General features: G+C 63.3%; 48 protein-coding genes and 6 pseudogenes (1 of these 54 only partly in view). 28 read left to right on the top strand and 26 right to left on the bottom strand.

Annotated elements, in window-relative coordinates; translation table 11 throughout:
• Positions 1-1135 carry the 3' portion of an acetyl/propionyl/methylcrotonyl-CoA carboxylase subunit alpha gene (locus X742_RS158800; protein WP_023771609.1) on the top strand. The gene continues 851 nt to the left of window position 1, outside the view, so the window shows 1135 of its 1986 coding nt (coding positions 852-1986); the start codon falls outside the window, past its left edge; its stop codon occupies positions 1133-1135.
• 77 nt (positions 1136-1212) lie between these two features.
• On the opposite strand, the gene X742_RS158805 is transcribed toward X742_RS158800, so the two are convergent.
• Positions 1213-2334: a branched-chain amino acid ABC transporter substrate-binding protein gene (locus tag X742_RS158805; RefSeq protein ID WP_023771608.1), complete on the bottom strand. Its 1122-nt coding sequence runs from the start codon at positions 2332-2334 to the stop codon at positions 1213-1215.
• A gap of 426 nt (positions 2335-2760) precedes the next feature.
• The gene (locus X742_RS158810; RefSeq protein ID WP_010915070.1) at positions 2761-3027 is read right to left on the bottom strand and encodes a sel1 repeat family protein; all 267 of its coding nucleotides are present in this window, start codon (positions 3025-3027) and stop codon (positions 2761-2763) included.
• A gap of 439 nt (positions 3028-3466) precedes the next feature.
• Between X742_RS158810 and X742_RS158815 the strand changes: the two genes are divergently transcribed.
• From X742_RS158815 to X742_RS158830, 5 genes and pseudogenes are all read left to right on the top strand, one after another.
• Positions 3467-3808: a DUF2147 domain-containing protein gene (locus tag X742_RS158815; RefSeq protein WP_023771607.1), complete on the top strand. Its 342-nt coding sequence runs from the start codon at positions 3467-3469 to the stop codon at positions 3806-3808.
• A gap of 208 nt (positions 3809-4016) precedes the next feature.
• Positions 4017-4172 carry a hypothetical protein gene (locus X742_RS1000000174780; RefSeq protein WP_023771606.1) on the top strand — a complete coding sequence of 52 codons (156 nt, stop codon included), beginning with the start codon at positions 4017-4019 and terminating at the stop codon, positions 4170-4172.
• A gap of 40 nt (positions 4173-4212) precedes the next feature.
• Positions 4213-4407, top strand: coding sequence for a hypothetical protein (locus X742_RS158820; RefSeq protein WP_015318605.1), 195 nt, complete (start codon positions 4213-4215; stop codon positions 4405-4407).
• Between the two features lie 117 nt (positions 4408-4524).
• Positions 4525-5982 (top strand): annotated as a pseudogene (locus X742_RS158825) (AMP nucleosidase); the annotation flags it as partial.
• 220 nt (positions 5983-6202) lie between these two features.
• Complete coding sequence (locus X742_RS158830; RefSeq protein WP_023771604.1) at positions 6203-7213, top strand: endonuclease/exonuclease/phosphatase family protein; 1011 nt, start codon at positions 6203-6205, stop codon at positions 7211-7213.
• A gap of 63 nt (positions 7214-7276) precedes the next feature.
• Here the strand turns inward: X742_RS158830 and X742_RS158835 are convergent, their stop codons facing one another.
• Together X742_RS158835 and X742_RS01000000169940 are read right to left on the bottom strand one after the other, a co-directional pair.
• Positions 7277-7873 (bottom strand): DUF922 domain-containing protein, encoded by a 597-nt coding sequence (locus X742_RS158835; RefSeq protein WP_023771603.1) that lies wholly within the window; start codon positions 7871-7873, stop codon positions 7277-7279.
• Between the two features lie 137 nt (positions 7874-8010).
• Positions 8011-9785 (bottom strand): annotated as a pseudogene (locus X742_RS01000000169940) (electron transfer flavoprotein-ubiquinone oxidoreductase).
• Between the two features lie 220 nt (positions 9786-10005).
• On the opposite strand from X742_RS01000000169940, the gene X742_RS158840 reads away from it, so the two are divergent.
• The 3 genes from X742_RS158840 to X742_RS158850 all read left to right on the top strand — a co-directional run bounded on the left by X742_RS158840 (position 10006) and on the right by X742_RS158850 (position 12473).
• Positions 10006-10650, top strand: coding sequence for a hypothetical protein (locus X742_RS158840; protein WP_023771602.1), 645 nt, complete (start codon positions 10006-10008; stop codon positions 10648-10650).
• A 90-nt stretch (positions 10651-10740) separates the two neighbouring features.
• Positions 10741-11607 carry a uracil-DNA glycosylase family protein gene (locus tag X742_RS158845; protein WP_023771600.1) on the top strand — a complete coding sequence of 289 codons (867 nt, stop codon included), beginning with the start codon at positions 10741-10743 and terminating at the stop codon, positions 11605-11607.
• A 53-nt stretch (positions 11608-11660) separates the two neighbouring features.
• Entirely contained in the window at positions 11661-12473 is an 813-nt protein-coding gene (locus X742_RS158850) for a helix-turn-helix transcriptional regulator (RefSeq protein WP_023771599.1), read from the top strand.
• Here the strand turns inward: X742_RS158850 and X742_RS158855 are convergent, their stop codons facing one another.
• Positions 12474-13439, bottom strand: a complete 966-nt coding sequence (locus X742_RS158855) for a DMT family transporter (protein WP_023771598.1) — start codon at positions 13437-13439, stop codon at positions 12474-12476.
• A 345-nt stretch (positions 13440-13784) separates the two neighbouring features.
• On the opposite strand from X742_RS158855, the gene pepN reads away from it, so the two are divergent.
• Together pepN and X742_RS158865 are read left to right on the top strand one after the other, a co-directional pair.
• Positions 13785-16430 carry an aminopeptidase N gene (gene pepN / locus X742_RS158860; protein ID WP_023771596.1) on the top strand — a complete coding sequence of 882 codons (2646 nt, stop codon included), beginning with the start codon at positions 13785-13787 and terminating at the stop codon, positions 16428-16430.
• 194 nt (positions 16431-16624) lie between these two features.
• Positions 16625-18946, top strand: a complete 2322-nt coding sequence (locus X742_RS158865; RefSeq protein WP_023771595.1) for a PAS domain-containing sensor histidine kinase — start codon at positions 16625-16627, stop codon at positions 18944-18946.
• Between the two features lie 45 nt (positions 18947-18991).
• Here the strand turns inward: X742_RS158865 and X742_RS158870 are convergent, their stop codons facing one another.
• From X742_RS158870 to X742_RS158930, 15 genes and pseudogenes are all read right to left on the bottom strand, one after another.
• Positions 18992-19465, bottom strand: a complete 474-nt coding sequence (locus tag X742_RS158870; RefSeq protein ID WP_023771594.1) for a hypothetical protein — start codon at positions 19463-19465, stop codon at positions 18992-18994.
• Positions 19466-19514: 49 nt separating this feature from the next.
• Positions 19515-21632 (bottom strand): annotated as a pseudogene (locus X742_RS0136570) (bifunctional [glutamine synthetase] adenylyltransferase/[glutamine synthetase]-adenylyl-L-tyrosine phosphorylase); the annotation flags it as partial.
• Between the two features lie 62 nt (positions 21633-21694).
• Positions 21695-22630: pseudogene (locus X742_RS0136565) on the bottom strand (bifunctional [glutamine synthetase] adenylyltransferase/[glutamine synthetase]-adenylyl-L-tyrosine phosphorylase); the annotation flags it as partial.
• Positions 22630-24105, bottom strand: a complete 1476-nt coding sequence (locus X742_RS158875) for an ATP-binding protein (protein WP_023771593.1) — start codon at positions 24103-24105, stop codon at positions 22630-22632. The pseudogene X742_RS0136565 and the gene X742_RS158875, both read right to left, overlap by 1 nt.
• Before the next feature lie 8 nt (positions 24106-24113).
• The gene (locus tag X742_RS158880; RefSeq protein ID WP_023771592.1) at positions 24114-24788 is read right to left on the bottom strand and encodes a response regulator transcription factor; all 675 of its coding nucleotides are present in this window, start codon (positions 24786-24788) and stop codon (positions 24114-24116) included.
• Between the two features lie 350 nt (positions 24789-25138).
• On the bottom strand, positions 25139-26689 hold the full coding sequence (locus X742_RS158885) for a Do family serine endopeptidase (RefSeq protein ID WP_023771591.1): 1551 nt from the start codon (positions 26687-26689) through the stop codon (positions 25139-25141).
• A 132-nt stretch (positions 26690-26821) separates the two neighbouring features.
• Positions 26822-27286, bottom strand: coding sequence for a cytochrome c-type biogenesis protein (locus X742_RS158890; protein ID WP_023771590.1), 465 nt, complete (start codon positions 27284-27286; stop codon positions 26822-26824).
• A complete protein-coding gene (locus tag X742_RS158895) occupies positions 27283-29268 on the bottom strand; it encodes a heme lyase CcmF/NrfE family subunit (RefSeq protein ID WP_023771589.1) in 1986 nt (661 codons plus the stop codon). Before X742_RS158895 ends, X742_RS158890 begins: the two co-directional genes overlap by 4 nt.
• Positions 29269-29300: 32 nt before the next feature.
• Positions 29301-29744, bottom strand: a complete 444-nt coding sequence (gene ccmE, locus X742_RS158900; RefSeq protein WP_015318623.1) for a cytochrome c maturation protein CcmE — start codon at positions 29742-29744, stop codon at positions 29301-29303.
• Positions 29745-29752: 8 nt separating this feature from the next.
• Positions 29753-30889 (bottom strand): c-type cytochrome biogenesis protein CcmI, encoded by a 1137-nt coding sequence (gene ccmI, locus X742_RS158905; protein WP_023771588.1) that lies wholly within the window; start codon positions 30887-30889, stop codon positions 29753-29755.
• A 123-nt stretch (positions 30890-31012) separates the two neighbouring features.
• Positions 31013-31453 carry a hypothetical protein gene (locus X742_RS158910; RefSeq protein WP_023771587.1) on the bottom strand — a complete coding sequence of 147 codons (441 nt, stop codon included), beginning with the start codon at positions 31451-31453 and terminating at the stop codon, positions 31013-31015.
• 187 nt (positions 31454-31640) lie between these two features.
• Positions 31641-33074, bottom strand: coding sequence for an ATP-binding protein (locus X742_RS158915; RefSeq protein ID WP_023771586.1), 1434 nt, complete (start codon positions 33072-33074; stop codon positions 31641-31643).
• A complete protein-coding gene (locus tag X742_RS158920) occupies positions 33058-33723 on the bottom strand; it encodes a response regulator transcription factor (RefSeq protein ID WP_015318627.1) in 666 nt (221 codons plus the stop codon). Before X742_RS158920 ends, X742_RS158915 begins: the two co-directional genes overlap by 17 nt.
• 77 nt (positions 33724-33800) lie before the next feature.
• Positions 33801-34100, bottom strand: coding sequence for a hypothetical protein (locus tag X742_RS158925; protein ID WP_023771585.1), 300 nt, complete (start codon positions 34098-34100; stop codon positions 33801-33803).
• Positions 34101-34271: 171 nt separating this feature from the next.
• The gene (locus X742_RS158930) at positions 34272-34679 is read right to left on the bottom strand and encodes a DUF3168 domain-containing protein (RefSeq protein WP_023771584.1); all 408 of its coding nucleotides are present in this window, start codon (positions 34677-34679) and stop codon (positions 34272-34274) included.
• A gap of 322 nt (positions 34680-35001) precedes the next feature.
• Here X742_RS158930 and X742_RS01000000169935 point away from each other — a divergent pair.
• Positions 35002-35782, top strand: a pseudogene (locus tag X742_RS01000000169935) (fumarylacetoacetate hydrolase family protein).
• Here the strand turns inward: X742_RS01000000169935 and X742_RS158935 are convergent.
• From X742_RS158935 to X742_RS158955, 5 genes are all read right to left on the bottom strand, one after another.
• On the bottom strand, positions 35779-36594 hold the full coding sequence (locus X742_RS158935; RefSeq protein ID WP_023771583.1) for an ABC transporter permease: 816 nt from the start codon (positions 36592-36594) through the stop codon (positions 35779-35781). The pseudogene X742_RS01000000169935 and the gene X742_RS158935 sit on opposite strands and share 4 nt — an antisense overlap.
• Positions 36594-37427, bottom strand: a complete 834-nt coding sequence (locus tag X742_RS158940; protein WP_023771582.1) for an ABC transporter permease — start codon at positions 37425-37427, stop codon at positions 36594-36596. Before X742_RS158940 ends, X742_RS158935 begins: the two co-directional genes overlap by 1 nt.
• Before the next feature lie 22 nt (positions 37428-37449).
• A complete protein-coding gene (locus tag X742_RS158945; protein WP_023771581.1) occupies positions 37450-38562 on the bottom strand; it encodes an ABC transporter substrate-binding protein in 1113 nt (370 codons plus the stop codon).
• Between the two features lie 70 nt (positions 38563-38632).
• Positions 38633-39727, bottom strand: coding sequence for an ABC transporter ATP-binding protein (locus tag X742_RS158950; RefSeq protein WP_023771580.1), 1095 nt, complete (start codon positions 39725-39727; stop codon positions 38633-38635).
• Positions 39728-39849: 122 nt separating this feature from the next.
• Positions 39850-40746, bottom strand: coding sequence for a LysR substrate-binding domain-containing protein (locus X742_RS158955; protein WP_023771579.1), 897 nt, complete (start codon positions 40744-40746; stop codon positions 39850-39852).
• Positions 40747-40822: 76 nt separating this feature from the next.
• Here X742_RS158955 and X742_RS158960 point away from each other — a divergent pair, with 76 nt between their 5' ends.
• The 16 genes and pseudogenes from X742_RS158960 to X742_RS159030 all read left to right on the top strand — a co-directional run bounded on the left by X742_RS158960 (position 40823) and on the right by X742_RS159030 (position 57344).
• Positions 40823-42409, top strand: coding sequence for a peptidase M20 (locus X742_RS158960; protein ID WP_031247807.1), 1587 nt, complete (start codon positions 40823-40825; stop codon positions 42407-42409).
• Between the two features lie 41 nt (positions 42410-42450).
• A complete protein-coding gene (locus X742_RS158965) occupies positions 42451-43383 on the top strand; it encodes a dimethylarginine dimethylaminohydrolase family protein (protein WP_015318637.1) in 933 nt (310 codons plus the stop codon).
• 161 nt (positions 43384-43544) lie between these two features.
• The gene (locus X742_RS158970; RefSeq protein ID WP_023771577.1) at positions 43545-44162 is read left to right on the top strand and encodes a cupin domain-containing protein; all 618 of its coding nucleotides are present in this window, start codon (positions 43545-43547) and stop codon (positions 44160-44162) included.
• A gap of 132 nt (positions 44163-44294) precedes the next feature.
• Positions 44295-45236, top strand: coding sequence for a substrate-binding domain-containing protein (locus X742_RS158975; protein WP_023771576.1), 942 nt, complete (start codon positions 44295-44297; stop codon positions 45234-45236).
• 95 nt (positions 45237-45331) lie between these two features.
• Positions 45332-46129: an ATP-binding cassette domain-containing protein gene (locus X742_RS158980; protein ID WP_023771575.1), complete on the top strand. Its 798-nt coding sequence runs from the start codon at positions 45332-45334 to the stop codon at positions 46127-46129.
• Entirely contained in the window at positions 46126-47145 is a 1020-nt protein-coding gene (locus X742_RS158985) for an ABC transporter permease (protein WP_031241383.1), read from the top strand. The genes X742_RS158980 and X742_RS158985 overlap by 4 nt, the downstream gene beginning before the upstream one ends.
• Before the next feature lies 1 nt (position 47146).
• A complete protein-coding gene (locus tag X742_RS158990; RefSeq protein WP_023771573.1) occupies positions 47147-48235 on the top strand; it encodes a phosphotriesterase in 1089 nt (362 codons plus the stop codon).
• Between the two features lie 30 nt (positions 48236-48265).
• On the top strand, positions 48266-49036 hold the full coding sequence (locus X742_RS158995) for a glutamine amidotransferase (RefSeq protein WP_023771572.1): 771 nt from the start codon (positions 48266-48268) through the stop codon (positions 49034-49036).
• Between the two features lie 3 nt (positions 49037-49039).
• Positions 49040-49951: a ribokinase gene (locus X742_RS159000; RefSeq protein WP_023771571.1), complete on the top strand. Its 912-nt coding sequence runs from the start codon at positions 49040-49042 to the stop codon at positions 49949-49951.
• A complete protein-coding gene (locus X742_RS159005; RefSeq protein ID WP_023771570.1) occupies positions 49948-50796 on the top strand; it encodes a BtpA/SgcQ family protein in 849 nt (282 codons plus the stop codon). The genes X742_RS159000 and X742_RS159005 overlap by 4 nt, the downstream gene beginning before the upstream one ends.
• Positions 50793-52049, top strand: a complete 1257-nt coding sequence (locus X742_RS159010; RefSeq protein WP_023771569.1) for a Zn-dependent hydrolase — start codon at positions 50793-50795, stop codon at positions 52047-52049. The genes X742_RS159005 and X742_RS159010 overlap by 4 nt, the downstream gene beginning before the upstream one ends.
• A gap of 204 nt (positions 52050-52253) precedes the next feature.
• Complete coding sequence (locus X742_RS159015; RefSeq protein ID WP_023771568.1) at positions 52254-54407, top strand: penicillin-binding protein 1A; 2154 nt, start codon at positions 52254-52256, stop codon at positions 54405-54407.
• Between the two features lie 109 nt (positions 54408-54516).
• Entirely contained in the window at positions 54517-55128 is a 612-nt protein-coding gene (locus X742_RS159020) for a DUF1214 domain-containing protein (protein WP_023771567.1), read from the top strand.
• Positions 55098-55247: pseudogene (locus X742_RS1000000173915) on the top strand (DUF1214 domain-containing protein); the annotation flags it as partial. The gene X742_RS159020 and the pseudogene X742_RS1000000173915, both read left to right, overlap by 31 nt.
• Positions 55240-55809, top strand: coding sequence for a DUF1254 domain-containing protein (locus X742_RS159025; RefSeq protein WP_023771565.1), 570 nt, complete (start codon positions 55240-55242; stop codon positions 55807-55809). The pseudogene X742_RS1000000173915 and the gene X742_RS159025, both read left to right, overlap by 8 nt.
• Before the next feature lie 479 nt (positions 55810-56288).
• Positions 56289-57344, top strand: a complete 1056-nt coding sequence (locus X742_RS159030) for a hypothetical protein (RefSeq protein ID WP_023771564.1) — start codon at positions 56289-56291, stop codon at positions 57342-57344.
• Here X742_RS159030 and X742_RS159035 read toward each other — a convergent pair.
• Positions 57322-57669 (bottom strand): DUF1491 family protein, encoded by a 348-nt coding sequence (locus tag X742_RS159035; protein ID WP_023771563.1) that lies wholly within the window; start codon positions 57667-57669, stop codon positions 57322-57324. The genes X742_RS159030 and X742_RS159035 overlap by 23 nt on opposite strands.
• Positions 57670-57671: the final 2 nt, after the last annotated feature.

The raw sequence follows: 57671 nt of genomic DNA, 5'->3' as shown, positions 1-57671 counted from the left end.
CGAGGCCGACCGCTTCTGGTTCATGGAAATGAACACCCGGCTGCAGGTCGAGCATCCGGTCACCGAGATGGTCACCGGCACCGATCTCGTCGAGTGGCAGTTACGGGTCGCCTGCGGCGAGAAACTGCCGAAGACACAGAGCGAGATCACGCTTTCCGGCCATGCTTTCGAGGCGCGCATCTATGCCGAGGATGCGGCCAAGGGGTTTCTACCGGCGACAGGCACGCTGCACCACCTTAAATTTCCGGACGTTGCCCCCGAAGGCGCCGCGATGCGCATCGAGACCGGCGTGCGGGCTGGCGATGCCATCTCGCCCTATTACGACCCGATGATCGCGAAGCTGGTCGTTCATGCCGGAGACAGACTGGCGGGGCTGGAAGCGCTCCGCACCGCGCTCGCACAAACCGAGATTGCCGGCTCCACCGCCAACACCGCTTTTCTTGCCGCTCTTGCCGCCGATCCGGATTTTGTTGCTGAAGACATCGATACCGGCCTGATCGGCAGACACCGGGAGGCGTTGACGGCGGTCGCGCCGCCGACCGGCGAAATCATCTCGGCTGCCGCCATGGCGGCCTCGGGTGCCGGAGCGTTGCCGTCGTCGAACGACCCATGGTCGTCACTCGCCGGCTATGCGCATTTCCACGGCGTGGCGCGGCGCATGCGGCTGAAGTTCGGTGACGAAGCCATTCAGGCGAGGATTTCAGTGCGATCGGACGGGCGCTTCCAGGTGGCGCTCGATGCGCCTTATGACAGCACCAATTCGCATGATCTTCGCGCCGTTCCCCGCCTCGCCCGCTGGCCTGGCCACATCACGGTGTTCGAAGGCGCCGTCGGCTATACTTTCGCGGTGCCGGATCCCTTGGCCAGGAGCGATGAAGCGGCCGCCGCCACCGGCAGCCTGCGCGCGCCGATGCCAGGTCTGGTCAAGCTTGTGCGCGTGGCGAAAGGCGACGCTGTGATCAAAGGGCAACCTCTGCTGATCCTCGAGGCGATGAAGATGGAGCACATCATCGCCGCCCCGCATGATGGGGTGATCGCCGAGATCGCCGGTGAAGGAGCGCAGGTCACCGACGGCACGGTGCTGGTGCGGTTCGTCGAGGACCAGAGCGCATCCACCGCGGCTGCCGGCGGATAGAAGGAGCGCACCGCGTATCGCAAAAGGAAATGGCCGGGACGAACCCGGCCATTCCGTTTACTCGACTGCCAGGGCGATTACTGCGCGATCGGCGCGTACTTGCCGTCATGCCACTGGTTGATGTCGTAGCTGGCATTCTTGAGGTCGCCCTTCTCGTCGAAGGTGACGTCGCCGACAACCGTGCTGATCGCCGTGCCATTCTTCAGCGCCTCGGCAACCTTGGCCGGATCGTCGCTGCCGGCACGCTTGATGCCTTCGGCGAATGCCTGGACCACCGCATAGGAGAACAGCGTGAAGCCTTCCGGCACGAAGCCGCCGGCCTTGATCTTCTCGACGGCTGCCTTGGCTTCCGGCTTTGCCTGAGGATCCGACGGGAACACGAACATCGTGCCCTCGCCGGCCGGGCCGGCAACCTGCCAGAACTCCGGCGAGGCGATGGAATCCGGCATGATCAGCTGGAATTTGAAATTCTGTTCGGCCGACTGGCGCAGGATCAGACCCGCCTCAGGGTGGTAGCCGCCGAAATAGACGACGTCGGCCTTGAGACCCTTCAGCTTGGTGACAAGCGCCGAATAGTCCTTCTCGCCCGGGTTGATGGCGTCATAATAGACCTCCTTGAGGCCACCGGTATTCATGGTTGCCTTGACGGCATCAGCCACGCCCTGACCGTAAGCGCTCTTGTCGTGCAGGATGACGACGTTCTTGCCGGCGTATTTCTTGGCGATCCACGGGCCGATGAAGGCGCCCTGTGCGTCGTCACGCGTATAGAGACGCATGATCGTGGACCAGCCGGACTTGGCGGCCGCATCGGTCAGCACCGGGTTCGAGGAAGCCGGGCTCATCATCAGCGCGCCGGCTTCGGCATAGACCGCCGAGGCCGGAATGCTCGAACCCGAGCAGGCATGCCCGTCGATGAACTTGACGCTGTTGGCGACGATGCGATTGGCGACCGACACCGCCTGCTTGGGATCGCATTGGTCGTCCTCGATGTCGAGCTTGATCTGGGAACCGTTGACGCCGCCAGCCGCGTTGATGGCGGCGGCGGCGGCCTGTGCGCCCTGCTTGAACTGATCGCCGATGGTGGCGAGCTGTCCCGTCATCGGGCCGACCACCGAGATGGTGATGTCATCGGCGAACGCGATCGGCGCGCTCATCATCAGGCCGAAAATGGCCGCGCTCAAAACACTCATTTTTTTCATGATAATAGAACTCCTCCACTCGCGCGCGGCCGCCCCGGCCGCGCTTCTTCCAGAGAGGCGGGACAATTTCATCCTTCATCGGACCTGTCTAGGCGCATTGGCGCCACTCGATTGGGCCTGCGCGGCCTCATCCACGCAAAAAAGCCACGCCAGCCTTGTTTCGGCTGGTCGTGGCTTTTTTGCCTGTCAGGCTGTTTCCCCAGCGCCCCCGCGCTGTGAACCCAACCCACCTTCCCTGTCTTCCTGTTGACCATGATCGTTGCGAAACCGGAGTGTTCGGGATCATGGTTCGTTGCGCGGCTTGGACCTGTCGGCGTGCCGCGTTCTCGTTGTCGATGGCCGTGGCCTGGCTGTCTGCGCAGCCTTTTCCCTGTTGGCCCGACCGTCTTCTGCGGTCTTGGCCGGAGCGTCCCCGTCTGGCGGAACTCAGTGCATGGTCATCCATTCGCGGGCTTCGCGCAGCGCCTTGGCGATCTCGACCTTCGACATGGCCGCCGAGAGTTCCGAGCGCAGTTCGGCGGCGCGGGCCGAACCCTTGATGGCGGCGATGTTGAACCATTTGTGGGCGGCAACGACGTCGGTTTCGCAATCGCGGCCGGTCGCATACATCATGCCCAGTTCGAAGAGAATGTCGGCCTGGGCAGTTGCCCCCATGGCGCCGAAGCCTGCTTCAAGCATTTCAAAACGTGCCATTTTTAGTCCCCTGTCTGGCTCCCGAGAGCTGCCTCCGTTCGTCTTGTCCGGGCCGCTCTTTCGATGCTTTCGAGAATGCCGCTCAGGCTTGAATCCGTCGTTAAATGGCGTGCTTAATTTGAGGAAAACAAAGCTAAAACAAGAGGTAAACGCGAAAATTCGTTAAGGATACGAAGCCAGCAATTCAGCTGTTTTTCGCCAAATTTGAGGAAAATTTTCGAGCGCGCGGTCAACACTCTGCTAACCCTAGAAAACAAACACGAGGCGCCGGTCGTTTTCATTTCCGGGCCAACAGGGCGAATTCAGGCGCTTTCGAAATGCCAAAGCCTTCCGTCGCGGCACCGCTTTCGTTTTGACGGAAGCTGGACTAGCTTACGTTTGCGTAAGCGGCAGACCGGCGAGGCGGAGCATCCGGCTGGCTATCCAAAGGGAGTAAGACATGTTTCGAAAAGTGAGCCTGGCCCTGGCGGCCACTTTGATCCTGAGCGGAGGGGCGTGGGCCGATCCGATCGAGGGCAACTGGAAAACGCAAGCCGGCGACACCGCTGCCATTTCCGGCAGCAGCTCGTTCTCCATCACGCTCAAGTCAGGCAAATATGCCGGCAAGACCATTGGCTCGCTCAAGGCGGCCGGGGACAACAAATACACCGGCAACATCACCGATCCGGCAAATGACAAGACCTATTCGGGCAAGGCAACCTTGTCGGGCGCGTCGCTCAAGATGAGCGGTTGCGTGCTCGGCGGATTGATCTGCAAGAGCCAGACCTGGCACAAGCTCTAAGCGACCATTTCCTTGTGATCTCCAACGGGGCCCGGCGGGCCCCGTTTTCGTTTTGTCGACGAGCAGGCAGCGCTCGGTCGGCATTCTGGTTGCCCGCAACCCAGTCAACATCTCTTCAATCAATTTGAACGGCAGATGAACGCCGGCATCAGAGCCGGTTCAGAGGCGTCAGGGCATTCTCATACGTGTTGAAGGAGACACGGACCCAATGCTTGCTCGCCGCTTCACCATTGTCTGCCTGCTGATGAGCCTGTTTGGAATGTTCTTCGCCATCCTCGTCGCCGAAGCGGGCCGTTCCCCGCGCTCCTGGGACGAAGCCAACAGAATGTGCCACCTCGCCTGCCCGACCGATTTTCGTCACTGAAACAGAGAACCCGGACCTCGAAAAGAAAAGCATAGAGATCATGAACCGCATCGCCGCCAACCTCTCCAAGACCCTCCGGCTCCTGCCGCGGGCGGCGCTCATCCTGATACTGCTGGCCGCCCCGGTCCTGGCGGTGCCGATGATGCGCGCCGATAGCGGCTCGACGATCGAGGCGCCGGCGCTCAGAAAGTCCGGCGTCGGGTTCGTACTGCTGGTCAGCCTGCAGCGGGGTTGAAGAAAAAAGGGCGCTTTGAGCGCCTTCGGCGGCGAGCCCCCTCCCAACCGCCCGTCCAAGTCTCTATATTGAGCCATGGAAAAGCGAATCTATCCCCAGGCCATCGAATCTGTCGTCATGCCCGAGCCTTTTGGCCGGCAAAGCTTCGATAACGCCGAGAAGGCCGTTGCCGCGCTGCAGGTGCTCTACGAACGCAATACCAAGTTTCTGCGCGATTCCTTCGCGGCCCTAGCCGCCGGCGGCGACAGCAGCAAGCGCTACCGGGCCTTCTACCCCGAGATCGGCGTCACCACGAGTTCGTTCACCCAGGTCGACTCGCGCCAGGCCTATGGCCACATGCCAACACCAGGGCATTTCGCCACCACGGTTACCCAGCCGGACCTGTTCGAGACCTACCTCATCGAGCAGCTTCGGCTGATCATGCGCAATCATGGCGTGTCGGTAACCGTCTCGGAATCGACCACGCCGATCCCGCTGCATTTCGCTTTTCTGGAAGGCACCTATGTCGACGGCGCCGCCGCCGAACGCATCAAGCGGCCGATCCGCGACCTGTTCGATGTGCCGGATCTCGACGGCACCGACGATCAGATCGCCAATGGCACGTTCGAAGTGGCCTTCGGCGAGCCCCGGCCACTGGCGCCTTTCACGGCGCAGCGCATCGATTATTCACTGCACCGCATGACGCACTACACCGCAACCAGCCCGCAGCATTTCCAAAACTTCGTGCTGTTCACCAACTATCAGTTCTATATCGACGAGTTCGTCGCCCGCGCCCGCGACCTGATGGAAAAGGGTGGTGACGGCTACACGGAATTTGTCGAACCTGGCAACGTTATTACCCGGGCCGGACAGAGCGCGCCTAGCGAAGGCGTAGCGCCACAGCGCCTGCCGCAGATGCCGGCCTATCATATGAAGAAGCCGAACCATGGCGGCATCACCATGGTCAACATCGGCGTGGGTCCTTCCAACGCCAAGACCATCACCGACCATATCGCAGTGCTTCGGCCACATGCCTGGGTGATGCTTGGTCACTGCGCCGGGCTGCGCAACACCCAGGCGCTGGGTGATTATGTGCTGGCGCATGCCTATGTGCGCGAGGACCATGTACTGGACGACGATCTCCCGGTCTGGGTGCCGATCCCGCCGCTGGCCGAGATCCAAGTCGCGCTGCAGGAAGCCGTCGCCGAGGTCACCGGCCTGTCGGGCTATGATTTGAAGCGCATCATGCGTACCGGCACCGTCGCCACCATCGACAACCGCAACTGGGAACTGCGCGACCAGCGCGGACCGGTGCAGCGCCTGTCGCAGTCGCGCGCCATTGCGCTCGACATGGAATCGGCGACTATCGCCGCCAATGGCTTCCGCTTCCGCGTCCCTTACGGCACGCTGCTATGCGTTTCCGACAAGCCGCTGCATGGCGAGTTGAAGTTGCCTGGGATGGCGACCGAGTTCTACAAGCGGCAGGTGGCGCAGCACCTGACTATCGGTATCAGGGCGATGGAGAAGCTGGCGGAGATGCCGATGGAGCGGCTGCATTCGCGCAAGCTCCGGAGCTTTTCGGAAACNGCGATGGAGAAGCTGGCGGAGATGCCGATGGAGCGGCTGCATTCGCGCAAGCTCCGGAGCTTTTCGGAAACTGCATTCCAGTAGGCCACCGCGACGCCTCGGCGAGGCAATTCGTCGTCTTGCTCAGGCCGCAATTTGGCCGATATCAGATCGAACGGACCGACAGGCGACATTCAGCGGATACGACCTCGCAGACACGACCTCAATGACAACAGGCGCGCGCTTGAATATGACGGCTGGGCTGGCATTCCTGGCGATGACGGCATTGTCCGCCGCTTTGTTGGCCGGATTTCTCGGCGCGCTGCACCCGGCGTTCGATTCCTTCTCGCATTTCCGTATTCATCTCAGCGTGCTGATGGCACTTCTGGCGCTGCCGCTGCTCGCCAGCCCGTTTCGGCTGCAAGCGGCGGCCGGGCTGCTTTTTGCCATTTCCTGCCTGGCCACAACGACGGGTGCGCTGCCCAAAGGGTGGCGACAACAGGCGGCCGCCAAGCCGACCGGCCAGATCGTTTACAGCCTGCTGCAGATGAATCTTCGCTTCAACAACCCGACACCGAAGAAAGTGCTCTCACTGATCGGCCGCACCAATCCGGACGTGATCACGCTCGACGAGGTGTCGCAGATGTGGACGACCGAGCTTGGCTACATCGCCACCGCTTACCCCTACCGAATCCTCTGCCCCTACCCAAACGGCATGTTCGGCGTGGCGCTGCTGTCGCGCCGGCCCTTTGCCGCCGACGCCGCGCCGCGCTGCGAGCCGCGCGGCGCGATGGCTATCGCCACGGTCGACTTCGGCGGCACCGATGTCGATGTCGCCGCGATCCATTTGAGCTGGCCCTGGCCGAAGGAGCAATACTGGCAGATCGGCGAACTGGCGCAGCCACTCGCCGCGCTCGCCGAGACCGCGATCATGGCGGGCGATTGCAACGCCGTGCCGTGGAGTGCCGCGGTGCGGCGGGTCGCGGCTCTCGGCGGTCTGACACTCATGCCTTCCGCCGGCCCGACCTGGATCCACCGGACACTGCCGGACTTCCTGCGCCGCTATGCAGGCCTGCCGATCGACCAGGTGTTCAGCAAAGGCGGCGTGACGATCCTGTCTTCGACGCGGCTGGAAGATACCGGCTCCGACCACCTGCCGGTGCTGGTCGAATTTTCGGTCCGGTCCGATGAGAAGCAGCCTGACGATGGGCACGCCACTGCGCTCGCGGCGCACGATTTGCCTGCTGAGCCGCACAGCTGACGCGTCAACGAATGGAGCACCCGCGCCGCGGCGAAGCGTTGAGATGGCGAACGGATCACTCGTTCAAGGTTTCCCGATCAAGGCAGCGATCAAATGTTCGACATGGCCGCCATCGCTATGCTCGCGCCGATCGAAGGCGTTTTGTCTCGCCTCATATTCTGCATAAACGGTCTTGATGCGAAGCCGAGCCTCGCGGCGCGCCTTGTTGCATGATGGGTCGTTGGCGACCCGCAGGCCAGTTATCGACCTTTCTGTCACGCGCATCATCTCCCTGGCGATGCGCCCATGTGTTTCCTCATGGGCGCGAACACCCGCGGAAAATCTGTTCCAACGCCTCTTCAACGTCGGCGCCATGGGCGACCCTACGCGAGGGAAGGTGTAGAACAGATTGAGCGTGCCGTTGACCCGCCGCAGCCGGCAGACGCCGTTGTCCTGGCCTCCGCCGAGATCCCAGTCGACCGTATAGGCGGTTGTGGCGATGGCATGCGTCATGAAGCCATGCTTGGGCCCCTTGCTGTCCATCGCGTCGATGAAGGCCGTACCCGAGTTTCCCGTGATGTCGTAGGTCCGCGTCTGGACGATTGCCCTGGTGCCGGCCAGGGCCTCCGGCGCGCACAGTGTCCCGATGACGATGAGGCATGTCAGAACTGTGCGGCGCATCGGCCTTCTCCTTGTCCCCGGAGAAGGGAACCATAAGCCGGTGATAGTTTCAACGGTTCTGCTGTGCTGCATGCTCTTGCAGCCAGAACTCCGCTTCAATTTTGCTGCCACGCCCTGGACGGCCCGGCGCGCAGGGGTCACATACCCTGGTAGACCGGGCCTTCACCGCCTTGCGGGGGCACCCAGTTGATGTTCTGGTTCGGGTCCTTGATGTCACAGGTCTTGCAGTGGACGCAGTTCTGCGCGTTGATGACGAAGCGCACGTCCTTCGCCCGCGGATCGGCGGCGGCGTTGCCGTCCTTGTCGACCCATTCGTAGACGCCGGCCGGGCAATAGCGTGTGGAAGGTCCGGCAAAGACATCATGTTCCGAGCGTTTCTGCAGGTCCATGTCGCCGACCAGCAAATGGACCGGCTCGTTTTCCTCGTGATTGGTGTTGGACAGGAACACCGAGGAGAGGCGGTCGAAGGTCAGCACGCCATCCGGCTTTGGATAGACGATCTTCTTGTGCTGGGCGGCAGGCTCGAGCGTCGCGTAGTCGGCCTTGCCGTGCTTTAGCGTGCCGAAGGGCGAGACGCCGAACAGCGTGTTCAGCCACATGTCGAGGCCGCCCAGGCTGACGCCGATGATGGTGCCGAACCGCGACCAGAGCGGCTTGACGTTGCGCACCTTCTTCAGGTCCTTGCCGATGTCGGTCGCCCGCCAGGCATCCTCATAGGCTGAAAGCTCGTCATTGGCACGGCCGGCGCCGATCGCCTTGGCGACATGCTCGGCCGCCAGCATCCCCGACAGCACCGCATTGTGCGAGCCCTTGATGCGCGGCACGTTGACGAAGCCCGCCGCGCACCCCATCAGCGCACCGCCCGGGAACGACAATTTCGGCACCGACTGCCAGCCGCCCTCGGTTATGGCGCGCGCTCCGTAGCCCAGGCGCTTGGCGCCCTCGAACGTGCCCGCGATCGCCGGATGGGTCTTGAAGCGCTGGAATTCCTCGAAAGGCGACAGATAGGGATTCTTGTAATTGAGGTGGAGGACGAAGCCGACCGCCACCTGGTTGTCCTCCAGATGATAGAGGAACGAACCGCCGCCAGTCTTCATGTCCAGCGGCCAGCCGAAGGAATGCTGCACCAGACCCGGCCGATGGTTCTCCGGCTTGACCTGCCAGAGTTCCTTGAGGCCGATGCCGTATTTGCCGGGCTCGCGGCCATCGGAGAGTTTATATCTAGCGATCAACTGCTTGGCCAGCGAACCGCGCGCGCCTTCGCCGATCAGCACATATTTGCCCATCAGCGCCATGCCCGGCGCGAAGCCCGGACCATGCGTGCCGTCCTTCTCGACGCCCATGTCTCCGGTGACGACGCCGGTGACGGCGCCTTCTTCATTGTAGAGCAGGCCGGCCGCGGCAAAGCCCGGGTAGATCTCGACGCCGAGCGCCTCGGCCTTGCCAGCCAGCCAGCGGCAGACATTGCCGAGCGAGACGATATAGTTGCCGTGGTTGTCCATCAGCGGCGGCATGAAGATGTTGGGCAGGCGGAACGAACCGGCGGGGCCGAGCACCAGGAAATGGTCCGCCGTGACCGGCGTCTTGAAGGGATGACCATCCTCCTCGCGCCAGCCAGNGACGTGTGCTCTTCCGATCTGGGGCCGAGCACCAGGAAATGGTCCGCCGTGACCGGCGTCTTGAAGGGATGACCATCCTCCTCGCGCCAGCCAGGCAGCAACCGGTCGATGCCGATCGGATCGACGACGGCACCCGACAGGATGTGGGCGCCGACTTCGCCGCCCTTTTCCAGCACGACGACGGAGAGCTCGGGATTGACCTGCTTGAGGCGGATGGCCGCGGCGAGGCCGGCCGGTCCGGCGCCGACGATGACCACGTCGAATTCCATGCTCTCGCGTTCGATATCGCTCATCAACCCCTCCGCACTGGCTTGCCGCCGTTGGCGTATCTTGCTGGCTCCTGCGCTGCATAGCGCATCAATTGGCGACAGGAAACCGGCGCATACGTGACAATGCCGAATTGGCCAAAAAGTCGCGCTTTGCGCGGCAGAGAAGCCATTTCCGCGCGGCGCGACCCGCCAGGCTTGCGTTTTTTATTGTTCGACGGCTTGCTTATCGGCCATACTTCCCGCCATGCGCATTCCCGGGCCAGGCGGCTTCTCTTCGACGCGCTTTCCATCAACGCCCGGCCGGGCCTGCCGGGCGCTTATTTTGGCCCTTCTGGCGTTGAGCCCGGATCATGCCGTCGCGGATGAAGTGAAGGTCTGGGCGACAGGCGCGTACTCGTTCTCCGACGAGCTTGGCGGTTTCCGCATCACCGGAGCCTCCGGCATCGGAACCAAGGACGATCCGCTGGTCATCACCGAAGAGCTGAATTCGGCGACACCCGTGACGCTGACCATCCGCACCACAAAGCCGATCCAGGCATTCGGCAGAGCAGGCGAGTTCGCCAACGGCATCATGTATATGCGCATTGACGTCCTCAACAACAGCGGCCAGGCTTGGATCGAGTTCCAGTTCGAGCTTCAGGAAATACTGGACCAGCCAAGCGTGTTCGGAGACGGGCTTTCGTTCGACCAGCGCAACAAGACGCCCGACAATATCTGGTCGAGCAATTTCGCCGATTTCGACCGCGATTTCGAGCCCTATGACCGGTTGCTGTTCAAAAACGGCAAGGTGGACCCGCTGAAGACCGCCAGCTTCGAATTCCTGATGACCGACTACACGCCGCGATGGACCTTCTATCTGGTGCAGGATCCACGCATACCCACTGGCTAGACCGCGACCTCGCCTTGGCAAGCGGGATTGGCTGCCGCCACCGACTTCGCCGAGGTTGCAAATTGATCCGGCCCGGACGATGGTGCGGCCATGACTGCCGCCTCTCCCAACAATCCGGTCGATTTGGCCGATCTGCTCGCCTTCTACGCTAGCGCGGGTGTAGACGAGGCTTTGGAGGATGTGCCGGTCAATCGGTTCGCTGAGGCCGTGCCGAAGCCGGCGGAGCGCATGCCGACGGCGCCACGCGAAAGCAGCGCACCGGAGCCGCGCACGGCTCCGCCCCGCCTCGATGGGCGCGCCGTGCCAGATGCTCCGGCCCCGCGCCCGCCCACCTCGGCCGTGCCCGACGAAGCGCAGGCGGCACTGGCGCACCAGCTGGCAAACGCGGCAATGTCGCTGGACGAATTACGCCAGCACATGGCCGCTTTCGAGGGCTGCAATCTCAAGGCCACCGCCAAGAACCTCGTTTTCGCCGACGGCAACCCGCAAGCCGCTGTCATGCTGGTCGGTGAAGCCCCCGGCCGCGACGAGGACATTGAAGGACTGCCCTTCGTCGGCCGCTCGGGCCGCCTGCTCGACCGGATGCTGGCCGCGATCGGCCTCGACCGCAGCTCGGTCTACATCGCCAATGTCATTCCCTGGCGCCCACCCGGCAACCGCACGCCGACGCCGCACGAGACCGAGATCTGCCGGCCGTTCATCGAGCGCCAGATCGAACTGGTCAATCCCAAGGTGCTGATCAATCTCGGCGGCCCGTCGGCCAAGACCTTGCTCAACACCTCGGAAGGAATCCTGCGGCTGCGCGGCAACTGGCGCGTCCACACAACGGGTTCCGGCGTTGCCATCCCGGCCATGCCGACATTGCACCCGGCCTATCTCTTGCGCACGCCCGCGCACAAGAAGCTGGCATGGCGGGATTTTCTCGAAGTGAAGGCGAAGCTGCGGGAAGTGAGCTAGCGATGACCTCGCGGGTAATTGAAATGCATTCAGCGTCAGCCTAGTCGTCCTGCATGACAACGCCCCAAGCCTCCGCCGGTAGCTTGATCCGCGAATGGCGCACGCGCCGCCGCATGAGTCAGCTCGACCTCGCCATGGAAGCGGAGATTTCGCAACGGCATCTCTCCTTCGTCGAAAGCGGGCGTGCCGCGCCCTCGCGCGACATGGTGCTGCATCTGGCCGAGCAGCTTGCGATCCCGCTGCGGCAGCGCAATCAATTGCTGCTGGCCGCGGGCTTCGCGCCGAGCTTCAGCGAACGGCCGCTCACCGATACGACGCTGGCACCGGCAATGGCGGCGGTCGAGATGGTGCTCAAGGGGCATGAGCCGTTTCCGGCATTGGCGGTGGACCGGCACTGGAACCTGGTTGCGGCGAACACGGCGATCGGGCCATTCCTGGCCGATGTTTCCGAACCCTCGCTGCTCCAGCCACCCGTCAATGTGCTGCGGCTCAGCCTGCACCCAGGTGGTGTCGCGCCGCGCATCGTGAACCTTCAGGAATGGCGCACCCACCTGCTCGAACGGCTGAAACATCAGAACGATGCCGCCGGTGACCCGGTGCTGGTGGCATTGGAGCAAGAGCTTCGCGGTTATCCCTCTGGCCTGCAGAGCAGCCGGCCGAAGCCGGTCGAGCCGAATGCGATCGTGCATCCGCTGCGGCTTGCCCATGGGGATACGGTGCTTTCCTTCATCAGCACCATTACCGTGTTTGGCACGCCACTGGATGTCACCCTTTCGGAACTGGCGATCGAATCCTTTTTCCCGGCCGATGAGCAGACACGGGTGGTGCTGGTACGCTTGGCAAACGAGCGGTCGGAACGGTCCTGATCACCCTTGCGTCAGCGCAGCCTTGCGGGTGCGCGTTCGTTCCAGACCCAGCTGCCGTTCGCGCCAGATGATGAAGATGCCGGCGGCGACCACGATCACGCCACCGACCAGCGTGCCGGGTGAGGTCACGTCGCCGAAAACGAAATAGCCGACGACGACGCCGAGGATCATCGAGGTGTATTCGAAAGGCGCCACGACCGAGGCTTCGGCATGACGATAGGCCGCGGTCATCAAAATCTGGCCGAGGCCGCCACAAAAGCCGGCGAGGATGAGCAACGTGGCTTGTATCGGCGTCAGCGACTGCCAGCCGAAGGGCAGCGTCAGCAATGAGAGCACGCTTGCCGTCGACGAGAACCACAGCACGATGGTCGCCGTCTTCTCCGTCTGCACCAGATTGCGCACGAGCAGCATGGCGACAGCCGAGATTGCCGCGGCCGCCAGCGCGGCCATGACGCCCAGGACCTCCTGGTCGTCGAGACCTTCATCCGAATTGAGCAGCGTCAGTTCCGGCCAGGAAATGACGAGCACGCCAATGAGGCCGATGGCGACAGCGCTCCAGCGATAGACGCGGATCGTCTCGCCAAGGAAGACCGAGGAGAACACCACGACCAACAGCGGCTGGGCATAGTTCAGGGTGATCGCCTCGGGAAGAGGCAGCCTGGTGAGCGCGAAAAAGCCGAGCCCCATGGCACCGACGCCGACGACGCCACGCGCGACGTGGTTGAAGGGGCGTTTCGTGACGAATGCCGTGGCCAGATGTCCCTTCAACGTCAGGAAGACAATGATCGGGAAGATGGCGAAGAAGGAACGGAAGAAGACGATCTGCCCGGCAGGCACATCGCCTGCCGCCTTGATACAGGTTTGCATGCCGACAAAAACCGCAACGGAGACGATCTTCAGCACGATGCCTCTCAGCGTACCGTGGCCGCCCGTCGTCTCTGCTTGCGCCCCCGCTCCTGATGTCACTTTGGCAATGCGTCTCTGCCCGTGGTCGAGGGCACGTTGCGGCTCTCGGAACGGCAGAACGGGAAATTGTCGGCGCGCCGAACGAAAGCGCCCATCCCGAATTTCGGTGTGACGGCCGTCATGACTGCCTCGCGACAAGGAAAGGATGACCTGAATTAGGCCCTGCCGCAGTTTTGTCGAGGGAGTGTTTCGTGTAAAGAGCGCGGACTTCGAATTTTTGGACCAGTCAGATCATGTCCGGTCCCCGGACAAGACNGGAGTGTTTCGTGTAAAGAGCGCGGACTTCGAATTTTTGGACCAGTCAGATCATGTCCGGTCCCCGGACAAGACAGGAAAAGCCAGGGAATGCGCACCGATACCGGCCAAGTCTTCAAACTCGAGGACTATCGCCCCAGCGACTACCTCATTCCGGAAACCCACCTTGAATTCCGTCTTTCGCCGCAGGCAACGGTCGTCACCGCGATACTGATCGTCGAACGCCGCGAGGACATATCCACGTCGGCTCCGCTGGTGCTCGACGGCGATGGTTTGACGCTCAAACGCATCGAGGTCGACGGCAAGATGATGAGACCGGCGGATCTGCTGGCGAGCCCCGACCAACTGACCCTGCTCAAACCGCCGGCGGCACCTCGTTTCCAACTGCTGATCGAAACCGAGCTGGCCCCAGCCGGCAACGAGGCCCTGATGGGCCTTTACCGCTCGAATAACGTGTACTGCACGCAATGCGAGGCGGAGGGTTTTCGCCGCATCACCTATTTCCTCGACCGCCCCGATATCCTGTCGGTCTACACGGTGCGCATCGAGGCGCGACGCGACGAGGCGCCGCTGCTCCTGTCGAATGGCAATCCGGTCGAGAGCGGCGATCTCGCCGAAGGCTGGCACTACGCCAAATGGCACGACCCCTTCCCCAAACCGTCCTATTTGTTCGCCCTGGTGGCCGGCAATCTCGGCCAGGTCGCCGACAATTTCGTCACTATGTCCGGCCGCAAGGTCGAGCTCGGCATCTATGTCGAGCTCGGCAAGGAGGCGCTCGCCGGCTACGCGATGGACGCGCTGAAGCGGTCGATGCAATGGGACGAGGAGGCGTTTGGCCGCGAGTACGACCTCGACGTCTTCAACATCGTCGCCGTGTCGGACTTCAACATGGGCGCGATGGAGAACAAGGGCCTCAACATCTTCAACGACAAATACGTGCTGGCCGACCAGGAGACGGCGACGGACGCCGATTTCGCCAATATCGAGGCGATCATCGCGCATGAATATTTCCACAATTGGACAGGCAACAGAATCACTTGCCGCGACTGGTTCCAGCTTTGCCTGAAGGAAGGGCTAACGGTCTTCCGCGATCATGAGTTCTCCGCCGACCAGCGCTCGCGCGCGGTCAAGCGCATCGCCGAGGTGCGCACGCTGCGGGCCCACCAGTTTCCCGAGGACCAAGGCCCGCTGGCGCATCCGGTGCGGCCGCGCCGCTACCGCGAGATCAACAATTTCTATACGGCGACGGTCTACGAGAAAGGCTCCGAAGTGGTGCGCATGATCCGCACCATTCTCGGACCCGAAGTCTTTCGCGCCGGCATGGACCTCTATTTCGAACGCCACGACGGCGAGGCCGCGACCATCGAGGACTTCATCAAGGTGTTCGAGGACGCGTCCGGCCGCGACCTGTCACAATTCGCGCTCTGGTATCATCAGGCTGGCACACCCAACCTGACGGTCAGTTCGACGCACAATCCGGCCGCACAGGAATTCACGCTCGAGATCGAGCAGTCGGTGCCGCCGACACCCTCCGAAAGCCGCAAGCGGCTGATGCATATCCCGCTCGCCTTCGGCCTGATCGGCGCCGGCGGCAAACCTGTCGCATATAGCGACGTCGAGGGCGCCAGCGTCGAGGACGGCGTCATCCACGTCCGCAAGCGTCGCCATGTGGTGCGTTTCTCGGGCGTGGCCGAGCGCCCGGCGGTGTCGCTCAACCGTGGCTTTTCGGCGCCGGTGACGCTGTCGGTCGAGCAGAAGGCGGCCGACCAGTACTTCCTCGCCCGCCATGACAGCGACGCCTTCTCGCGCTGGCAGGCCTTCAACACGTTGCTGACCGATGCGCTGATCGCTGCCTTCCGCCAGATCCTCGGCGGCAAACAGCCGGACTTCGCCCCACGGCTGACCGAGCTTGCCGGCAGCATCGCCAGCGACGAGACGCTGGAGCCAGCCTACCGGGCCCTGGCGCTGGCGCTGCCGGGGGATGCCGACATCGCCCGCGACATCGGCAAGAACATCGATCCCGATGCCATCCATGCGGCCCGACAGGCGCTTGCGCGGGCGATCGGCATGGCCAATGGCGAGGCCTTTTCCGGCCTCTACGACAGCCTTGCCGACAAGAGCGCTTTCAGCCCGGATGCGGCGAGTGCGGGACGGCGCGCCTTGCGCAACATTGTGCTGGATTATCTCTCGCTGCTGCCGGGTGGAGCAGCATTGGCTGCCGGGCATTTCCACTCCGCGACCAACATGACCGACCGGGCAGCCGCATTGGCCGTGCTTGCGCATCGTCACCACGGATCGCCGGAGGCAGGCGAGGCGCTGGTGGCTTTCGAACAGACATATGCGTCGGACCCGCTGGTGATGGACAAATGGTTCCAGATCCAGGCCAGCGTGCCTGGGCCGCAGGCGGTGGACACGGTTCGCGCCCTGACCGCTCATGCCGGCTTCTCAATGGGCAATCCGAACCGGGTGCGCTCGTTGATCGGCACATTCTCCAGCGCCAACCAGACCGGCTTTCACCGCGCCGACGGCGAAGGCTACCGCTTCTTCGCACGAACGGTGCTTGAGGTTGAAAAGCGCAATCCGCAAGTGGCGGCAAGGCTGGCGACGGCGCTCAGGTCATGGCGCTCGCTCGAACCGGGCCGGCAAGCCAAGGCCCGAGAAGTGCTGGTTTCGATCGCCAATGCCGAAAACCTGTCGGCGGATCTGCGCGACATCGTCGAGCGCACGCTGGCTTAGGCGCTCCGCCTTCTTCCCCGCGGGAGAAGGCCGGGTTCAAAAGCCCACTATTTTAGTCGATTTTTAATCTTTTTTCGCCGGACCACTGGACAAGGCGAATCACCTTTGATTCTTTAATGGCGATTCGGAAGTGCGGTGTTGCCGGATCACCAGCACATAGAAATGCGGCATACTGAAATCGGGGAGTGCCATTTATGGCAAAGGCGGACGCGTGGGGCGCGCCCGGCGGGATGGTTTTTGCGCGTCGCGAGACGCGCGGCGACGGCCTTGCCGGGAATACGCGGCTCATTGCCGAACCGGCCTACAAGCGGCTTCTGGCGGCCGAACCGCTGCTGCGCCGGTCGATACCGGCCCTCATCGTCATCTTCCTGCTCGTCATTGCGGCGCTGCGTGTAATCTCGCTGATGAACGAGCGCGACGACGTGGAGCGCGATGCCAAGGCTATCCTGACGCTGGCGGCCGCGCAGCTCGCCAGTTCGCTCGCCACCACATCAGACACGCTGCCGGGCGCCACGCAGGACCTGCTGGAGACCACCAGCCGCCAGGGCGCCATGGGCCGCAGCCATGTGCTGGTCGTCACCGACAGCGCTTTCAGGATCACCGCGGTGACGCCGCGTTCGGTGCCCTGGCAAGGCCATTCGCTCGACGGCCTCGTCCAGGGCGGCCAACCTCTGTTCATGTTCGGCGACCGGGCTGGCGTCATGGAGGTCAACATTGGCGGGCAGGACTGGTACGCGGCGGTCAGCCTGAGCAAGGACAGGAAGGGAGCCGCGGCGGCGCTCGTCCCCCAAGAGGCGGTCTTCGACACGTGGCGCAAGACCGTCTCGCTCAACGTCACCCTGTTCGTGCTGACGGCCGGCGTGCTGATCATCATTCTCTATGCCTATTTCGGTCAGGCGGCGCGCGCGCAAGCAGCCGACCGCATCTATGTCGAAGCGCATCAGCGTATCGACATGGCGCTGGTTCGCGGCCGGTGCGGCCTGTGGGATTGGGACATGGTGCGCGGCAAGATGTACTGGTCACGCTCGATGTACGACATGCTGGGCTATGAGCCCTGCGAGGCGATGCTGTCCTTCGGCGAGGTCGACGAGATTATCCATCCCGAGGACGGTGACCTGTTCGAACTCGCCAACAGGATCGTCGCGCGCGAGATCGACCACATCGACCAGGTGTTCCGGATGCGGCATGCCGATGGCCAGTGGGTGTGGATGCGCGCCCGCGCCCAGGTCATGGACCCGGAAGCGCCGGAGATCCAGCTCATCGGCATCGCCGTCGACGTCACCGAGCAGCGCCATCTGGCGCTGCGCTCCGAAGCGGCCGATCTTCGCCTCAGGACGGCGATCGAGAACATCAATGAATCCTTCGTGCTGTGGGATTCGGCTCAGAACCTGATCATGTGCAATTCCAAATACCAGCAGGACAACGGGCTCTCGGATCGCGACGTGATGCCAGGTGTAACGCGCGCTTCCCTGGAAGAACGTATGCTGGCCTTCGCTTCGGAACGCCGGCTGGCCAATACCAACGGTCCGCAGGGCGGCGCCACGTTCGAGCGCCAGCTTTCCGACGGCCGCTGGCTGCAGGTCAACGAGCTCAGGACCAGGGACGGTGGCATCGTCTCGGTCGGGTCCGATATCACCCAGATCAAACTGCACCAGGAGAAACTCGTCGACAGCGAACGCCGGCTGATGGCGACGATCCATGATCTCAGCCTCGCCCGCCGGGCCGAAGAGGAACGGGCGCGCGAACTGGTCGACCTCAACCGCAAATACATGAAGGAAACCGAGCGCGCCGAAGCGGCGAACCGGGCCAAATCCGAATTCCTGGCCAACATGTCGCATGAGCTGCGCACACCGCTCAACGCCATCATCGGGTTCTCCGAGCTGATGGAACAGGGGCTGTTCGGTCCGTTGGGTTCGGAGCGCTACGAGGAGTACGCCACCGACATCAACAGCAGCGGCAAATATCTGCTCGGCGTCATCAACGACATTCTCGACATGTCCAAGATCGAAGCCGGCCAGTTCTCGCTGGACCAGGAACAGATCGACCTCGGTCCGCTGATCAGCGAGACGGTGCGTGTCGTCTCGCTGCAGGCGGCGCAGAAGGCGATCACCGTGGAAACGCGCATTGCCGACGCCTTGACATTGTTTGCCGATCGCCGGGCGATCAAGCAGATCGTCATCAATCTCCTGTCCAACGCGGTGAAATTCACCGGCCAGGGCGGCCACATATCGGTCAGGGCCCGCAACACGTCAGGCGCGCTGGTGCTGACGATCGAGGACAATGGCTGCGGTATCCCGAAGGAAGCCCTCGGCAAACTGGGGCGCCCCTTCGAGCAGGTGCAGAACCAGTTTTCCAAGAACCATGCCGGCTCCGGCCTTGGCCTTGCCATTTCGCGCTCGCTGGCCGAGTTGCAAGGCGGTGCACTGAAGATCCGCTCGACCGAAAGTGTCGGCACGATCGTATCGGTGCGCATTCCCGTGAAGAAGGCGCCAACGGCGGTCAAGGCCGCGGCCTGAGCGACAGGCTCCGGTCGACGACTCGGAGCCCGCCTCAACCAAATCTTACTGCACGCCCCCGTCGTTGCCTTCGTCATCCCATTGACGGTCATGGCGCCCGTCCTTCGGCAGTTCGCCCTTCTCGATCTTGCCGTCATTGTTCTTGTCGAGCATCGCGAAAAGCTTCTTTTCGCGGCCGGTGATGTCATCCGATGTCAGCGTGCCGTCGCCCTTGCTGTCGTAACGGGCGATGATGCGTCTGGCCATGCGTTCGAAGCGCGCCTTCTCCAGCGCGTCGGCGAGTTGAGCGACAGTCAGCTTGCCGCCATTGTCAGTGACAAGCTTCTTGAGCCGCGCGTCCATGACATCGGAGAACTGCTCGAAGGTGATTTTGCCGTCATTGTCCTTCATTGCCTTGTCGAGCCGCATCATGGTGCGCTCACGCACGTTGGCGCTGTCGAGGTTCTCGCCATAGGCCGCGCCGCCGACGGCTCCGGCCAGGGCGATGTAGGCAAGTGCGAGCTTGGTTGTCTTTCTCATGGTTTTCTCCTGTTGCATCGTCACCCCCGATGCGGCCGAACGTCGTTGGTCACGACCCTCCGGTACGAAGCAGAAGGTCGAAATCCTTCCTGACCTTTTGCGACGTCTCCTTGAGATGTGCTTCCAGCACACCGAAATCCGGCAGGTCGGCGACCGCCAGAAGCAGATCCGAAAGCCCCGGCGGAACGTCGTCACGTTCGAACGGTCCGGTGAGGCACAGCCGCGTCATCTGGGTCAGTGCCAGATAAAGGGTGTAAGCCTCGCCGAGGTCCTGACTGATCACGGCATTGGCGAAACGGGGCGTCAGACGAGACAGGATCTCGGCCGTACCGGTGGCGCGTGGCCCGGCCTCGACCTGCCCAATGATGACAGCCACCTGGGCGATGAATTCGAGATCGATCAGACCGCCCGGGATCAGCTTGATGTCCCACGGGTCGCGGGGCGGTTTTTCCTGCTCGATCATGGCCCGCATGTCGGAAGCTTCGGTTTTCACCTTCGCCGCGTCGCGTGGCTGGCCGAGCAGCGCGGCGACTTCCGCTTCAACCTCGGCGCAGAGGCCCGCGTCGCCAGCAATCGGGCGCGCCCGCGACAGCGCCATGTGTTCCCAGGTCCAGGCTTCCTTGCGCTGGTATTTCTTGAAGGCATCGATATGGGTGGCGACCGGTCCCTTGTTGCCGGACGGCCGCAAACGCAGGTCGAGCTCGTAAAGCACCCCTTCCGCCGTCGGTGCCGATACCGCGGATATCAGCCGCTGCGTCAAGCGGGTGTAGTAATGCGACGGCGCCAGCGGTTTTTCACCATCAGAGTCCTCGGCGTCCGCGTCGTGATCGTAAAGCAGGATGAGATCGACATCCGATCCGGCCGTCAATTCGCGGCTGCCAAGCTTGCCCATCCCAAGCAGCGAAACCACGCCACCGGCGATCGTGCCGTGGCGCACCGCGAATTCGGCCATCACCGCTTGCAAGGCCGCCGCAATGGTCAGGTCAGCAAGATCTGAAAAAGCACGGCCGGCGCGGGCCGGATCGATCGAGCCCGCGAGCAGCCGCACACCGATCAGGAATTTCTGCTCGGAAGCAAATATGCGTAAGCGGTCGAGCACGTCCTCATAGGCCCTGTCGCCCTCAAGGAAGGCGGAAAGCCGCCCCGAGAGATAGGCGCGGTCTGGCAGCTCGGTCAGCAACGCCGGGTCGAGCAAGCCGTCGAACACATGCGGCCGGCGAGTGATGATGGCCGCCAGCCTTGGTGCCGCGCCCATGATCGTCGCCATCAGCTTGAGCAGTGCGGGATTCGACTGCAGCAGCGAAAACAGCTGGATGCCGGCCGGCAGGCCAGCGAGGAACTCGTCGAAACGGACCAGCGCCTCGTCGGCCCGGCGCGTCTGGCCAAAGGCCTTGAGCAGTGCCGGCGTCAGTTCCGTCAGCCGCTCGCGCGCCTCCGCCGACTGGGTGACGCGATAGCGGCCGAAATGCCAGCCGCGGATGACGCGGCAGATATCGCTCGGCCGCTGAAAGCCGAGGCCGTGCAGGGTCTGCAGCGTGTCCGGGTCGTCGACGTCACCGGTGAAGACCAGGTTGCCGATGCCGGCCGAAAGCTCGGGCGCGGTTTCGAACAGCGCCGCATAGTGGCGCTCGACCTGCTGCAGCGAGGCACGGAAGGCCCCGGCGAACTCGGCGGCACCGGCAAAGCCCAGCATGCCGGCGATGCGCTCCAACCCTTCATCGTCCTCCGGCAGCGTGTGCGTCTGCTCGTCGGCCACCATCTGGATGGCGTGTTCGACCCGGCGCAGGAACCAGTACTGGAGGGCGAGTGCGTCTCGTGCGTCCGATGTGATCCAGCCTCGGGCCGCGAGCTGACCGAGCATCGGCACGGTTTCGCGGCCGCGCAGCTCCGGAAAGCGGCCGCCGGCGATGAGCTGCTGGGTCTGGACGAAGAACTCGATCTCGCGGATGCCGCCGCGCCCAAGCTTGACGTTGTGCCCTTTCACGGCGATCTCGCCATGGCCCTTGTGGGCATGAATCTGGCGCTTGATCGAATGGACGTCGGCAATCGCCGCGTAGTCCATGTATTTGCGCCAGATATAGGGCTGGAGTTCCTTGAGGAATGCATCGCCCGCGGCGAGATCACCGGCCACCGGGCGCGCCTTGATCATCGCGGCGCGTTCCCAGTTCTNATCTGGCGCTTGATCGAATGGACGTCGGCAATCGCCGCGTAGTCCATGTATTTGCGCCAGATATAGGGCTGGAGTTCCTTGAGGAATGCATCGCCCGCGGCGAGATCGCCGGCCACCGGGCGCGCCTTGATCATCGCGGCGCGTTCCCAGTTCTGGCCACGCGCTTCGTAATAGCGAAGCGCGGCTTCAACCGGGATAGCCAGCGGGGTGGAGCCGGGATCGGGACGCAACCGCAGATCGGTACGGAAGACATAGCCGTGCTCGGTGCGGTCCTGCAGGATGCGAACCAGCCGACGCGTCAGGCGTGAGAACAGGTCGGTGACGTCGAGAGGATCGACCACGGCGGGTGCCTCCGGATCGAAGAACACGACGAGGTCGATGTCGGACGAGAAATTCAGCTCATGCGCGCCGAGCTTGCCCATGCCGAGCAGGATCCAGCCCGATCGATGCGAGGGGTTGTCGAGGTCGGGCAGCTTGAGCTTGCCCAAGCCATGCGCGTCACGCAGCAGGAAATCGACTGCCGCGCGGGTGCAGGCGTCGGCGAGATCGCTCAACCGCCTTACGGTCAGCGAGGTTTCGGCCTCGCCCGAAAGATCGGCGAGCGCGATCAGGAAATGTGCCTCGGCCTTATGCCGGCGCAGCTCCATCATCAGGCCGGATTCCGAGACTGTTTCGGCCAAGGGCGCCTTGTCGATCGCGGCGGTGATCGCCTTCAGACGGGCCTCTATCGGCAGGTCGAACAGCCCGTCCAGGATTTGGGGCCGGCGGCGCGCCGTATCGCGCAGGAATGGCGAAAGGTCGAAGACAGCGGCGAGGAGATCCTGCGCCTTGCCTTTGCCGGCCAGGAATTTGGCCACCCGTGTCAGCCCCTCTTCGCGCGCTGCGTCCGCGATTTCGGTGAGCTCCTGTCGTGCCCGGGCCTCGTCGAGCGGGACAAGCGGGGTTTCCAGGCTGAGCAGCCAGTCTGTCTTGCTCCGCTTGGCGACGGCCTCCATCAGTGATCCTCGCGCGCCGGGAAACTCATGGCCACGGATAGTCCTGGATTGCCAGGCAGCAGGTCAAGCCGCCCGTAATGGAATGTCATGACCGCCTTGGCGAGACTGAGGCCAAGGCCAGAACCAGGCTGCGAACGGCTCTTCTCCAGCCGCACGAAGCGCTCCGTCGCCCGGGCGCGATCGGCGTCGTCTGGAATGCCCTGGCCATTGTCCGTGACGGAAAGCCTGATCTCGCCGTGCGTGCGTTCGAGCTTTACACGGACCGCCGGCTTGGACGTCGAATCGGTCGAGTACTTGATCGCATTGTCGACGATGTTGGAGAGCGCCTGGCCGATCAGCTCGCGGTTGCCGTCGACGACAAAAACACCATTCACCTCGGTGTCCAGCGAAACGCCAGCCTCCTCGGCCACCGGCTCATAGAGTTCGACGACATCACGTACGGCCGCCGCCAGATCGACGCGGTGGGTGTGCTCGGAAGAATAGCCCGCCTCCAGCCGGGAGATCATCAGGATGGCGTTGAAGGTCTTTATCAGCTGGTCGGACTCGGCGATGGTGCCTTCCAGCGCCTGCCTGTAGTCCGATGTCTTCTGCTTGCCGGAAAGCGTCGCTTCGGCCCGGTTGCGCAGCCGGGTCAGCGGCGTCTTAAGGTCATGCGCGATGTTGTCGGAAACCTGCTTAAGGCCTTCGTTGAGCGTGGCGATCCTGGCCAGCATGGCGTTGAGGTTTTCCGAAAGCCGGTCGAACTCGTCGCCGGTGCCGGTCACCGGCAGCCGGCCGGAGAGATCCCCGCCCATGATGCGCCGGCTTGCCTCCGACACGCCATCGATACGCTTCAGCGCCGCGCGGCCGACAAAGAACCAGATCAGGATGCCACCCAGGGCCATCATGCCGAGCGCCAGCATCAGCGAACGGCGTATGACGGCACGGAACCGCTCTGGTTCCCCGAGATCGCGGCCGACCAGCATGATCATCTGGTTCGGCAGCCGAAGCACCAGGGCAATGGCGTTGTGGCCCTTCTCGCCCTGCGCTTGCGTGTCGCTCTGGTCGGGCTGTGCGGTCCCCTTGTCGGCAGGCAAGTTGCGTAGACGATCGAGTTCTCCCTCGCCAAAGCGCTGATAGGAAAATGGGCTGGTGGTCCAGCCTTCGTTTTCGAGAACGCCCGGCTCGAGGCTCTGCACGTTACCGGTCAGGATCTGGCCGTTGGCATCGGCGATCAGATAGAGATTGGCGCCGGGCTGCCGCGAGCGGGCCTCGACCACGCGGACCAATACCGGAAGGCCACCGCGCTGATAGGCGCGGGCAAGGCCGAGCACCTCGTCGTTGATGGTCTCCTGCGTCTGCCCGGTCAGCATGCGCGCCGAAAGCGAAGTCATATAGAGGACGAGCAGCACCGCGCAGAGCGCGAAGAGCAAGAGATATAGCGCCGAAAGCCGCGCGGCCGTCGTCTTCATGATGGCGGGCACGGAAAGCGCCATGCCGCCGCCTAGCCGCCCTTCAGCATGTAGCCGGCGCCGCGAACGGTATGCAGGATCGGCTTGTCGAAGCCCTTTTCGATCTTGCCGCGCAGCCGGGAGACGTGGACGTCGATGACGTTGGTCTGCGGATCGAAATGATAGTCCCAGACATTTTCGAGCAGCATCGTGCGCGTCACAACCTGGCCGGCATGGCGCATGAGATATTCGAGCAGGCGGAATTCGCGCGGTTGGAGCGTGATCTCACGCGCCGCCCGGCGGACAGAATGCGAGAGCCTGTCGAGTTCAAGATCGCCAACCCGGTAGACGGTCTCGGCCTCCTTGGCGCTGGCGCGTCGGTTGAGCACCTCGACACGAGCCAGAAGTTCGGAAAAGGCATAGGGCTTGGTCAGATAATCGTCGCCGCCGGCGCGCAGGCCGGTGACCCGGTCATCGACTTCGCCCAGCGCCGAAAGGATGAGCACCGGCGTCGTGTTGCCCCTGGAGCGGAGAGCGGCAATGACCGACAGGCCGTCGCGGCGCGGCATCATCCGATCGATGACCATCACATCGTAGTCACCCGCATCGGCAAGCGCGAAGCCGGTCTCGCCGTCACCCGCAACATGCGCGGTATGACCGGCTTCGGTGAAGGCTTTCTGCAGATAATCCGCAGCCTCGCGATCGTCTTCTATGACGAGAATCTTCATAGGGCCGTTATACGCGATTTCGCTTGAAGGTTGAGTAGCCGGCATCTGCATTTTAGCCTTAGCCAAAGCGCATCGCGATCAAGACGATCGAGAGCGTACGCGACAAAATCTTTGTTCCGTGGCGTCGTTAGGCCGAACATGCCAGTTTCCGGTCATGTCGTTACCTGCAACCGGGACCAACCGGCATCGGGCACGAGGCCTGAGTGGGCAGCCACATGCGGGCGCGGCAACGGGCGATGGGAAGCCCGCTGCCGCTGAGAAAGAGCACGATGACTGACTAACGGGCTCTCCTCCTACTTTCCCATGCGGCGACTCGGGGGTGTTGAAACCGCCGCATTGGAAAAGTCGTCTCAGCCCTTGGCCACCGGCACCGCGACGAAGCGGTTGTTGTCGTCACGGGTGATCTGCATCAGCACCGCCTTGCGTCCGGATTTGACCGCATCGGCCATGGCCTTGGTGACGTCTTCGGTGCCGTTGACCTCCGCCGAGTTGACCGCGGTGATGACGTCGCCCGGCTGGATGCCGCGATCGGCGGCGGCGCTGTCGGGGTCGACGTCCGTCACCACCAGACCCTTGCCGTTTTCAGACTTGGTGACGGTGAGGCCAAGATCGGCCAGCGTGTCAGGCTTTGCGGGAGCGGCAGGCTGCTGTTGCTGGTCGTTCGAGGCCTGCTTGTCGCTCGCCGGCAGTTTGCCGAGATCGACCTTGACCGTCTGACTCTTGCCGTCGCGCCAAACCGTCACATCAACCGACTTGCCCGGCGAATAGGCGCCGATCAGGCGGGCGAGTTCCTTCGGGGACGCAACGTCCTTGCCGTCGACCTGGGTGATCACGTCGCCGGCTGATATGCCGGCCTTCTTGCCGGGGCCATCGTCCTGGGCGCTGGACACCAACGCGCCATTGTTGGACTTCAGGCTGAGCGATTCGGCTATGTCGGAGGTGACCGGCTGGATTTCGACGCCGAGCCAGCCGCGCTGCACCGCACCGCTCTTCATCAGGTCGCCCACGACCTGCTTGGCGGTCGAGGCCGGAATGTCGAAGGCGATGCCGACACTGCCGCCCGAAGGCGAGAAGATGGCGGTGTTGATGCCGACCACCTGGCCGTTGAGATTGAAGGTCGGGCCGCCTGAATTGCCGCGGTTGACCGAGGCGTCGATCTGGAGGAAATCGTCATAGGGGCCGGCGCCGATATCGCGGCCGCGCGCCGAGACGATGCCGGCGGTGACGGTGCCACCGAGACCGAACGGATTGCCGACAGCCACGACCCAGTCGCCGACACGAACCTTGGAATCGTCGGCGAAGTCGACATAGGTGAACTTGCCGCCACCATCGACCTTGAGCACGGCGAGATCGGTGCGCGGATCGGTGCCGACCAGCTTGGCGTCGAGTTCCTTGCCGTCATTGGTCACAACGGTGAAGGCGGTGCCCTCTTCGACGACGTGGTTGTTGGTGACGAGGTAACCGTCTTCGGAGATGAAGAAGCCGGAGCCCTGCGCTACCGGGCGCGGCTCGCCGTTGTTGCGATCGCGATGACCGAAGCGACGATGACCTTCGTCGTTCTGGCCGCCCTGGTCGCCAAAGCCACGGAATTCCTTAAAGAAACGACGCAGCTGCGGATTGTTGGGAAGATTGTCGAGGCCGTCCTGATCGTCGGAGCCATCATCGGCGGTCGGCTGAATCTTGGCCTTGACCTTGACGCTGACCACGGCCGGCGACACACGCTCCACGACATCGGCGAAGCTCAGAACCTGCGGGGCTTCGACGCGCACGGCGTCAGCGAGAACGGGGCTGGTTCCGCTGGTCAACGCGCCAACGCCGATCGCACCGGCGACCGCGACAGACGCGGCAGCAGCCAGAAGACGCTTGCGGGTGCGGAAATATGAATCGGGGGCAATATTCATGGATCTCTTATCCTCTTTCAAACGGACGCGCCTTGATCGGCATCCTCAAGGAACAACAATTAGGGAAGCGCACATTACGACGCCATTTCCGGCACATGAAACTTTGGTAATGTTGGCGGGCGACGGCAACCGTCAGTCGCGGCGGAGGATCGCATCCAATGCCGCCTGCTCTTCGACCGAAAGCGCTGCCGTTGCTGGAAGCCGGCGTGACCGTGCACTGAGCACTATGAACACGCCGGCCAAAAGCAGGAGAACCGGCGTGCCCCACAGCATCGCGTTGCGCAGATCGAAGCGTGGCTTCAGCAGCACGAACTCGCCATAACGCGAAACCACATAATCCATCACCTGGCGGTCGGTATCGCCCGCGACAAGGCGTTGTCGCACCAGGATACGCAGGTCCCTGGCAAGGTCGGCATCGGACTCGTCGATCGACTGGTTCTGGCAGACCATGCAGCGCAGGCCCTCCGACAGCGCCCGCGCCCGCGCCTCGAGTGCCGGGTTGGCCAGCATCTCGTCGGGCTTCACCGCCATTGCCGTTCCGGCGAAGAACAACGCCAGCAACAGGACTATCGACGTCAACGAAAGCCTTGCCCTCATGGCAGGCCTGCAGGCGCCACCGCCTGCTTGCGACGGCGCGATGGCGCGCCGACCCGCAGGCGCCTGTCCATCAGCGACATCGCCGCACCCGCCATCATCACCAGGCCGCCACCCCAGATCAGTGTCACCAGCGGCTTCCACCACAGACGCACCACGACCGAGCCGTCCTTGCCCTCGTCGCCGAGCGAAATGTAGAGCTGAGAAAGGCCAATGGTCTTGATGCCGGACTCCGTCGTCGTCATCTGCCGCACCGGATAGAAACGCTTGGCGGAGCTGACTTCGCTGACAGGGCTGCCGCTGACGCCGATCAGCTCGAAACGCCCGCGATCCTCGTTGTAGTTCGGTCCCTGCGCAGGATAGAGCCCGACGAACCGCACCATGCGGCCGGAGATTTCGACGGTTTCGCCGGCATGCATGGACAGGATCTTCTCCGTGCCGAAGCAGAGCGTGCCAACGATGCCGAGCACGGTCAGGCCGAGGCCAAGATGCGCCAAAGCGGTCCCGAAAACCGAGCGTGGCAAACCAACCAGACGCCTGACCATTGTCGGCGTTGCGACACTGCCAATCCCCGCCTTGATAGCAAGGTCGGTCAGCGCGCCGAGGATCAGCCAGACGCCGAGGCCGACGCCAACCGCGGCAAGCACCGAAGCGCCGTCGATGAACAGGACCGTAACCAGCGTCGCAAGAAGCGCGGCCGCGAACGCGGCCATCAGACGCTGCGCGACGCCGAAGACATCGCCGCGCTTCCAGGCCAGCAGCGGCCCAAAGGGAACCATCACCAGCAGCGGCACCATCAGCGGGGCGAAGGTGAGGTTGAAGAACGGCGCTCCGACCGAAATCTTGTCGGCCGAAAAAGCCTCGATCGCCAGCGGATAGAGCGTGCCGACGAGCACCGTGGCGGTCGCCGTGGTCAGGAACAGATTGTTGAGGACGAGCGCGCCTTCGCGCGAAACCGGGTGAAACAGGCCGCCTGCCGTCAGCTTCGAGGCGCGCAGCGCAAACAGCACCAGCGAGCCGCCGATGAACAGCGTCAGGATGCACAGGATAAAGACGCCGCGCGTCGGATCGGTCGCAAAGGCGTGGACGGAAGTCAGGACGCCCGAACGCACCAGGAAGGTGCCGAGCAGCGACAGCGAGAAGGTGAGAATGGCGAGCAGCAGCGTCCAGATCTTCAACGCCGAGCGCTTTTCCATGACGATGGCCGAATGCAGCAGCGCGGTGCCCGCCAGCCACGGCATGAAGGAAGCGTTCTCGACCGGATCCCAGAACCAGAAACCGCCCCAGCCGAGTTCGTAATAGGCCCAGTACGATCCCATGGCGATGCCGCCGGTCAAGAACATCCAGGCGACCAGCGTCCATGGCCGTACCCAGCGCGCCCAGGAGGCATCGATGCGACCCTCGATGAGGGCGGCGACCGAGAAGGAAAAGCAGATCGAGAAGCCGACATAACCGAGATAGAGCATCGGTGGATGAATGGCGAGGCCAAGATCCTGCAGGATCGGGTTGAGATCGCGGCCTTCGATCGGCGCCGGATTGAGCCGGATGAAAGGATTGGAGGTCACCAGGATGAACAGGAAGAAGGCAGCGCCAATAGAGCCCTGCACGGCGAGCACATTGGCGCGCAGCGTCGCCGGCAAGTTGGAGCCGAAAGCGGCGACAAGCGCGCCGAAGAAGGTCAGGATCAGCACCCAGAGCAGCATCGAGCCTTCGTGATTGCCCCAGGTTCCGGTGATCTTGTAGATCAGCGGCTGCAGCGAATGCGAATTCTCCCAGACGTTCGCCAGGGAAAAATCAGAGCTTGCATAGGCGCTCGCAAGGGCCGCGAAGGACAACGCCGTCAACGCGAAACCGGTGACCGCGACCGGACCGCCAACCGCCATCAGGCGCTGGTTGTTCAGCCGCGCGCCAAACAGCGGCACGATCGTCTGCACCAGTGAAAGCGCGAACGCCAGAACCAGGGCGAAATGTCCGGTTTCAACCATTCGCGCGACTCACGCTTGCTGTTCTGCCAGAGTTATTCACTCTTGCTCTCCTGCCAGACGCCCTTGGCCTTCAGGCCGTCGGCTACTTCCTTGGGCATATAGCGCTCGTCGTGCTTGGCCAGAACGCTGTCGGCGACAAAGACGCCGTCAGGGCCGAAGGTACCCTCGGTGATGACACCCTGCTCCTCGCGGAAAAGGTCGGGCAAGATGCCGGTATAGGTCACCTTGACCGATTTGTGGGTGTCGGTGACCGAAAAGGCAACCGTTGCGCCCTGGCCGCGCTGGATGGTGCCTTTTTCGACCAAACCGCCGAGCCTGATGCGCTGGCCCGGCTGAACGCTCGCCGTGGTCAGATCGGCCGGCATGTAGAAATAGGACGCTTTCTGGCCAAGCGCATAGAAGGTCAGCCCGGTGGCTGCACCCAGAAAAACCAATCCGCCCGCGATCACCGACAATCGTTTCTGCTTGCGCGTCATACCCAATTCTACTCCGTCGCCGTCAAGCCGAGCGAGGCGGCAAAGGCGGTGAATTTCTTGGCTTCGTCACTATCGACCCCAAAGACCGCAATGGCGCGGCCCAGCGCATCGCGCGCCTGATCGGCCTTGCCCAGCACGACATAGGAACGAACCAGCCGCATCCATCCTTCCGGGTCGCGCGGATTTTGACGAAGTTTGTCGTCCAGGCCGGCGACCATGGTGTTGATCATGGCTTCCCTGTCCTGCTGCGACATGGAGGACGCCGCGTCGACATCGGCGGCATCGGGGCCTTTCGCGGCCGTGCCAGAGGCGACTTCCGGGCCGCCGGATTTGGCCAGCGCCTGTTCGACAGCGCCGCGCCATGGCGAATCCGGCGGCAGAGTACCAAGCATTGCCTGCCAGGCCGCCCCCGCTTCCTTGGCACGGCCCTCCTGCGCCAGTGCCATGGCCAGATAGAAGCCGGCTTTCGCATTGGCCGGGTCAAGCTTCAAGGCCGCCTCGAAGGCATCCTGGGCATCGGCCGAAACAATGCCGCCCGCCGCACCGGCGATCGCCTCGCCGAGACCGGCCTGACGGACAGCGCTGTCGCCGTCGAGGCGAATGGCGTTGCGGTAGGCCGCCGCGGCGTCGGCAAAGCGCTGCATACGCAGATAGACCGGCGCCAACACGTCCCAGCCCCTGCCGTCGGAAGGATTGGCGGCAAGATGGGCCTCGGCTCGCGCCACCAGCTCATCGACCGAACTGTCGGCGGGGTTCTTGGCCAACCGCTCGCTGAGCGGCTGCGATGGCAGGTCAGGCGAGCCGATCTGACTGTAGAGGCCCCAACTGACCAACGGAACCGCCAGCACCGCAACGGTCGCGAGAAGCCGCACGCTGCCCGATGGCCTGCCGGACGTCTTGGCCGCCAGGTCCGCGTTGCCCAGGCGAAGGATGCGGCGCGCGATCTCGGCGCGCGCCTCCGCGGCTTCGGCGGGCCCTATCAAGCCACGCGCGGCATCGCGGTCGAGTTCGGACAGTTGATCGCGATACACTTCCAGATCGTGATCGCCGCTCGATGATGCGCCCTCGGAGGCACCGGCCAACGGCAAAAGCACCGCCAGGCTGGCGCCCAGCGTGAGAATTGCGGCTATGACCCAGAACAGCATGGTTCTTCCAATAACGGCAGAGCCCTGCCCTGCCAACACAGGCATCCTGCGACGCTTTGACGGCACGCGCGCCGAATGTCGCGATCGAAATCCACCGGCCGGATCGCAACGGGACCCGGTTGGCTAGGTCAATGGCGTCCAACTGCCGTCGGCATTGCGACAGGCTGTTCCGTGCGCCGTGACGCTGGCGCCGCCCGCGAACACCGTCTGCGTGTATTGGCGGCAATCCTGCGAACCGACGCGGTAAGGCTGGGCTGGGACGACCTCTCCATAGCGCGAGGCCTGATCGCCCTTCCAGGTCACCTTCTGGCCGCTGGTGTTGTATTCGAGCGCCTTGTATTCGGCCTCGAGCGCGCTGCGCTTCTCCGTGTCGCTCAGACCGTTGCCGATCGACCCGCCAATGAGGCCGCCGCCCATGGCGGAAATGATCGACTTGGTGACGACCTTGCCGCCGGCCGGAGGCGTCGAGGCCGGTGTCGCCGCCACGGTCGGGCCCTTGCCGCTGAAGGTGGTGCAGCCCGACACGGCCAGCAATGCGGAAACAAGCGCGACGCGAATCTTCATGCCAACAACCGGTTTTCTTGAGTTGGAGCCTGCCATGGATGCGCCGGGGGCCGCGTCATCGGAGAAAGTAGGCGTGGCGATAGTGTTGATATTTGTCGGAAATTTGGCCGCTGGCGGCTGCTCCGGGGTCAATCGATATGCCGCCACAACATGCGCCTTCCATTGCTGCCGATTGGCTTGGGTAGCATTACTGCAGGCTCCGCAATCGCACCGCCGCCTTCAGTCCTCCCATGCCGGACCGATCGAGCGCCAGGGCGCCTCCATACTCGTTGACGAGATCGGCGACAATGGCAAGGCCCAGGCCTGTCCCAGGCTTGGTCTCATCGAGGCGCCGCCCCCGCTTCAGCGCTTCACGGGCCTTGTCCTCGGGAATACCCGGTCCGTCATCCTCGATGCTGATCTCGAACAGGCTCTCATCCTTGCCGGCCAAGGGCACGACCGAGACCGCGACAGCACTCCTTGCCCATTTCACCGCATTTTCGAGAAGATTGCCAAGCAGTTCCTCGAGGTCCTCGCGTTCGCCGGCAAAGACGATCTCGGTAGCCGGCAGCGACAGCGAAAGGCTGGTCTGCGGGTTCAGCTTCTGCAAAACGCGCACCATGCGCTGCACCAGCGGTGCCACCGGCGTGCGATAGACGACGCTGTCGCGCTGCGCCGCGACGCGGGCACGCTGCAGGTAATGGTCGATCTGCTTTTGCATGGAGGCGGCCTGCTCGGCGATCAACTGTCCCTTGGCGCCGCCAAGCGCCCGGCCCTCGTTGAGCAGAACGGCGAGCGGTGTCTTCAGGGAATGGGCGAGGTTGCCGACCTGGGTCCGAGAGCGCTCCACGATGCGTTTGTTGTTTTCAATCAGCGCGTTGGTTTCGTTGGCTAACGGTTCGATCTCGGCCGGGAAGCGGCCGTCGAGCTTCTGTGCGGTGCCCTCCCGCACCATGGCAAGCGCGTTCCGGACCCGGCGCAGCGGCTGCAGTCCGAGCAGGATGGCAATGGCGTTGATGGCGATCATGCCGATGCCGAACAGGCTGAGATAGGTCAGCAAGCGGCGTTGGAACGTTCCTATTTCCTGCTCCAACTCGGTCTTGTTGCCCATGACGCGGAAGCGCGCGGCGCGGTTCTTCGCATCGAGAACGAATTCGCTCTCGAATACCACCAGTTCCTCGCCATTGATGCCTTGCGCGGCATAGCTGCGCTGGAAATTGGCGTTGAAGGGAACATCCGCCACGTCCGGCGACGGGATGGTCCGGGTCATGGACGACGAGTGGAGATCGCCGTGAACGCCTTCCGAGGCGGGCTCGACGGACCAGTACCAGCCCGAATTCGGTTCCGAGAAACGGAGATCGCCAAGATCGGGGGAGCCCGTCAACGCGCCGCTGTCGGAGATGCCGATGGAGCCGATCAGGTTGAACAGATGCGCCGACAACAGGCTGTCGAAGCCCCGCTCGCTGGCCTGCCGGTAGAGGGTGGTGATCAGGGTGAAGATAACGACCAGGGTCAGGATCGCCCATACCGTGGAGAAGGCGATGACGCGGAACGTCAGCGAGCGCGGCCACGCGCGCAGCGAGAGCCGTCCGTCCACGGTCGGGTTGGTGGGGAGCGGTTCCGCCTTACGCCTCCGGCTCACGCATGCGGTAGCCCATGCCGCGTACCGTTTCGATCATGTCGATGCCCATCTTCTTGCGCAACCGCCCGACAAAGACCTCGATGGTGTTGGAATCACGGTCGAAGTCCTGGTCGTAGAGATGCTCGACCAGTTCGGTGCGCGAAACGACCTCGCCCATGTGGTGCATCAGATAGGCAAGCAGCCGGAATTCGTGCGACGTCAATTTCAGCGGCACGCCGTTGACATCGGCCTTCGAAGCCTTCGTGTCGAGACGCAGCGGCCCGCAGGTCAGTTCCGACGAGGCGTGGCCGGCCGCGCGGCGGATCAGGGCCCTGACGCGCGCCAGCACCTCCTCGATGTGGAACGGCTTGGTGACGTAGTCGTCGGCGCCCGCGTCGATGCCGGAGACCTTGTCGCTCCAGCGGTCACGAGCGGTCAGGATCAGCACCGGCATTTTGCGGCCGCCGCGACGCCAGCGCTCGACCACGCTGATGCCGTCCATCTGCGGCAGGCCGATGTCGAGCACAACGGCATCGTAAGGCTCTGTGTCGCCGAGGAAATGGCCCTCCTCGCCATCGAAGGCACGATCGACGACATAGCCGGCATCGACCAGCGCATCCGAGATCTGCCGGTTGAGATCCTTGTCATCCTCGACGACGAGTACGCGCATACGGGGACCAATGCCTGTTGATTGAAGATTTCAGGTATAGGCCGATTCCGCCGGCCTGGGAAACGGAGGGAGACCGGTCAGTTCTGTGGAACGACGATTTCGGAGCGGCGCGGACGTTGTCCGTCCTTGCCGGGCACGAGAACGACGATGACGCAGACCGGCTGACCGCCACGCGTCGATGCCGAGGCCTTGGCGAGCGTTCCGCCATTCTGCTGAGCCACCTGCTGACCGATCGCATAGCAGTCGGATGCAGCCAGGACGATCGGGCTGGCCTGATCGGGCTCGATGACCGGTATCGCCATTGCCTGCGACGCAAACAGCCCGGCGGCACTAAGCGCCAGGGTCGCGGTTCGGAAATGGAAGCGAAGCGTTTTCATGACCCGCGTTGTAACGCATCGGTGCTGAACGTGAAATGAACAGTGAACCGCGCTGAAACCATGCTCGCCACCCCTCTGCAACGCGAGACAGACACCTTGGATTTCACCGCCCCGCCAGTGAGACCCGCGAAAGCTCAATCTAGACTCCGTTTCGGTGATATTGAAAGTGCGTCACGCGTTTTCCTGCGTCAGCGCACGGAATCGCAGCAGCCCATGGTGGACAAGGAGTTCCTCATCATAGCGCGCCTCGCTGAATTCCAGCGACAGCCGCGTCTGGCCACGCGGGCCTATAACCAACACCGCTCCGGCAAGCCGCGCCTTGATGGCATCCATGATCGCCCGCGTCTCGTCCTCGCGATGCGCCTTCGACCAGACATGCAGCGTGATCAGCTGGTCGTCGTTGTTCTCGGCGCCGGTGTCCCATTCGAAGGCAGACGTCTGGCCTGAAGTCACGTAGGGAAAGGCTACGTTGTCGGTTGCCCGCTCGAGCAGTCCGGCGCCGCCCAGCAGCGCCGATAGCGACGCATCGCTTTTCAGTCTCAGAAACAGGGCCTGCTGCAAATCGCCGGGCGCGGTCATCGTCCATTTCCTTAAGCCGTTGCGCCATCGACAATGCTTTTCGTAAAGCCTGCCCATGTCCGCATCCCTTCTCAGATATAGCGGTTCGCCACGCGAAGACGATGGCGATTCGTCATCAGAATTATGAACGCCGATGATCTCGAAAATACGACTTGCCGACAATCTCGTCAGCCGGCGCGGTAGAGCCTGGCAGATTGACCATGAGCTTGCCTCCGATTGTCTGGTCACGCGATCTTGCCCCATATAGGCTGGTCCATGCGACGGAATGTTCCTTGCCGGCTTGGCCGGACAGAAGGCATGTTCCCGGTTTCCGGAGCTGACCATGCTCGATACAGAAAAGGCCAGGGCCGCGTCACGTCTGCTGGTAGGCCATTGGGACAACGGCACCCATCTCAACGCCATACCCGAGGAACAGCGGCCGAAAACACGCACCGAAGGTTACGCCATCCAGTCGCATGTCATGGAGCGTTCGGCGGCCCCGCTTTTCGGCTGGAAGATCGCGGCAACCAGCCTGGCCGGTCAAAGGCATATCAATGTCGACGGCCCGATGGCCGGGCGTCTGCTTGCAGAAAAAGCGGTCGAGATCGGCGGGATCGTCTCGCTCGCGACCAGCAAGATGCGGGTCGCCGAGGTCGAATTCGCGTTCCGTTTCAGCCGCCAGATCCCACCTCGCGCGGCACCTTATGAAATCGCTCAAGTCATGGACGCCGTGGCGACCTTGCATCCGGCGATCGAAATACCGGACTCACGATATGATGATTTCCGCGCTGTCGGCGCGCCGCAGNGACAATGCCTGCGCCAATCTGTTTGTCATCGGCCAGCCCGCGGAAGGTGATTGGCGCGACGTGAACCTCGCGGAGCACCCCGTGACCGGTCTCGTCTCGGGTAAGTCGCGGCACGATGGAACGGGCGCGGCTGTATTGGGAGACCCGCGTATCGCGCTCACATGGATCGTCAATGAGCTGTCGGGGCTTGGCATAGCGCTCCAGCCGGGACAGGTGGTGATCACCGGAACTTGCGTGACACCGATCAGCGTCGCCGCCGGTGACGAAGTCATTGGCGATTTGGGCAGGTTTGGCAAAGTCTCGGTGCGGTTCGTCTAGAGCGGCCTGCTCCCCCGGTTCAGCCTGACCACGACGCTCCTCACCGCCAGAACCAGCACGGTGATGATGATCAAAATCACGGAAAGTGCGGCGATCGCCGGGTCGATGTTGTCGCGTAGTCCCATCCACATCAGGCGCGGCAGCGTGATGGCGTTGACCGAGGTGATGAACAAGGTGACGCCGATCTCTTCCCAGGACAGCACGAAAGACAGCAGTGCCGCGGTGACGATGCCGAACTTGATGTTGGGCATGATGACGCGCGTGGCGCGCTCCCAGACACTTGCGCCAAGCCCCCGCGCGGCAAGGTCGATGCGTCGGTCTAGCTGGCTAAGCGAGACCAGGATCAGCACCGTCGCGAACGGCACCGTCATCACCGAATGCGCCATCGCAACGCCAAGCCAGGTGTCGTAGCCAAAGAAGGAACTGACGCCCGAGATCGAGGTGAGCAGGAAATACAGCGTGACCGCCGAAACCACCGGCGGCACCACCATCGGCAACAGCACGAAGCCGACCAGGGTCGCGGTGAAGCGCGGCTGGAACATCCAGACGCCGAGGCTGAAGCAGAGCGCCAGCACAGTTGAAATGGCGCTGCTGACGATGCCGATCCGGATCGAAAGCAGGATCGACTGGAGCCAGCGCGGATCCTCGATCAGCGATCGGTAGTGGCGCAACGACAATTCCCCGGTCGGCATAGCCAGCATGCGGCTCGGCGTTAGCGACACGGGAATGACGGCAAGCAGCGGCAACAGCAGGAACAGCGCCACCAGGGCGGCGATAACCAGCGAGACAGGACCGGGGCGATAAGTCGGCATCAGATCAGCTGCTTCGGTCTGACATAACGGAACAAGAGCGCCATCAGCGCGCCGACGAACAATACCAGCACGACGCTGATCGCAGCCCCCAGCCCCCAGTCCGGGCTCTGGAAGATCCTGAGATAGATCAGTTCGGCGATCATCACGCTGCGCCCGCCACCGAGAATCGCCGGCGTGACGAAGAAACCGAGCGAGAAGACGAACACGATCATCGCGGAGCCGATAATGCCGGAGCGCGTCATCGGCACGAACACCGTCCAGAAGGTGCGCATGCGGCTGGAGCCGAGGCCGCGCGCGGCGAGCAGCACACGGTCGTCAAGGCTGCGCATGGCCGAAGCCAGCGGAAAGACGGCGAAAGGAATGAGGAAATGCGTCATGCCGACAATGACGCCGAATTCGTTGCGCACCAAAGTCAGCGGTTCGGAGATAAAACCGATCGACTGCAGCCAGGTGTTGATCAGGCCGCGATTGGACAGAAGCGCCACCCAGCCGAAGGCGCGTGTCAGCACCGAGATCCAGAACGGCACCAGGATGCAGAATTCGGCCATGAGACGCTGCGCCGGGCTGCCGCGAACCCAGACGAGCGTGATGGCATAGGCGGCGGCGACCGACACAATAGTGACAATCGCGGCGATGCGTAGCGTGCGGATGAACACCGACTGGACCAGATCGTCGGTGAGCAATGCCTGGTACTGGCCAAGCCCGGGCGTCGGCAAGGTGAAACTCCATTTCACCACGCCGAGAAATGGCCAGGCATAGGCAAGGCCGAGAAAAAGGAGCAGCGGCGCCATCAACAGCGCCGCGCCCATCCTGTCGGAGAGAACGCCTCTCATGTCAGATCAGCATCGCCGCCGCTCAGGCGGAGATGATCTTGGTGTATTCGTCGAGCGCCGGCCCATAGTTCTTGGCGTACCAGTCCATGTCGAGCGCGATCTGCTTCTTCATGTTCTCGGGATCGACGGGGTTGATGCGCTTCTTGTCGGCGGGGATCAGCGCGTCAGTCGCCGGATTGGCCGGGCCCTGGCCGAGCTTGTCGAACATGACGAGCTGCTTTTCCGGATCCTGGGCGCTGGCGATGAACTTCATCGCCGCATCCTTGCCGCCTGGGTTGTTCTTGAGCACGGCCAGCGCGCCGGGCGAGATCAGGCCCTGGTCCCAGATGAACTTGATCTTGCCACCGGAATCCTGCTCGATCAGCGAGGCGCGCGTCGACCAGACGATCGCCATCGAGGCTTCGCCATTGAGCAGCACGCTCTGGCTCTCGGCGCCGCCGCCCCAATAGGCGACGACGTTTTCCTTGAAGGCCGATATCTTGTCATGCGCACGTTTTAGGTCGAGCGGGTAGAGCGAAGCCGGCGCGATGCCGTCGGCCAAAAGGGCCGCTTCCCAGCTCGACACGCCCCATTTGTAGAGCGAACGCTTGCCCGGGAATTTCTTCACATCGAAGAAATCGGCCATGCCGGTCGGTGCATCCTTGCCGTATTTCTCGGAATCGTAGGCGATGACATAGGAGAAGAAATAGGTCGAGGCGGCATAGTCCCAGCCGAAGCCCGGCCGCATCTTCTTCTTGTCGACTATGTTGTAGTCGATCGGCTCGAGCATGCCTTGGGCGCCGAGCGTAATGGCCGAGAACGGGTCGACGTCGACCAGGTCCCAGGTCGGGGCGCCGCTCTTGGATTGCGCGGCGATAGCGCCTTCGGTCGGGCCCGAGCCGTCCATCTTGACGGTGATGCCGGTGTCCTTGGTGAAGGCCTGGCCATAGGCCGCGTCGTAGGCCGTGATGGCATCGCCGCCCCAGTTGACCAGCACAAGTTCCTTCGCTGCGGCAAAGGCGCCGGTCGAGCGCAGCAGCATCGGCGTGCCGGCGAGCACGAGGGCAGCGAGTTGCGTGAATTGACGACGCGAGATCTCGCCGCGCCTCGTCCTTTCGGACAGCGTTTCGATGGCCTGTTTCTTGGTGTCGTTCATGTCAGTTCCCCTTTGTTTTCGTTGATTTTAATTCCGGAAGCCGGTGCGGCGGATCAGGCCGCGCCGGCGCTCATTGTCCTCCGTCCGGAAGGAGGAAACCCTTTTCCGCCGGCCATGTCAGCCACACGGAGTTGCCCTTGCTGAGCGCCGCCGCCGCGACCTCGTTGGGCACCGAGACGGTGACTTTGGCACCCTGGCGCGTGGTGAGGTCGAGCTTGGTCGCCGCCCCCAGGTAGGTCGAGGCGATTGCCGTCGCGGCAATGCCGTTCTCTCCGGCGGCGGCCTCGCGCGCTATCGACATGTGTTCGGGCCGGATCGCCAGGATGGCGTCGCCACGGACCTTCTCAGCCTTGCAGTGCATGCTGACCGCGCGGTCCTCACAGAGGCCGGTCGAGCCGTTGTCGAGGGGCTTAACCCCTTTCAGCGGCAGCATGTTGATCTCGCCGAGGAACTCGGCGACGAAGCGATTGTCCGGCCGGTCGTAGACCTCGTCCGGCGCGCCGACCTGCAGCAGTTTGCCATGATTGAAGATGGCGACGCGCGAAGACAGCGCCAGCGCCTCGCTCTGGTCGTGGGTAACGAAGACGAAGGTGGTGCCAGTCTCCTGGTGCAGGCGCTTCATCTCTGCCTGCATCTGGCCGCGCAGGCTCTTGTCCAGCGCCGAAAACGGCTCGTCGAGCAGGAGCACGCCCGGCTCGAACACTAGCGCCCGGGCCAGCGCGACGCGCTGCTGCTGGCCACCGGAAAGCTGCGAGGGCAATTTCTTCTCGTGGCCGACCAGACCGACGCGCTCGATCATCTCGCCGACACGCTTTTTGATCTCGGCGGCCGATTTCTTGCGGACCTTGAGCGGGAAGGCGATGTTGGCCTCGACGCTCATATGCGGAAAAAGTGCATAGCCCTGGAACACCATGCCGGCGGCACGCTGCTCGGCCGGGCGGCGGGTGATATCGGCGCCGTCGCTGAAAAGCCTGCCCTCGGTCGGCTGCACGAAGCCGGCCAGGATCATCAGGAAGGTGGTCTTGCCGGAGCCGGAGGGCCCAAGCAACGTCAGGAATTCGCCGCGGCCTATGTCGAGCGTCAGATTGTCCAGCGCACGGAACGAGCCGAAGCTCTTGCCGATCCCGATTGCCTTGATCTCTGCGGCCCGGCCGGGTTGCTGCATCCTGCCTCTATCCTTACCGTTGAGCCAAATCGTAGGCAGGGCCGAAGCTCACCGCAACCAAATAGTTTTCGCCTGATCGGCAAATTTCATTCATCTATGGCGGGCTGGCGCCACCCTGCCTCTCAATAAGGCTGAATGCGGTTCTCGGAGAGAGTCGACCTCAGCCATCCCGCGAACGCTTGCAGGACCGGGTGCGAGGCCTTGGCGTGTTCGGAGACCAGAAAATAGGAGCGCGGCGAATTGATCGCGATGTCGAAAGGCCTGACCAGACGGCCTTCGCTCAGCGCACGGCGGCTGGTCAGTTCGTCACCCATGGCGATCCCCTGCCCGGCAATCGCCGCCGAGAAGACGAGGTTCATGTCGGAAAAGACGATGCCGCCTTCGGTGTCCGGGTTCTCGACCTTGGACAGCGCCAGCCAGCGTGCCCAATCCTCGGTGTCGTCGAGATGGAGCAGATTGGCGCGCAGCACGTCCGCCGGCCGGGAAAAGCCGCCGACCTTGTTGAGCAGCGTCGGGCTGCAGAGCGGGGTGAACGAGATTTCGCACAACAGCTCGGCCATACGGTTCGGCCAATTGCCCACGCCAAATGCGATGAAGGCGTCTGCCTCGGCATTGCTGACATCGTCGAGCCGCCGGGGCGTCAGGATGCGCAGCGCGACATCGGGGTACATCTGCCGGAACTCGCCGATATGGGTGCACAGGAACAGCGAGGCGAAGCCCGGTGTACAAGAGACGGCGAACGAGCCGCCGACGCCAGTGCCGGCATCGCGCGTCACCGCGTCACCCAGCACGGTCAGCGCCTTGCGCACGTCGCTGGCATAGCGCTGCCCACGCGGGGTGAGCGCCACCCCCTTGCCGATGCGCTCCAGCAGATCGAAGCCGAGATCGCGCTCGAGCAGCCGCAATTGGTGGCTCACCGCGCTGCGGGTCAGGTGCAGTTCGTCGGCGGCGCGCCAGACGCTGCCATGCCTGGCAAAACTGTCGAGCGCGCGTAGCGCCTGTGTCGATGGAATTCTCAAGAGGTGAACCGAATTTGCATGAACCAGGAAAACATATCACTTTTTGGCGAGCCGCTTCACTGCTTTCTTCTAGAGCATGGACAAACCGGTGACGACATCGGCGCAAGAGACCGCGCTTGCCTGCCTCGACGGCATCCAGCCCCTGCTGTCGGCATGGACACGCACCATCTTCGATTTCGGCGAGACCGCCTGGCGCGAGTACCAGTCGGCCGCCTGGTATGTCGATCGGCTCAAGCGCGAGGGATTTTCGGTCGAGGAAGGCTCGGGCGGCATGCCGACCGCCTTTTGCGCCCATTGGACGAACGGTGCCGGACCGACAGTGGGCATGTATGCCGAATATGATGCCGTGCCCGGCAATTGCCAGGACGCCGTGACTGTGAGGCAGCCGCGACCTGGCCTTGGCGCCGAGGCCGGCGGCCATACCGACCCGCATTCGGGGCTCGGCATAGCAAGTCTCGGCGGCCTGCTCGCCACCAAAGCCGCCATGCAGCGCCACGACATTCAAGGCACGCTGCGCTTTACCGGCGAGCCGGCTGAGAAAGTGCGCGGTTCGAAGCCGATCCATGCGGCAAAAGGCTACTATGACGGCCTTGCCGGCATGATCTCCTTCCATCCCTTCTACATGCTGCCGCTCTGCAATACCGCGCGCTGGGACACGCATTGCGGCGCGGCCTACGCGATGATCTATCGATTCGTCTGCGACGAACCCGAAAATTGGGTTCGCGCAAGCGACGGCGCACCGATCCCGCAGGCGCATTCGGCCGTCAGGGCACCGGGCGCCAACGACGCACTGATGACCATGTACATGGCCTCCAAGGCGTTGCGCGATTCCATGCTGCCGCACCAGGGCGGCTGGTCGATCAGCGAGGCGATCCTGACGGCCGGCCAGGCCACGGCCGACAATCTGCCGGCGGGACTGGCGGAGATCCAGTACATGATCCGCGTGCCCACCATCGGCATGGCCGAGCAGGTAACGGCGGTGCTCGACCGCAATGCCGCGGCCGCGGCCGCGATCAGCGGCTGCCGCTACGAGCGGCACTGGGTGTCGAAGTCGCGGCCTGGGCTCGCGAACCACGCCATGGCCGGGATTGCCTATGAAGCCCTGTCGACTGTCGGGCCGCCACGCTGGGACCAAGTCGCCAGAACGATCGCGCGGGAAATCCAGGTCAATGCCGGCGGCACTGCTACCGAAAACCCCTTTATCGAGGAGCTTGAGCGGCTGATTTCGCCACAAGAGGCCGAGGCAGTCCTGCGCCGCGACCTGCCGCCCTCTCAGGTGAACTCGACCTCCGACGACTACACCGACATGAGCTGGCACGCGCCGACCGCCCGCTTCTATGTCGCCCGCCCAGCGCTCCGCTCCGCGAATGGCAGCGCATATCCCTCTTGGGTGATGAATGCGCTGGGTGGCATTCCCGCGACGATCGACCCGATGGTCATCTGCGCCGCCAAGACGGTCGCGCTGACGGCGCTGCGCCTGCTCGAGGACCAGACCGCCCGCGACGCGGCAAAGGACGAGTTCACCACCCGTACCGGCGGTGGCGTCGGCGGCTCCAACTGGATCGCGCCACTCTGCGACTACGACCCGCCCATCAACTTCCGCTGGCCGGAATATGTCACCACCGCGCGCGGCCGCGACTGGTGGATCCCAAACAACGCATGACCTGAGCAACCCTTTAGAACGAGCCCACGAGGAGAACCCGCATGACCGTCCATGACCGCATCATCGCCGAGCCGTTTTCGCTTCAACGCCGCAACCCGGCCGGCGGCACCAAGCCGCTGACCGTCTGGGGCTTCGCCAACGAAACCGATGTGTTGACCGACGTGCTGCTCGGATCGCCGAATTTCCTGCGCCACCTGTCGACCAGCTCGCTGTCGCGCAAGCACCTGCGCGAAGCCCCCTGCAACGTCCAGATCGCGCAGGCGCAGCACAAGGATCTTGTCGCGGCCTACGAGCATTTCGGCGTCAACATCCACTGGCACGAGCCGACGCCGGAATTGCCGATGCAGGTCTATTCCCGCGATTCCAGCGTCATGACGCCTTATGGCGCGATCATCACCGCCATGGCCAACTGGTGGCGGCGCGGCGAGAACTACGCCGCCATCCGCACCTATGAAAAGCTCGGCATCCCGATCTATGACATGGTGACGGCCGGCACTTTCGAGGGCGGCGACTTCAATGTCATCGAGGACGGCGTGGTGCTGATCGGCTGCGGCGGCGCCCGCACGCAGGAGGAAGGCGCCCGCCAGGTGCAGGCCTGGTTCGAGAAGGAAGGCTGGGAGACACGCATTGCCTTCATCGACGAATATTACGTCCATATCGACCTGATGGTGGTGCCGATCGCCGAAAAGCTCACCGCCGTCTGCCTCGCCTGCACCGAGCCCGGCATCGTCGACTGGCTGAAGGGCAAGGGTCACGAGATCATCGACGTTCCCTTCCAGGACACGATGGCGCTCGGCTGCAACTTCATGTCGCTGGGCAAGGACCGGGTGATCGCGCCGACGTCCAGCAAGACGCTGATCGAAAAGCTCAAGGCGCGCGGCTTCGAGGTCGCGGCAGTCGACATGAGCGAAATCTCCAAGACCGGCGGCGGTATCCATTGCATGGCACAGGCGCTGAAACGTGAGGCGGCATAGAGGACCGCCGCTCTCACGAGCATTGGAGAGGCGCGCGGCGGCGGCCCTGGATTGGTCTTTGACCTTATCCGACGACGCGCTGTCCGTTTTTCGCAGGATGGACAACGACCGGGATCGGTTTTACGAGTCAGCGCTACCAGCGGAGATGTTCGCGCACCCCAATGAACAAGATCGATACCCATAACAGCAAGCACGGCGACGAGCGCTCGACCGCGACCAGCCTCTTGCGGCTCGGCACACGCTTGAAACTCTCCCGGCAGACGCACGGCCTGACCCTGAAGGCGCTGGCTGCCGCCGCCAACTGCTCCGAGAGCCTGCTTTCCAAGGTCGAAAACGGCAAGGTCTCGCCCTCACTGCCCATGCTTCACCGGCTGGTCGAGGTGCTCGGCACCAATATCGGCTGGATGTTCGAGGAGTCCGACGGCGAGGAAGGCATCGTCTTTCGGGCCGGGTCGCGACCGCTGATCGCTCTCGATCCGCTGCGGCGCGGCGAAGGCATTTCGCTCGAGCGCGTCATTCCCTATTCGCCGGGCCATCTCCTGCAGTGCAACATCCATCACATCGAAGCGGGCGGTGAAAGTGCCGGCCCCATCCAGCATGCTGGCGAGGAAGTCGGCTATCTCCTGGAGGGCGCTATCGAACTGATGGTCGGCGAAAAGACGTTTCGCCTGACGGCCGGAGATTCCTTCGTTTTCAACTCCGAACTGCCGCACTGGTATCGCAATGTCGGCGATGAACGCGCCAGCATTTTCTGGGTCAACACGCCGGCGACATTCTGATCCCCATTTCTTTCGTTCAAGCTGCTAATTCAAGTGACTTGACAAAAAATCAAGTATCTTGAATTATCCGTTTGCGCTCAGTGCCAAGTGAGCCCGATCAAGGGCCTTTTTGCAACATCAAGGGGAACCGAAATGCGTCTTACCAAGATTCTTTCAGGCTGCGCCGCAGCCATCGCCATGACCCTCGCCCTCGGCTCTGCTTCCGCCATGGCCGAGACCTATGCGCTCGTCACCATCAACCAGCAGGCCCTGTTCTTCAACCAGATCAATGACGGTGCTACGGCCGCGGCAAAGGCCGCCGGAGTCGACCTCGTCATTTTCAACGCCAACAATGTGCCGAGCGCGCAGAACGACGCGATCGAGAACTACATCACCCAGAAGGTCGACGGCATCATCCTCGTCGCCATCGATGTCAACGGCGTGAAGCCGGCGATCACAGCGGCAAAAGCCGCCGGCATTCCGGTCATCGCCATCGACGCGCAGATCCCGAACGGCGACAACGTCGCCTTCGTCGGCGTCGACAACACCAAGGCCGGCGAAGATATCGGAAAGTTCTATGCCGACTACGTCAAGACCAAGCTGAACGGCACCGCCAAGATCGGCGTCGTCGGCGCGCTCAATTCGTTCATCCAGAACCAGCGCCTCGACGGCTTCAAGAAGGCCGTCACCGATAGCGGCCAGAAAGTCACCTTCCTAGATACGGTCGATGGCCAGAACGTACAGGACGTGGCGCTGTCAGCCTCCGAGAACCTAATGACGGCCAATGCCGACATGACGACCCTTTATGCGACTGGCGAGCCGGCCTTGCTCGGCGCGGTTTCCGCCGTCACCAGCCAGGGCCGTACAGGCGACGTAAAGGTATTCGGCTGGGATCTGACCAAGTCGGCGGTACAGGGTCTAGAAGAGGGCTGGGTCATCGCCGTCGTCCAGCAGGATCCGGCCGGCGAAGGCAAGGCTGCCATCGAGGCCTTCGGCAAGCTCAAGAAGGGCGAGAAGATCGATCCGATCATCAATGTTCCGGTCACCATCGTGACCAAGGAAAATGTCAGCCAGTTCAAGGGCATGTTCAAGTAGTATCCCAAGACCGCCGGGCCGCGCATCGACCTGACGGTTGCTTGCGCAGCCCGGCGACCGATTGAACATGTCGCGCTTTAAGAACTGGAACCATGATGAGCGATGGCGAGACCTACCGCGTCAGGATGACCGGTATTTCCAAACGATACGGCCCCATCCAGACGCTGGACGATGTTTCGCTGCAGCTGAAGCCCGGCGAGGTGCTCGGCCTTGTCGGCGACAATGGCGCGGGCAAATCGACCCTAAGCAAAGTCCTGTCCGGCGCCGTCATTCCGGATTCCGGGTCCATCGAGATCGACGGCAAAGCTGTCTCTTTCTCGTCGCCGGCGGATGCCCGCGCCTCACGGGTGGAGATGGTCTACCAGGACCTTTCGCTCTGCGACACCGTGGATGTGGCGGGCAATCTCTTTCTCGGCCGCGAACCGCGCCGCCACGTCCTCGGCGTCCCGTTTCTCGACAACAGGCGCATGCATGACCAAACGCGCACCATGCTCGACCGGCTCGGCATCGTCATCGCGGACACAAGGCTCAAGGTCGAGAACCTCTCCGGTGGGCAGCGCCAGTCGATCGCCATCGGCCGCGCCGCCTCCTTCGATCCGTCGGTACTGATCATGGACGAACCGACCGCGGCTCTTGCCGTGGCGGAAGTCGAAGCGGTGCTGGAGCTTATCCGCACGGTCAGCGCTCGCGGCGTCAGTGTCATCCTGATTACCCATCGGCTTCAGGATTTGTTCCTGGTCTGCGACCGTATCCAGGTCATGTATGAGGGCCGCAACGTCGCCGAACGAAAAATCGGCGACACCAGCATCGAGGAGGTCGTCAACCTGATCGTCGGCCGGAAATTCAACGCGCGTTCGGCGCGCGCCAGCCGTGATGAGGCGGTACAGCCATGAACGCCACCTCCCCGTCGGCCGATATTGCGGCCCCGTCGTCCAAACGCGCCCGCAAGAACGGCTGGAAGGATATCGCGCTGGCCAATGGCAGTGTCGTCTCCATCGCGCTGTTCTTCATCGTAGTGTGCGTGGTGTTTTCGATGATCACCGGCACCTTCCTGACGACGCCCAATCTGCTCAACATCGTCCGCCAGTCGGCCCCGCTGTTGATCGTCGCGGCAGCCATGACCTTTGTTATCACCACCGGCGGCATCGATCTGTCGGTCGGCTCCGTGCTGGCGCTCGCGGCGACGCTGTCAGCCGTCCTGCTGCAGGCTGGCCTGCCGTGGCCGCTCGTCGTCCTCGCCATGCTGGCGCTGGGCGCGGCGATCGGCGCCTTGCAGGGCTTCTTCATCGCCTATGAGCGCATTCCGGCCTTCATCGTCACGCTGGCCGGTCTTTCCGTCATCCGCGGCGTGGCGCTGCTGATCACGGGTGGCTATTCGATCCCGGTCGAGCCGACGAGCTTTTTCGTCAGCATCGGCCGGGCGTGGTTCCTCGGAGTGCCCGTGCCGGCGCTGCTCGCCCTTGTCGTGCTGATTGTCGCCTACCTCGCCTTCAACCAGACGCCGTTCGGCCGCTATGTGACCGGTATCGGAGCCAACACCGAGGCGGTGCGCCGCGCCGGTGTCGACACGCGCTTCATTACGCTGTTCGTCTATGTACTGTCGGGCATGGCGGCGGCGTCCGCCGGCATCATTCTCGCGGCCCGGCTCGGTTCGGGCTCATCGAACTCCGGCCAGGGCTTCGAACTCGACGTCATCGCCGCCGTGGTGCTTGGCGGCACCAGCCTGTTCGGCGGGCGCGGCACGATCATCGGCACCGTACTCGGGGCACTGACCGTCGCGGTCATCGGCAACGGCCTAATCCTGGCGCATATGTCGCCGTTCCTCACCCCGATCGTCACCGGTACGATCATCCTCATTGCCATCTGGCTGAATTTCCGCCTGTTCAAGGGCGCGGTGCGGAGCCGCTGACATGGATCACCTTTTCGACGACAAGCCGAGGGAACGGGCGCCGATCGGGGTCCATTCCGGCACGGTGATGACCGTTACCGGCCCGGTCGCGATCGCCGATATGGGCGTGACGCTGATGCATGAGCATATCCTGCTCGACGGCGCGACATCCTGGAAATGCCCCTGCCATCCCGAGGAGAAGAAGATCGCCGAGCAGCCGGTCAGCATGGAGATCATCGGCGAACTGCGGATGAACCCCTACATGAACCGCGACAACGTCTCGCTCGACGACAGCGACCTAGCCCTGTCGGAACTGGCGAAATACCGTGCGCTCGGCGGCCACACCGTGGTCGATGCCACCAATATCGGCATTGGCCGCGATGCGGTGAAGCTGGCGCGCATCGCCCGCTCTTCCGGCTTGCGTATTGTCATGGGAACAGGCTTCTACCTGCAGCACACCCACCCCGATTGGCTGAAGGCGATGGACGTCGATGACATCACCGAATTCCTGGTCAACGATGTCGGCGGCGCGAAGACGCAGCCCGAAATCATGGCCGGCATCATCGGCGAGGTCGGCGTCAGCAAGGATTTTACCGACGAGGAGCGCAAGTCGCTGCGGGCTTCGGCGCGCGCGGCCAGGATCACCGGCGTGCCGCTGACGATCCATCTGCCCGGCTGGGAGCGGCTGGCGCATGACGTGCTCGATGTCGTCGAGGCGGAAGGCGCGAATCTCCGGCATACGGTGCTTTGCCATATGAACCCGAGCCACAACGATCTCGCCTACCAGAAAAGCCTGGCCGCGCGTGGTGCCTTCCTGGAATACGATATGATCGGCATGGATTTCTATTATGCCGACCAGGACGCGCAATCGCCGTCCGACGAGCAGAATGCGCAGGCGATCCGCTCGCTGATCGAGATGGGGCTGGGAGACCGTATCCTGCTGTCGCAGGACGTTTTCCTGAAGATCATGCTGACCCGCTTCGGCGGCTTCGGCTACGGTTTCATCCTCAAGCATTTTGTGCCGAGGTTGAAACGCCATGGCGTCGAGCAGACGGCGATCGACCGCATGCTCATCGACAATCCAAAGACCGTGTTCGCCGCGAGCCTCTGAGCCACGGCCCTAAGCAATAAAGGAGTATGCATGTCCAGGAAGAAGGTTCTTCTCGCAGGCGAATCCTGGGTTTCGACCGCGACCCACATCAAGGGCTTCGACCAGTTTCCAACCGTGACCTATCACACAGGCGCCGACGAATTGTTGGCCGCATTGAAGGACGGTCCATTCGACGTCACCTTCATGCCAGCGCATGAGGCGCAGCGGAATTTTCCCCAGACCATGGAGACGCTTTCGGCCTACGACGCGGTCGTGCTTTCCGATATTGGCGCCAACACGCTTCTGCTTCATCCCGACACCTGGGTCCACTCCAAGCCGACGCCGAACCGGCTGCGCCTGCTGCGTGACTATGTCGGCAATGGCGGCGGCCTCTTGATGTTCGGCGGCTATTACAGCTTCCAGGGTATCAATGGCGGCGCGCGCTATCACAAGACGCCTGTGGAGGATGTTCTGCCGGTCACCTGCCTGCCGGTGGACGACCGCATCGAGGTTCCGGAGGGCTATGCGCCGGTCGTTGTCGGCCCGCAGAGCCATCCGATCCTCCAAGGTCTGGGCAAGGATTGGCCGATCCTGCTCGGCTTCAATGAGGTCACGGTCAAAGACGATGCTGAAGTTCTGGCCACCGTTTCTTCCGACTACCGTTCGCTGCCGCTGCTGGTGACGGGCAAATTCGGCAAGGGCCGTACGTTGGCCTGGACGTCGGATGTCGGCCCGCACTGGCTGCCGCCGGGCTTCATCGCCTGGAACGGCTACAAGACGCTGTTCGAACAGATGCTCGGCTGGGCGACATCCAGGGATTAGGCTATGCACCTCCATATCGTCGGCAATGTCTGCGTCGACACGACGTTTCGGCTGGACCGGTTTCCGCATCCTGGCGAAACGTTGAACGCTGCAGAACACGCTGACGGACTTGGCGGCAAGGGAGCGAACCAGGCGGTGGCCACCGCCCGCACCGGTGCCGATGTCCGCTTCCATGCGGCGATCGGCAACGATGCCGCCGGAGCATGGATAAGAGAACAACTCAGCCGAGAGCTCGACATCAGCCATCTGACGATGCTGCCACTGCCCAGCGACAGATCGACTGTCATGGTCGATGGGCGTGGCGAGAACCTCATCGTTACCGGCGCCAGTTGCGCAAAGGCTTTCGATCCGCTGGCAAATAGCGATCTCCTGCAATCGATCGAACGCGGTGACATCGTGGTGATGCAAGGCAATTTGGATCCGGATGTAACGGTCGCTTGCCTGCGGACCACGCGCGCCGCGGGAGCCATGACGATCTTCAATCCAAGCCCACTGGCGGCCGGTCATCCACCGGATTTGTGTAACGTCGGCCTGGTCATCGCCAACGCCGGCGAGGCAGCAGTTTTGACCGAAGCCGCGGAGCCTGCCGAGGCGGCCCGCGTTTTGATCCAACAAGGGGCTGGTGCTGCGATCGTGACCCTTGGCGCGCAGGGCTGCATGGTGGCCTACGGTAGCGGACAAATCCAACGGATCGCGGCGCCCAAAGTGGCCGTGATAGACACCAGCGGCGCCGGCGACGTCTTTTGCGGCTGCCTCGCCGGTTGTCTTGCGGCAGGCATCGACCTCGCCAAAGCGGCGCGGATCGCGGTACGCGCCGCGGCCATCTCGGTCGGACGCGCCGGCACTCTCCAATCCTGCCCCGACAGGCGGGAGATGAAAACGCTCATGGAAACGACGGAAGCGGAAACCGCATGATAAAATCCCCCAAAGCCATCGGATCCAAACAAGTCACGGACGACGCGCTGCGGTCGATCTTCGGCAGGAGCAAGGTGGTGATCGGCGTCGTTCACCTCGCCCCCCTGCCGGGCGCGCCGCGCTACGATGGCGAGGCGGTGGAGGCCATCTACCAGCGCGGCCTGGACGACGCCAAAGCTTATCTCGATGGCGGCTGCGATGGCGTGATTGTTGAAAACCACGGCGACGTGCCGTTTGCCAAACCGGATGACATCGGGCCGGAAACTTCCGCCTATATGTCCGTCGTGTCCGACCGTATTCGCGGGGAATTGGGCCGGCCGATTGGCATCAACGTGCTCGCCAATGCTTCCATTCCAGCGCTGTCGATCGCCAGCGCCTCGGGCGCGGCCTTCGTGCGCGTCAATCAATGGGCCAACGCCTATGTTGCCAATGAGGGGTTCATCGAAGGCGAAGCGGCGCGCGCCATGCGCTTTCGCGCCAAGCTTCGGGCCAATGGCATCCGCATCTTCGCCGATGCCCATGTCAAGCATGGCGCCCATGCCATCGTTGGCGACCGGCCGGTCGAGGAACAGGTCAAGGATCTGGTGTTCTTCGATGCCGATGCTGTGATCGCCACCGGCCAGCGCACCGGCCACGCCGCTGACCTCGGCTATATCAGGATGATCAAGGAAGCGGCCGGATTGCCGACGCTGGTTGGCAGCGGAGTCACGCCTGAAAATGCCAACGACATCCTCGACATCGTCGATGGCGTCATCGTCGCCAGTTCCCTGAAATATGACGGAGTCTGGTGGAATGAGGTCGATCCGCAACGGGTGAAAGCCTTCATAGGCGGCCTCAAGCGGTGACTTTGGTGCCGGAGATCAATGGCGAGCGGCTGCTCGGACGGCTCGACGCCTTCGCCCGCATCGGCGCGACACCGGCCGGAGGCGTCAACCGGCAGGCGTTCAGCATTGAGGATCGCAGCGCCCGGCGCCTGCTTGCGCAACTGGCACTGATGCGCGGCTTCACGATATTTCAGGACGGCATCGCGAACCTCTTCATCCGCCGCGAAGGTTCGGATGCCGCGCTGCCGCCCCTCATGATCGGCAGCCATCTCGACAGCCAGCCGACCGGCGGGCGCTTCGACGGCGCGCTCGGCACGCTTTGCGCCTTCGAGGTGCTTGAAGCGTTGGAGGACGCGATGATTGAAGCCAGGCGGCCGATCGAGGTGGTCGCATGGGCCAATGAAGAAGGCAGCCGCTTCGCGCCGGGCGTCATGGGCTCCATGGCCTTCACCGGTACCGATACGGCTGCATGGAAATCGATCGTCGGTGTCGACGGAGCGTCCCTCGCAACGGAACTCGAAGCGACGATCGCGGCCTTGCCGGAAGCGAGGCTGCGCCCGACCGGCATGCCTGTATCCGGCTATATCGAATTGCACATCGAACAGGGGCCGTCGCTCGAAAAAGAGCTGACGCCGATCGGTGTCGTCACCGCCGTTCAGGGCACGCGCTGGCTGGAAGTTTGCATCGAGGGCAGTGCCGGTCACGCCGGCACGACTGGCCTTTCCTATCGCAGAGACCCCATGGTCGCCGCGATTGCCGCGATACACAGGCTGCAGACGACGATCATGCCGCTCGACGCGAGCGCACGACTGACGGTCGGCCGGATATCGGCACAGCCGGGATCGATCAATGCCATACCGCAGTCCGTGACCTTCACAGTGGATCTGCGGCATCCACAGCTGGAGCGGCTCGATGCTATCGAGGCTGAGGTGCGCGCGGTCTGCGCCGCGGAGGTGGACGGCCAGCATTGCTCCGCAACGATCAGGCGGTCGTTCGACATGCCGGGTGCAGCGTTCTGTCCCGATATGATCAAAATCATAGAGGATGCCGCCGAGTCCCTGGAATTAACCTACAAACGGATGATATCGGGCGCGTTCCACGACGCGTTGTTCATCGCCCGTGTGGCGCCTGCGGCGATGATCTTCGTGCCGTGCCGTGACGGGCTGAGCCACAATGAGGCGGAATATGTGGAGCCGGCGGACGCGATCATCGGCGCACGGGTCCTGCTGCAGGCAACAATCGCAGCCGCCTCGCGCCCCACCCGGACAAGGTGATCTCGGCGACCTGAAACCGGCCAGGCGCATTGTTTTGGAAGTCGCGGCGGCCTCCCCTGCCCCTTCGCATCAACAAACCGTCCCCCTGTGTCCTCGCCGCCCTTGTGAGTGTCCGTAAATGGATGAATAGTCGGACAGGGTGCCGCCCTGAAATTGCCCGCTTGCGGTTTTCAGGTCGCGCCAGAACCGAGCCGGGTTTTTTGAATGGTCAGCCCTGAACCACGCAGAAGAAGAGGTCCGATCGCCGCCTGGTTGCTGGCGCTGGACGCGTGGCTCGATTCCTCGCTCTATGAAATCGGGTTCAAGGCGCGCCAGTTCTGGGAGTCCGCGACGATCTTCTCGCGGCGCTTCCGTCTCAAGGGCTGGCGCCGCGGCTTCATCGAACTTTTGAGCGAAGGTTTTACACTCGGCGCCGGCGGCATGGTGGTGATGCTGGCGCTGGCAATACCCGCTTTCCAGGATACCACCGGCGACTGGCGCGCCCAGGGCGACTTCGCCGTCACCTTCCTGGACCGCTATGGCAACGAGATCGGCCAGCGGGGCATCATCCAGCGCGATTCCGTGCCGGTCGACGAGATGCCGGACCATGTCATCAAGGCGGTGCTCGCCACCGAGGACCGCCGGTTTTTCGACCATTACGGTATCGACGTGCTCGGCCTGTCGCGCGCGATCTTCGAGAACGTGCGGGCGAATTCGGTCGTCCAGGGTGGCTCGAGCATCACCCAGCAGCTGGCCAAGAACCTGTTCCTGACCAATGAGCGCACGTTCGAGCGCAAGATCAAGGAGGCGTTCCTGTCGCTGTGGCTGGAGGCCAATCTGTCGAAGAAGGAAATCCTGCAGCTCTATCTCGACCGCGCCTATATGGGCGGTGGCACGTTCGGCATAGAGGCGGCGGCGGACTTCTATTTCGGCAAGAGCGTCAAGGACCTGAACCTTGCCGAGGCGGCGATGCTGGCCGGCCTGTTCAAGGCCCCGACCAAATACGCGCCGCATATCAACCTGCCGGCGGCGCGCGCGCGCGCCAACGTAGTGCTGTCCAACCTCGTCGATTCCGGCTTCATGACCGAAGGCCAGGTGCTGCAGGCCAGACTGCACCCGGCCGACGTCGTCGACCGCGGCGAACAGAAGAGCCCCGACTACTACCTCGATTGGGCCTTCGACGAGGTCAAGAAGATCGCCAAGCCCGGCCAGCACTCGCTGGTTGCCCACACCACCTTCGACGCCAACATCCAGAAGGCGGCGGAGGAGTCCGTCGAGTTCCACCTGCGCCAGTTCGGCAAGGAGTACAACGTCACCGAAGGGGCCGTGGTGGTCATCGAGACCAATGGCGCGGTGCGGGCCATCGTCGGCGGCCGCGATTACGGCGCCAGCCAGTTCAACCGCGCCACCAAGGCACTGCGCCAGACCGGCTCGTCGTTCAAGCCCTATGTCTATGCCACGGCGATGGAACACGGCTTCACGCCGAACTCGATCATTTCTGGCGGGCCGATCAGCTGGGGCAACTGGTCGCCGCACAATTACAGCGGCGAGTCGGCGGGCAACATCACGCTGATCATGGCGATGGCCAAGTCGATCAACACCGTGCCTGTGCGGCTGGCCAAGGACCATCTCGGCATCGCGCCGATCAAGGCATTGGCGGAATCGTTTGGGGTGGAATCGCCGCTCGAAGGGCACAAGACGATGGTGCTCGGCACCTCGGGCATGACGGTGATGGACCAAGCGACGGGCTACAGCGTGTTCGCTCAGAACGGCTTCGTCGGTTCCCGGCACGGCATCACCCAGCTCGTAACCCGCACCGGCGACGTGGTGTATGACTGGACCAAGGACGCGCCGCCGCCGCATCGCGTCCTGTCCGAGCAGGCCCTGAAGTCGATGAACACCATGCTGGCGGCCGTGCCGGTGATGGGCACGGCGCGGCGGGCGCAAATTCCCAACATCGTCGTTGCCGGCAAGACCGGCACCACGCAATCCTACCGCGATGCCTGGTTCGTCGGCTTCACCGGCAACTACACGGCGGCCGTGTGGCTGGGCAATGACGATTTCACCCCGACCAAGAACATGACCGGCGGCTCGCTGCCGGCGATGGTGTGGCAGCGGTTGATGGTCTACGCGCACCAGAACATCGACCTGAAGCCGATCCCGGGGATCGACAAGCCCTTCGTCGACGAGGAGGTCGCGGCCAAGGCCGCCGAGGCACAGAAGAAGAGCGAGGAGCAGGCAGCGGCCGATGCCGCCGCCGAGCGGCCGCCGGTGCTGTCCAGTCGGACCACACAGACGTTGCGGGACATGAGCCAGATGTTCCAGGCGGCCCCCAAACTCGACGCCCCCGCTCCACCCGAAACGTTGTCGGCGCTGTGATATCCGCCCGCTGAGACAAGACCGACAGGCAAATCCATCACGCCTGCTTGCCACAAGGCCCCGCACCGCGATATCCCCGAACGGCAATTCCGCGCGCACCTGGCCCTTCATGCTCAAGAACGCCTTCCTGATGCTGATTTCGCTTGCCATAGCCATTGGCGGGGGCGGCGCCAGCGTCTGGTATGCGCTGAAGATCCAGGACGGTGTCGGCGCGATCAGGATCGGCCAGTGGACTGCCTTCCCCGACATCGGCACACCGGCCGCGGACCCCTATTCCAAGGCCCGCGTTGCCCGTGAGGGCGTGCTGGCGCTCGGTCGCGCCGAGGGGCTGTCCTTCGTGGCTGAAAAGGATGCCGCCGGCGACCAGCTCAAGCGGGAATGCGCCTACAGGATCGAGGGCGGATTTCCGACAGCGCGGTTCTGGACGCTTTATGCCGCCGATCAATCGCTCGGCGTCGTCGAGACCGGCAAATCGCGGCTTGCGGCTCTTCAGTCCTACGAGGTGCTGCGCCAACCGGACAATTCCGTGGTTATTTCCGTAGGCCATCAACCCATGCCGGGCAACTGGCTGCTGACCGACGGTTCTGGACGGATGTATTTCGTCCTGACCCTCTACGACACGCCGATCGCCAGCAGCACCGGCCTGTCAGACGTTTCGCTGCCCAGGATCGTCAAGGCGGGCTGCGATNCCATCAACCCATGCCGGGCAACTGGCTGCTGACCGACGGTTCTGGACGGATGTATTTCGTCCTGACCCTCTATGACACGCCGATCGCCAGCAGCACCGGCCTGTCAGACGTTTCGCTGCCCAGGATCGTCAAGGCGGGCTGCGATGCGTAGTTTGCGTGCCGCGTTGCGCAGGCTTCTGCACGCCATCCTGCTCGGCCTCGTCGGCGCCGGCATCGTCCACATTGTCGTCCTGCTTCTGGTGCCGGAATTTTCGGAACGCGACGCCTGGTCGCGTCTCTCCATGGCTTCGGATCTCTACAAGATGAACCGGCTCGATGCCGAAGCGGGCGGCGCACCGGTGGTGAAATCGGTCGACCCCCTGTTCTACGCAACGGCCTGCCGCTTCGACCTCGAGGAAGGAATGGTCCGGATCAAGGCGCCGGGAGACGTCCCGTTCTGGTCGGTGTCGGTCTATGACCGCAGCGGTCACAACATCTATTCCTTCAACGACCACACGGCGGCGGGCGGCAAGCTGGATGCCGTCGTGCTGACGCCGGCGCAGATGATCGACGTGCGCAAGGACCTGCCCGAGGATCTTCAGGGAGCGATCTTCGTCGAGGCGCCCGTCGATGAAGGCATCTTCGTCATCCGCAGCTTCGTACCCGACGAGAGCTGGAAGCCGATCGTGTCGCGCTTTCTCGATCAGAGTTCCTGCGAGTTGCAGGATTTCTAAGCCGCGATCCTCGATCGCGGATCCGGAGCAGAGGGCCTGACGGACCGCACCATGGCTTCAGCAAAGCTCAGTGGGGGACTGCTCAGTGATGGGGGACTGGCGTCCGTGGCGACCCCGGCTTGTCTGGCCCTGCAGGCCGGGCTTCGCCGGTGCTGGACCGCTCATAACGGATGCCGGGAAATATGATCACAGCCGCCGGTATTTCGGTGGTTTGCTTGGCTCGATTGGCCGGTGCCGCACGCGGCACGAAAGACAGTACCATGCCCATGATTCGCGCATTCCTCTCGGTTTCCCCGGAGCACAACGCCACGCCTCCAAATATCATTAAGGCCGGCAGAGGGTTAACGGAGCGCTAACGGATCGCCGCTAAATTGATCTTTGTTCCCGGGGTCAGAGAGTTCTGACCGAGGCAATCGCGAAACCGGCATAGTCCCGGTGCCGCGAGGTCGAGTGTGTATCTGGTGTCAGGCGTATCCTTCGTGTCATCTTCGGATTTCAGGCAAATCGCGATAAGGACGCAATCGGGAAAAGCCGAAAGGCTGTTCCGCGCCGCCGTTTCCGCGTTCTGCTCGCTGACGCGACCGTCGCGCCGGGAGATCGGCCAGCTCGAAGACCTGACGCTGCCTCTGTTCGACGATGTATCCGTCGAATCGCGGCGCTACGTGGCAGCCGCCCTTTCCGAATGCGAATACGCACCCGCGGCCCTGGTGCGGCGCCTCTGCGAGGAACCGGTCGACATTGCCGCTCCACTGCTCATCCGCTCGCGCGCCATCAGCGATATCGACCTGATCGCGCTGATTGGCCGGCATGGGTTGCCGCATGCGCGCGCCATAGCGCGGCGCAAGGACCTGAACCCGACCATCGCCGATCTGATCAGAGCGCTCGAAAGGCCGACCCTGGTGCGGAGGCGGGATCCGGACGCAGCCCCGGCGCAGAGCCTTGTCGTGCAGGCGCAAGCGACACCGGACAGCGCGACAAGCCAGCAAACGCCCCGCCAGCAAATGCCCGGCCAGCAAACGCCCGGCGTTGCCGCCGAGAGCGCGCGGCGCAAGCTGCGCTCCATGATGCGCACTGGCGACCAGGCCTTGGCGGCGAAGGTCGAGGCGTTTCCCGGTGCGGACACCTTTGTCAAACTGCGCGAGACGGCACTGACGGGAAACGCCGCGTTGTTCCACACCGCGCTAGCGGACGCTCTCGACATCGATTTTGCGATCGCGCAATCGCTGACCGCCCACCAGAATTATGCGCCGCTGCTTGCGGCGCTGCGCTCGCTCGACTTCAGCGAGGACCGGGCATTCCTGGTCACGGTCGCCGTCTATCCCGGCCTGTTCCCGCATCCCCAGGCCATCCGCACCTATCTCGACCGCTACCGCCTGCTGCATCGCGACGCTGCCCTGGATAAAGTGCGGGAGTGGAAGGCCGCAACCCTGTCCAAGGCGGTTCGCGGCAAACCACCGGCAAACGGCGACAGCCGCAAGGCCTCCAACAGCGACGAAGCCGACGCTCCCGACCTCAGGGCGTCTTCACGGAAATAAGCTGCTCGACGGGAACGCTCCCGGCCTCGATCTCGACCACCCAGATGTCGGGATCGAATTTTTTCTCGCGTTCCAGTCTCGCATCGAGTACGGCGGCATCCTCGCTGGCGGCGAGAAGGCTGAAAAAACGGTCTTCGGGCTTGGCCGAATCGTAGCTTGTCTGCGGTGCCGGCCCGTAGAGAGCCGTTTCACCCAGCCTGCCCCGCGCCAGGATGAACACGGCCCCGGCCTCCGTCGCACCGCGATTGACCACGGCAGCAAATCCGCCTGCGCTGAAAACCCGGCGCAACAGGGCCGAGACCCACAGATCAGCGGTTACACGCATGG

Source organism: Mesorhizobium sp. LNHC229A00 (genome assembly GCF_000502415.1).
In the GTDB taxonomy this organism is placed as follows: domain Bacteria; phylum Pseudomonadota; class Alphaproteobacteria; order Rhizobiales; family Rhizobiaceae; genus Mesorhizobium.
This window is presented reverse-complemented; position numbering and strand designations above follow the sequence as displayed.

What these genes read in the sequence shown, in the direction of transcription:
- X742_RS158810 (WP_010915070.1), bottom strand. Translation starts at nt 3,027, where the DNA reads ATGGCACGTTTTGAAATGCTTGAAGCAGGCTTCGGCGCCATGGGGGCA.
- X742_RS158895 (WP_023771589.1), bottom strand. Translation starts at nt 29,268, where the DNA reads ATGGTTGAAACCGGACATTTCGCCCTGGTTCTGGCGTTCGCGCTTTCA.
- X742_RS1000000174780 (WP_023771606.1), top strand. Translation starts at nt 4,017, where the DNA reads ATGCTTGCTCGCCGCTTCACCATTGTCTGCCTGCTGATGAGCCTGTTT.
- X742_RS158910 (WP_023771587.1), bottom strand. Translation starts at nt 31,453, where the DNA reads ATGAAGATTCGCGTCGCGCTTGTTTCCGCATTGCTGGCCGTGTCGGGC.
- X742_RS158970 (WP_023771577.1), top strand. Translation starts at nt 43,545, where the DNA reads ATGAACAAGATCGATACCCATAACAGCAAGCACGGCGACGAGCGCTCG.
- X742_RS159025 (WP_023771565.1), top strand. Translation starts at nt 55,240, where the DNA reads ATGCGTAGTTTGCGTGCCGCGTTGCGCAGGCTTCTGCACGCCATCCTG.
- X742_RS158875 (WP_023771593.1), bottom strand. Translation starts at nt 24,105, where the DNA reads ATGGCGCTTTCCGTGCCCGCCATCATGAAGACGACGGCCGCGCGGCTT.
- X742_RS158935 (WP_023771583.1), bottom strand. Translation starts at nt 36,594, where the DNA reads ATGCCGACTTATCGCCCCGGTCCTGTCTCGCTGGTTATCGCCGCCCTG.
- X742_RS158960 (WP_031247807.1), top strand. Translation starts at nt 40,823, where the DNA reads ATGGACAAACCGGTGACGACATCGGCGCAAGAGACCGCGCTTGCCTGC.
- X742_RS158950 (WP_023771580.1), bottom strand. Translation starts at nt 39,727, where the DNA reads ATGCAGCAACCCGGCCGGGCCGCAGAGATCAAGGCAATCGGGATCGGC.
- X742_RS158940 (WP_023771582.1), bottom strand. Translation starts at nt 37,427, where the DNA reads ATGAGAGGCGTTCTCTCCGACAGGATGGGCGCGGCGCTGTTGATGGCG.
- X742_RS158865 (WP_023771595.1), top strand. Translation starts at nt 16,625, where the DNA reads ATGGCAAAGGCGGACGCGTGGGGCGCGCCCGGCGGGATGGTTTTTGCG.
- X742_RS158885 (WP_023771591.1), bottom strand. Translation starts at nt 26,689, where the DNA reads ATGAATATTGCCCCCGATTCATATTTCCGCACCCGCAAGCGTCTTCTG.
- X742_RS158830 (WP_023771604.1), top strand. Translation starts at nt 6,203, where the DNA reads ATGACGGCTGGGCTGGCATTCCTGGCGATGACGGCATTGTCCGCCGCT.
- X742_RS158975 (WP_023771576.1), top strand. Translation starts at nt 44,295, where the DNA reads ATGCGTCTTACCAAGATTCTTTCAGGCTGCGCCGCAGCCATCGCCATG.
- X742_RS158990 (WP_023771573.1), top strand. Translation starts at nt 47,147, where the DNA reads ATGGATCACCTTTTCGACGACAAGCCGAGGGAACGGGCGCCGATCGGG.
- X742_RS158845 (WP_023771600.1), top strand. Translation starts at nt 10,741, where the DNA reads ATGACTGCCGCCTCTCCCAACAATCCGGTCGATTTGGCCGATCTGCTC.
- X742_RS159005 (WP_023771570.1), top strand. Translation starts at nt 49,948, where the DNA reads ATGATAAAATCCCCCAAAGCCATCGGATCCAAACAAGTCACGGACGAC.
- X742_RS158840 (WP_023771602.1), top strand. Translation starts at nt 10,006, where the DNA reads ATGCGCATTCCCGGGCCAGGCGGCTTCTCTTCGACGCGCTTTCCATCA.
- X742_RS158850 (WP_023771599.1), top strand. Translation starts at nt 11,661, where the DNA reads ATGACAACGCCCCAAGCCTCCGCCGGTAGCTTGATCCGCGAATGGCGC.
- X742_RS158880 (WP_023771592.1), bottom strand. Translation starts at nt 24,788, where the DNA reads ATGAAGATTCTCGTCATAGAAGACGATCGCGAGGCTGCGGATTATCTG.
- ccmI (WP_023771588.1), bottom strand. Translation starts at nt 30,889, where the DNA reads ATGCTGTTCTGGGTCATAGCCGCAATTCTCACGCTGGGCGCCAGCCTG.
- X742_RS158890 (WP_023771590.1), bottom strand. Translation starts at nt 27,286, where the DNA reads ATGAGGGCAAGGCTTTCGTTGACGTCGATAGTCCTGTTGCTGGCGTTG.
- pepN (WP_023771596.1), top strand. Translation starts at nt 13,785, where the DNA reads ATGCGCACCGATACCGGCCAAGTCTTCAAACTCGAGGACTATCGCCCC.
- X742_RS158930 (WP_023771584.1), bottom strand. Translation starts at nt 34,679, where the DNA reads ATGACCGCGCCCGGCGATTTGCAGCAGGCCCTGTTTCTGAGACTGAAA.
- X742_RS158945 (WP_023771581.1), bottom strand. Translation starts at nt 38,562, where the DNA reads ATGAACGACACCAAGAAACAGGCCATCGAAACGCTGTCCGAAAGGACG.
- X742_RS158995 (WP_023771572.1), top strand. Translation starts at nt 48,266, where the DNA reads ATGTCCAGGAAGAAGGTTCTTCTCGCAGGCGAATCCTGGGTTTCGACC.
- X742_RS159015 (WP_023771568.1), top strand. Translation starts at nt 52,254, where the DNA reads ATGGTCAGCCCTGAACCACGCAGAAGAAGAGGTCCGATCGCCGCCTGG.
- X742_RS159000 (WP_023771571.1), top strand. Translation starts at nt 49,040, where the DNA reads ATGCACCTCCATATCGTCGGCAATGTCTGCGTCGACACGACGTTTCGG.
- X742_RS158815 (WP_023771607.1), top strand. Translation starts at nt 3,467, where the DNA reads ATGTTTCGAAAAGTGAGCCTGGCCCTGGCGGCCACTTTGATCCTGAGC.
- X742_RS158870 (WP_023771594.1), bottom strand. Translation starts at nt 19,465, where the DNA reads ATGAGAAAGACAACCAAGCTCGCACTTGCCTACATCGCCCTGGCCGGA.
- X742_RS158925 (WP_023771585.1), bottom strand. Translation starts at nt 34,100, where the DNA reads ATGAAAACGCTTCGCTTCCATTTCCGAACCGCGACCCTGGCGCTTAGT.
- X742_RS158980 (WP_023771575.1), top strand. Translation starts at nt 45,332, where the DNA reads ATGAGCGATGGCGAGACCTACCGCGTCAGGATGACCGGTATTTCCAAA.
- ccmE (WP_015318623.1), bottom strand. Translation starts at nt 29,744, where the DNA reads ATGACGCGCAAGCAGAAACGATTGTCGGTGATCGCGGGCGGATTGGTT.
- X742_RS158835 (WP_023771603.1), bottom strand. Translation starts at nt 7,873, where the DNA reads ATGCGCCGCACAGTTCTGACATGCCTCATCGTCATCGGGACACTGTGC.
- X742_RS158805 (WP_023771608.1), bottom strand. Translation starts at nt 2,334, where the DNA reads ATGAAAAAAATGAGTGTTTTGAGCGCGGCCATTTTCGGCCTGATGATG.
- X742_RS158965 (WP_015318637.1), top strand. Translation starts at nt 42,451, where the DNA reads ATGACCGTCCATGACCGCATCATCGCCGAGCCGTTTTCGCTTCAACGC.
- X742_RS159035 (WP_023771563.1), bottom strand. Translation starts at nt 57,669, where the DNA reads ATGCGTGTAACCGCTGATCTGTGGGTCTCGGCCCTGTTGCGCCGGGTT.
- X742_RS158985 (WP_031241383.1), top strand. Translation starts at nt 46,126, where the DNA reads ATGAACGCCACCTCCCCGTCGGCCGATATTGCGGCCCCGTCGTCCAAA.
- X742_RS158820 (WP_015318605.1), top strand. Translation starts at nt 4,213, where the DNA reads ATGAACCGCATCGCCGCCAACCTCTCCAAGACCCTCCGGCTCCTGCCG.
- X742_RS158920 (WP_015318627.1), bottom strand. Translation starts at nt 33,723, where the DNA reads ATGCGCGTACTCGTCGTCGAGGATGACAAGGATCTCAACCGGCAGATC.